Here is a 57,671-nt window from a genome sequence, read left to right on the forward strand (position 1 = left end):
ATCATCGCCACTGGCGGATTCTGCATGAACACCGAAATGGTGCGCCGGCACGCGCCCGAGGCGCTGCGCTGCTCGCACCCGCTCGGCACCATCGATGACGGCTCTGGCATCATCATGGGCCAGGCCGCGGGCGCGCGCGCCATCCACATGAACGAATTCTTCGTGACCTGCCCGTGGTATCCACCCGAATCCCTGGTGAAGGGTATTTTCATCAACGAGGCAGGCCAGCGTTTCATCAATGAGGATTGCTACCACGGCCGGGTGATGAGCGCGGCGGTGGCGCAGCCTGGCACGCGCGTATTCCTGCTCTGCGACAACGATATTTTCGCCCGCCCGATGGAGCTGGCCAATGTCGAACTGGCGGCCGTGGGCGAGAGTTGGGGCGAGGTTGAAGCCGAACTCGGCTTCGCCACGGGCACGCTCAGCACCGTAGTCGAGCAATACAATGCGCATGCAGCCAAGGGGGAGGACCCGGTCTGGCACAAGGCGGCGAAATGGTTGAAACCGCTCACCACCGCCCCCTTCGCGGCGCTCGCATTCAATCCCTCGGAGAGTTATTTCTCCTATTTTACCCTTGGCGGGTTGGAGACGCTACCCACCGGAGAGGTGCTGAATCTTGGCGGTGACCCCATCCCCGGCCTTTATGCCGCCGGACGCGCCACTTGTGGCTTGCCGCGCTGGGGGCGGGGCTATTCGTCCGGCATGAGCCTTGGCGATTCCAGCTTCTTCGGCCGTATGGCGGGGAGAAGCGCGGGGGAGCGAGGCATCTGATGGAGAAGATTATTTACGCGCTCTGGAAGCCCCGTGGCATGACGGAAGAGACCTTCGCGGAGCGGCTTCATCATCGGCTCTCCCCCATGCTGACACCGCTCGTGCATCACCTGCGCCTCAACTTGCGCGACAGCAGCGTGCGAGGTGGCAACTCTCCTTGCTTTTCCGTTCTCCGTCCCTCTCCCGACGCGCTGGTTCAGCTCTGGGTGAACACAGCCTATCCCCCCACCCGCGCCGGCATCGATGCCGCGATGATCGAATATTGCGGGCATTGCCATGCGTGGCTGGTCTGCGAGTCAACGCCGCTCCCCAATACCGCATTTCCACCAAATCCGGGCCAACGGACCGAAGGTTTTGCACAGATCGCCCTACTCTTGGCGCCATCCGGCCTGGAGCATTCTGTCTGGCGGCACCATTGGCAGGATCAACACACACGCCAAGCCTTGGATTTGCAAGCGACTTTTGAGTACCGGCAAAATCTTGTAGTTCGTCCGCTGACCCCCGGCGCGCCGGAGATATGGGCCATTGTTGAGGAATGCTTCCCGATCGACGCCCTCACTGACCGCACGCTTTACTACGCCCACCCCGGAGACTCACAGGGGACAGACGCCAATGAAGCTGCCATGATGCGCAGTTGCGAGGGGTTCATCGGCGCCAATGGGTGCGACGTGTTCCCTACCAGCCAATACGACATCCGGTAACCTGAGAGGAACCCGCTTACCCCTCGCCCTCTTCACCATTCTCGGCATCGGTGGCGGGGGCCGAGGTGATCCGCGCAACGGCGCTGTTATATTTCACGTTATGCACGGCAATCGAGGTGTCGACCTTCTTCACCCCCCGAATCGGCCGTATCTTGTTCAGAATCACGTCATTGACCTCATCGAGGCTGAGGAACAACCCCATCGCCAGGATGTTGAAGCGCCCAAGCATGACGATCACGCAACCGATTTCACGCATGCCGGCCAAAATATCGGCGATTTCAGCAGTCCGCGCCTGATCGCAATGAATGCCCATCATCACGAGATTTGGCGACCCGGCGTAGCGGTAGCTGCGGACCGTGGTGAAATGGATGAGCCCCCGCCGCTGCAGGCGTTTGATGCGAGTCCGGATCGTTCCTTCCGTGACATCAAGATCCTGCGCGATCTGCCGGTTGGAGGCACGGCCATCCTGGCTGAATGCCTTTATGATCTTCTGATCGAGTTCGTCTAAGGTGATGGCGTTCATAGGGGCGCTATATTGAATTCAAATTTCTTGATGTCGACGGCAATGCCTGGATCCATTTCATCAATGCCCTCGATCGGGCGCACGTGATTGTCCAGGAACACGCGAACTTCTTCAAAATCATGCAGCACCACCAACATTTCGAGGTCGTAGCGCCCATGCATGACATTGACGCTAAACACCTCGGGTAGCGCGGCAAGGTCTTGCGCCACCTCCAGCACGGGCCGCCCTTTCACGCTCACGCCGATGGCGATGATCACGTTGTAGCCATGGGCCGCAAAATCGGTCACCGCCACCACCTTCATGATCCGCTGCTCCTCCATGCGGTTGAGGCGGGAAGAAACGGTGGCAGGCGTCACCGATAGACGAGCGGCGATCTCCTGATTGTTGGCACGGCCGTTGACGGTCAGGATATCGATAATACCTTTGTCGATGGCATCGATTCCCGCATTGGTGATACGTCTGCCTTTACGAAGCTTCATATGGTCTACCGAAAGAAAAGTTTTGCCCCATCCTGCCTTATGAATGGCAGCCTGTTTGCCGATTTTCTGCGCATAGCTTAAATATTTCTTCAGGTCCAGCATTTGCGTGCGGAGCCGGTGGAACACCCCCCTTGAGCGGGACGAGGCTGGCATTTCCACCCCACTAGGTCTCCCGCCAACACTGCCACTTCTGGCGGTGGGCTGACTCACTCGCCCGGAGCTGGCAAATCCGGGGGGGCGGCACTCAGCAAAACCAGCGCGTCGGCATCGCCATTCAACAGCCGGTTTTCCCGAAGCTCCACCTGCCAATTACCCCCGGCGCCCCGGCGCAGCCGCCAGCGATTGGCCGAAACGCGATACACTTCAAACCTCTCCCCCGTCCAACAAAAGACGCAGGAATAGCCAATGGCCGTAGCCGTATCTCCCTCCAAGCGCACCTCAACCGGGCTGAGCACATGGGCCGCGCCTCCGGCGATGAGAGTTTGGTGGCTTTTACCCCGCAACATGGCCTCCAACGCCCCCTGCCCGCGATACACCCCAAACCCGCCAACATCATAAAGGCCATCCTCGGCCCATAGCGCCGCCGCGGCGGCGGCATCTCCCCTGTCAGCCGCCGGGCCATAGCTGGCGATGAGATTACGGATCGCCTCACGGTCCTCCAACTCCCTCAAACGCGCCGCCAAACTCCGTTCCGCTTCCATGCCGCGTACTCCTGCTCCAGGCGGGGTCATACCGCAGCAAAAGCTTTCACATTTCAGCTATATATTCCAGACAAAGAAGCGCATTTCTTTGACTTTTTTTATAATTAACATGACAATGCGTATTAATAGCCGAAAATATATAGATACCATGAGGCAACACAAGTGACCACTTTAGAGAACCGCATTGCACGCCTGGAAGCCGAGAGCGAGATCCGCCGGCTCAAGGCTCGCTATCTGAATGCCTGCGACACCAAGGATCCCATGGCCATCCGCGCCTGCTTTACCGTAGACGCGGTGCTGGACTACGCCCCAATGGGCCAGTTCAGCGTGAACCAACTCATCGAGGTCTTCACCGAACTCGCCGTTAAAACCCCCATCGCCGACTCCCACCAAGCGCATAATGCCGAGATCATCATACAGGATGATGGTCGCGCGCGGGGCCGATGGAGCTTGGGCTTCGTGACCTTGGACCCCGTGAGCAAGACGTTCAGGCTGATGCACGGCATGTATGAGGATGAATACGCTCTGACGCCCCAAGGATGGCGGATCGCGGCATCCCGGCACACGCCACGGCTGATTGCCGATGGCGCGCTGGTGGAAGACACACTCAAAATCACGGACCTGAAAGCCGTATGACGCGCCGCCTCGCTCAGAGCCGCAAGGTCTTCAGCAACCGGGCGTAAAGCTGTCCTGAATAGGGGGGCACCAGCCGCTGCGGTACACCGTACGCGCGTGCGAGAATTGCGCGAAGCCTTCCCGTCCGTGATACGCGCCCATGCCGGACGCGCCCACCCCGCCAAACGGCGCGTCATGGGCGGCGACCTGGAGCAGCACGTCGTTGACCGCCACACCGCCGGAGATCGTATGCGCCAGCACCAGCCGCTCCTCCCGCGCGTCCGCCCCGAAATAATACAACGCCAATGGACGCGACCCCGCATTGATCCGCGTGATCACGGCCTCAATCTCCGTGTAGGTCTCAACCTGCAACACTGGTCCGAAGATCTCTTCCTGCGCGATCCGGCTGTCTTGCGGCGGGTCGATCACCAATTGCAGCGGCCAACGGCGCGAGTTGGTGCTGAGCCCGCCGCCGCAATCCACAATCCGCCCGCCGCGCGTGCGGATCTCGGCAAGATACCCCTCCAGCCGAGCCTGGTGCCGTGCGTTCACGATCGCTGTCAGAGCCTCACCCCCCGCCGTAACGGGAAACAAGCGTTGATGCGTCTGCGTGCAGGCGGCGATGAGCGTCTCCAACCTCGCGCGCGGCACGAAAACTGTGTCGGGCGCCACGCAGATCTGCCCGGCATTCATCGCCTTGCCCTCGACAATGCGCTTGGCTGCCAGTGCGATGTCGGCATCGCGCCCGATAATCGCTGGCGATTTGCCACCAAGTTCGAGAGTCACCGGCGTCAACCGATCAGCCGCGGCGCGCATCACCCGCATGCCGGTGGCCGAACTGCCGGTGAGCACCAGATGATCGAAGGGCAGTGCGCTGAAGGCAGCGGCGGCTCTGGCGTCGCCGCAAACCACCGTCAGTTCGTCCTCGGCAAAAGCGGCCTGCACCGCTTTACGCAGCGCCTCCGCCGTGCACGGCACAAATTCCGATGGCTTCAGCATCGCCCGGTTACCCGCCGCCAGCACGAAGGCCAGCGGCGCGAGCGTGGTGAACAGCGGTACATTCCAGGTGCCGAGAATACCCACCACCCCTTTCGGCAGATGCTCCACCCGCACCCGCGCGCCGAACAGGCTAAACGGAAACACCCCCTGCCGCCGCTCGGGTTTCATCCAGCGACGCACATGGGCGCGGGCATATTTCACGGAGTTGAACGTCGCCATCACGTCGTTCATCAGCGAGACCTCGCGCGGCCGTCCACCGAAATCCTCGTCCAGCGCGGCGCAGAATTCATCCGCATGCTCCCGCAGTAAGCGCAGCAGCCGTGTCAGGCGATCGATGCGCAATGCCGCCGGCACCTCGCCGCCCTCAATCTGCGCCACCTGCATACGGGCCAGCAATTGCATCTGCGCGCTGGCAACATCATCAGTTTCACTCATCGTCTCGCCTTTCTTGCAGAACGTTCCGTGTCAGCACCCGCCGCGCAGAAACGCCGACGCGCGCTCGCCAATCATAATCGCCGCGGCGTTGGTATTGCCCGAGATCAGCCTGGGCATTACCGAGGCATCGGCCACGCGCAACCCCGCGACGCCGCGCACCCTCAACCGGCTGTCCACCACCGCCGTGGCATCCTCGCCCATCCGGCAGGTGCCGACCGGATGGTGTCCCGTTGTGCCGTTGGCGCGGGCATAGTCCAACAGCTGGCTGCGGGTTACAGCCGCCGCCCCAGGATAGATCTCCCCCACCATGACCGCCGCCAGTGCCGGTGCGGCCGCAATCCGCCGCGCCCAATCCATCCCCGCCAGAGTGGTCTCGATGTCATAATCGGTGCTGAGATAATTCATCAGGATGCGCGGCTTCGCGCTGGGGGCGGGGGAGGCCAGCTCGATCCGCCCACGCGAAGTCGGCCGGCAGACATTCGGCGCCAGTGTAAATCCGGGGAAATGGTGCAGCGCCTTCTTCTTCCCCTGCAACTCCCCGGAAAGCGGCAAAGCATGAAATTGCAGATCAGGTCTAGAAAGTTCAGGACGGCTACGCAGAAAAACACCGACCTCGGCGGCGGGCATGGTCATCGCCCCCCGCTTGCGCAGCAGATAATCCAACACCTCGATCATCACGCGCGGCCCAGCCAGCCTCTGGTTCATCGAGGCCATGCCATCGCGCAGCCGCCACATCAGCGGCACCACCAAATGATCCTGCAAATTGGCGCCAACGTCCGGCGCCTCGGCTACCACCGGAATCCCGAGCCGCGCCAGCGCCGCGCCCGGGCCGATACCGGAGCGCATAAGCAATTGCGGTGTCGCCACCGCCCCGGCGCATAGAATTACCTCAGCGCGCGCCCGCGCCTCATGCGCCTCACGCCCGAGATTATAGCGTACACCGCACACCCGCCGCTCGGCCATCACCAGATCCGTCACCGCCGCGCCGGTTTTCAGCGCCAGATTGGTCCGCCCCAGCGCCGGGCGCAGATAGCCATGCGCGGCCGAACAACGGCGTCCGCCCAGCATCGTCGTCTGATAAAATCCAGCACCTTCCTGCGCCACGCCATTGAAATCGCGCGTGCGCGGAATCCCCGCCTGTTCGGCGGCACGCAGCAGCAAATGCGAGAGCGGCGATGGCGCGGCGAGATCGGAGACGGCGATTGGCCCGTCAGTGCCATGCAGCTCATCCGCAATGCCAAAATTGCGCTCCATGCGCTCGAAAAAAGGCGCGACATCCCGCCACCCCCAGCCACGCGCGCCCGCCGCATCCCAATCGTCATAATCCTCATGCTGGCCGCGAATATACAAGAGCCCGTTAATTGCCGAACTACCGCCCAGCACCTTGCCGCGCGGCAATGGCACGCACCGCCCGCCGAGGGCGGGTTCGGCTTCCGTCTCATAAGCCCAATTGAAGGTGTTGCGCGGGTCCTGCGTCTTGCCCCAGCCCGCGGGCATGTCGATCAGCAGGCTGTCATCGCGCCCGCCAGCTTCTAGCAGCAGCACCCGGCACGACGCATCCTCGGAGAGCCGCGCGGCCACCGCGCATCCGGCGCTGCCCGCCCCCACCACAATGTAATCAAACGTCTCCACTTTGTCCCTCCGCCTGTTTTTGTCATTCGCTATCAGCCGCCCTGCCCGCGCCGCGCACCAGCGGATAAAAAACCTCCTCGCTCCAATGCGGGTTCTTGCCCGGCAGGCCGTAGCGCCAAGGCCGCCCCTGCGGCACATGCAACGTGCCGAACAAGGTATCGAATACCGACAGGATGAAGCCGAAATTCCGGTAATTCGCGCCATCCTTGCCGAAACCATGATGCGTGTGGTGGAGACCCGGCGAGACGAATACATGCTCCGCCAAGCGGAACATACGCCCCACCACCGGCGCCCGGCGCACCGCGTCATCCCAACGGAAATTGCTGTGCGTGACCACGTTCCACGCATATTCGGTCACCGCCAACAGCGCCGCCGCCATTGGCTGGCCCATATACAGCGTGACCGCGATGACCCATGCCGGCGGCTGGATCAGCGTCCAGACGGGGTTGATGCGGAACACCAGCAAAGTGGTCATATATTTACCCGAGTGATGGGTGCGATGCAGCTTCCACAGCCATGTCAGCCATTTCTTATTGCGACCTTGGTGCGACAGGCGGTGGACCCAGTAGAACAGGAACTCATCCACCAACAGCATCACGGCGAAGACCACCCACACCGGATCATGCGCCAGCATGTTACGCTGCCCAGGCAGTAGCAAACCAAACCCATTGGCCAGCGCGATGGCCAGCACAGGCCGTGAGACCGCCGAGCCGATCCCGGCGCAGAGCAAGTTCACCAGCCAGTCGGCCCGCGTGTAAATACCGCGATGGCGGCCCAGGGCGATCTCCAGCCCCAGCACACTCAGGCCGAAAGCAAGATAGAACATTCCGAACCCTGCATAACTCATCATCCGTTTTGCCTTTGCGCGTTGTGAAACAAGCAGCCTAACGCCACGCAGGACTTAAATAAAATGAATTGAATATGCGGTTTGCATGTATAAGATTCATACATGGACCTAAAACGCTTACAGTATTTCGTGACACTGGTTGAACACGGCAGCTTCGTGCGCGCCGCGGAAGCCTTGCACATGACCCAATCAGCCCTCAGCCATAGTATCCGCACGCTGGAGGAACAGGTCGGGCTGACGCTGCTCGACCGCGGCAAGGCTGGGGTGGAGCCTACGCAGGCGGGCACGCAGTTACTCACCGACGCCACCGCCCTGCTCCGCCAAGCGACCACGCTACGCACCAATCTGCGCGCGCTGGCGCGGCTGGAAACCGGCAGGGTGAGCTTCGGCGTGGCCCCACTGCCCGCTTATCTCTGGCTGTCGGCCGCGCTGGCCGCATTACTCGCCAATCATCCTGGCGTAATCGCGCACGCTTCGGTCACCGCCATTTCCGAACTCTTCGATCAGTTGCGCCAGGATCGCATCGAATTCTTCATCTCCGCCCGGGACCCGCTGCCCATGGCTGATTGGTATGAAATCCACCCTCTGACGCGGCTGGAACTGGCGCTGATCACACGCGCCGACCATCCGTTGCAGCATCATCCCGCCCCCGCTATGGCCGATCTTGCCCGGTTTCCGCTGGCCTCCGTGGCCACCGATTTCGCCCGCGCCGAACCCGCCGCGCCGCCACCGCCGACACCTGACCTCATCGCCGTGGAATGCGCCGACTGCCATGTGCTGTGCGACCTCACGCTGCACTCCGACATCGTCTGGATCACATCGGCGCTGGTGGCGCGGCGCGATCCCGAACGCCTCGCAGTGCTGCGTATCACCGTGGACGGCATCCCCCCGGCCACCGAAATCGTCATCGTCTCGCATGCCGGACGAACGCTCTCCCCCGCCGCGAAACTGGTCATCGGGACGATCCGCGCGCAAGCCGGGCGTGACGTATCTGGACCGGCGCAATCCTGAGATCACCGCGCCGCCCGCCATGCGCCCTCAGCTCAATATATCGCCGTTATGCGCGCCCAGCACCGGTGGCGGCAGCGTCACCTCAAACGCATAGCCGCTCATGCGGATCGGGTTGGCGTAATGCGTGGTGGCGGCCTCGCCCTCACCCACCGCCATCACCGTCCCGCGCGCGGCGGCATGGGCGCTGTCCAGACTTTCCGCCAAGCTCAAGACCGGGCTGACGCAGGCATCCACATTTGTGAATATCTCCATCCATTCGGCCAGCGTCTTACACGCAATCTCCGCCGCGACCTCGGCCACCGCCGCCGCCAGCTTGGCCCCCATATCCCAGCCGCGCGCGGCGAGATCGGGCCGCCCAAGCGCCGCGCAGAAATTCCGCCAGAATTTCGGCTCCAGCGCGCCCACTGCCAGATAGCGGTCATCCGCCGTGCGGTAGGTGCGGTAACAAGGCAGGCCGCCACTCAGAATGTCGCGCCCCGGCACCGGGTTGGGCGCGCCGAACATCGCGCGCGAGGCCAGTGCCGCCACATTCAGCGCCATCGCGCAATCGGTCATGGCAATATCAATATACCGCCCCTGCCCACTGCGCTGCGCATCGAATAACGCGGCGAGAATGCCCGCCGCCGCACTCAGCCCGCCGCCCGCGAGATCCGCGATCGGGAAACCGCCCGGCGAGGGCCGGCTGCCATCGACCACATTCTGCCCGAGAATTCCCGCCTCGGCCTGGTAGTTGATGTCATGCCCCGCCTTCGCCGCCAGCGGGCCGTCCTGACCGTAGCCGGTGATCGCGCAATAGATCAGCGCGGGCCGCAGCGGCTGCAAATCGGCATAGCCCAGGCCGAACCGGGCCATCACGCCGGGGCGGAAGCCCTCCACCAGAATATCCGCCCCCGCCACCAGCCGCCGCACCGCCGCCACCGCCTCCGGCTGCTTCAAATCCAGCACCACCGATTTCTTGTTCCGGTTGGTGAGGTCGAAGATGCCGCCCGGCGGCGCGCCCGCGGGGCCGCGCGCGGCATCGCCGCTGCCCGGCGGCTCGATCTTGATGACCTCGGCGCCGAGATCGGCCAGATACTGCGTGCACACCGCGCCCGGCAGCAATTGCGTGAAATCGAGAACGCGCAGCCCGCGCAGCGGGGGGTTTGACATCGCTCAGCCCTCCAGCGCGCGGAAGGGCACGTCGCGGTCGGTGCGGAGTTCACCCGGCAGCCCCAGCACGCGCTCGGCGATCGTGTTTTTCTGGATCTCGTCGGTGCCGCCGGCGATGCGCGCGCCCGGCGCGGCCAGCCACAGCAATTGCGGCAGCCGCCATTGCGCGCCCAGCGCCTCGGCGGCGACCAGCCCTTCCGCCCCGCCCAGCTCGATCGCCAGCGCGCCGCCGGTCTGGAAGGCACGCGCGCCGATCAGCTTCACCGCCGACATTTCCGGCCCGGGGCTCTGCCCGCGCGAGATCGCGCTCATGCCCCGGCGCACGATCAACTCAACCCCGAACTGGGCGAGATACGTCTCGGCGATGCCCGCGCGCACGCGCGGATCCTCCAGCGCCGGGCGCTCGCCCCACACCACCTGCTTCGCCAAACCGATGAGCTGCGCGTAAAGATCGCCGGAGAAATTCTCGCCCAGTGAGAACCGCTCCTTCATCAGCGCCGACATCATCACCTTCCAGCCGTCATTCTCCGGCCCCAGCCGGTCGGCATCCGCGATCCGCACATCGCTGAAGAACACCTCGCTGAAATGGTATTCATCGCTGGCTTGGCGGATCGGGCGGACCTCCACGCCCGGCGCCTTCATGTCGAGGATGAACATCGTCAGCCCCTTGGATTTCGGCTGATCCCAATCGGTGCGCGCGAGCAGAATGCCGTAATCGGCGATATCGGCGTTCGAGGTCCAGACCTTCTGGCCGTTGATCACCCAGCCATCACCGTCGCGCGCCGCGCGGGTGCGCAGATTGCCGAGATCCGACCCGGCGGACGGCTCGGAGAAGAGCTGGCACCAGATATGCTCGCCCCGGAAGGCGCTGGCCAGATATTTGACCTTCTGCGCGGGCGTGCCCCACATCGCCACCGTCGGCAACGCGGTGCCGAGGCTGACCTCGAACACGCGGTCCGGGGTGAGGAATTTCGCCTCCTCCTGGTTGTAAACGATCTGCTGCGCGGGAGTGCCGCCGAAACCGCCCATCTCCTTGGGCATGACGATGGCGGCATAGCCGGCCGCGGCCTTGCGCGCCTGCCACGCCTTGGCGGCGGCCAGATATTGTGGCTTGTCCAGCCCGGCGCCGAACTTGTCCTCACGGCCGCGCCGGGGCTGGGCGTTGGCCGCCAGCCAGGCGCGCACCTCGGCGCGGAACGCCGCTTCCTCGGGGGTATCGTCGAAATTCATCAGGCTGCCTCCTCGATTAGCGCCGTTGCCAGCGCATCGCGCCACAGATGCTCATTGCCGATGATCTGCCCGAGCCAGCGGGCACGGCGCAGATGCAGGTGGCAATCCATCTCCCAGGTGAAGCCGATGCCGCCATGCAGATGCAGCCCCTCCTCGGCGGCGAGGGTATAGGCGGCGGTGGCCGCCACGCGCGCGGCGGCGGCGGCGCGCGGCAGTTCCGGCGCATCGCTGGCCAAAGCCCAGGCGGCGAAATAGGCATGCGCGCGGGCCAATTCGAGCTTCGTGTAGATGTCGGCCAGCTTGTGCTTCACCGCCTGGAAGCCGCCGACCACGCGGCCGAAGGCGCGGCGCTGCAGCACATAATCGCGGGCCATATAGAGCGCCGCCTCGGCCCCGCCGATCTGCTCGAAGGCGAGCAGCGTGGCCGCGCCGAGCGTGACCGCGCGCGCGGTGGCGGCGCCATCGCCCGGCAGCCATGTTGCGGGGGCGGCGGCGAACTCGATGCGCGCTAGCGGCCGGCTAGGGTCGAGCGAGGACAGCGCCTGCCGGGTCACGCCCGGCCCGTTCAATTCCACCAGCGCCAGTTCGCCCCCGGCCAGCACCACGCAGATCTCCGCCGCCATGCCATCGGGCAGCGCGTGCAGCGTGCCGGTGAGCGCGTCACCCACGCGGCACGGCGGCGGCGCGGTGGAGATGCGATGCGCGGCCGCCGCCAGCGCCGCGGTGCCGATCACCTCGCCACTGGCAAGGCGCGGCAGCCAGAGCGCCTGTTGCGCCGGGCTGCCCGCGCGGCGCAGCGCCTCGGCGGCCAGATAGACCGAGGAGAGCAGCGGCACCGCCGCCAGCGCCCGCCCGGCCTCCTCGGCCACCAGGCACAGCTCCAGCAGCCCGAGCCCGACGCCGCCCTGCGCCTCCGGCAGCGCCACCCCGAGCGCGCCCAGCGCCGCCAGCTGCCGCCAGGTTTCGGCGCAATAGAGCGTGCGCCCCTCCAGCACGGCGCGCACGTTGGGCGAGGTGGAGTAATCCGCCAGCACGCGCCGGACCTCGGCCTGCAACCGGCGCTGATCTTCAGAAAAATCGAAGTTCATGGAAAAATCCTTTAGTTCGCCGGAATCTCAGGCGGCCTTGCGCAGGCCGGGCGAGGGCGCGGCGGCGGGGCCATGGAAGGTCTGCCCCGTCTCCGCCATCGCGCGCACCAGTTCGGGGATCGCGTAGAGATCGCCATACAGCCCGCGCAGCCGGTCGCATTCCGCGATCACCGCCGGCAAGCCGAGCGTGTCCATCGCCGCGAACGGACCACCGAGATAGCTCGGGAAGCCCACCCCCAGCGTGGCGCCCAGATCGCCGTCGATCACGTCGATCAGCACGCCTTCGGCGAAGCAGCGCGCCCCCTCGGCCAGCTGGGCGTACAGGATGCGCGCCTTCACCTCCTCGATACCAGGCTGCACGGCCAGTTCGGGCAATAATCCGGCGAGCCCGCTCCACACCCGCTTCTCGCCATCCGGCCCGTAATCGAAGAACCCCTGGCCGGTCTTCAGCCCATAGCGCCCGGCCTGATACAGCTTCACGATCACGCCCTCGCGCATCGCCCCGCCGCGCTCGCGCGCCTGCGCCTGCCCGGCATGGTAGCTGGTGTCGATGCCGATCGTGTCCGAGATGCTGAGCGCCCCCATCGGCATGCCCAGCATGCGCGCGCCATTTTCGATCAGCGCCGGCTTCACGCCGCTCTCCACCATGTCCAGGCTGGCGGTGACGAAGGCGCCGATGAAGCGCGTGGTGAAGAAGCCTGGGCCGTCATTCACGGTGATCGGCGTCTTGCGGATCGCCGCGGCGAAGTCGAGCGCCACGGCCCAGCTTGTATCGTCGGATGCCTCGCCCTTGATGATCTCGACCAGCGGCATGCGCTCGGCCGGGGAGAAGAAATGCATGCCGATGAAGCGCTCCGGCTCCGCCGCATAGGCGGCGAGGCTGGTGATCGGTAGGCCGGAGGTGTTGGAGGCGATCACCGTGCCCGGCGCCACCGCGGCGCGGAGCTGCCCGATCACCATTTTCTTCGCCTCGCGATCCTCGAACACGGTTTCGATCGCCAGTTGCACATCGCCCAGCCCGGCATAATCGGCGCACGGCAGCAGACGGGCCAGAATGGCGTCGATCTTGGCCTGGGTGCTGCGGCCTTTCTCCAAATCGCGCGCCAGCCGCTTGGCGGCATAGGCCTTGCCGCGCTCGGCGCTGGCGAGGTCGCGGTCGATCAGCACCACCTTGATCCCCGCCTTGGCCGCGGCGAAGGCGATGCCCGCCCCCATCGTCCCCGCGCCCACCACGGCAATGCGCCGGAAGCTCTGGCGCGGCACGCCGGCCGGGCGCGCGGCCAGGCTGTCGGCCTTGCCCTTGTTGATGAACATGGTGCGGATCAGATTCCCCGCCACCGGGCTTTGCATCAGCTGCGTGAAATATTTGGCCTCGATGCCCAGCGCCTTGTCCATCGGCAGCACCAGCCCCTCATACAGCGCCGCCAGGATCTTCTCCGGCGCCGGGTAATTGCCGAAGCCGTTGGCGCGGGTCATCGCGTTGGCGGCGATGAAGGTGTTGCGGAACCCGGGATCGAGCGTGCCCGCCCCGCCCGGCACGCGGAAGCCCTTGCGGTCCCAGGGCTGCACCGGGTCGCCATGCGCGCGCAGCCAAGCCTTGGCGGTCTCCACCAGCGCGCTGGCCGGCGCCACCGCATGCACCAGCCCCATCTCCAGCGCCTGGGCGGGGGTCACGTTCTGGCCCTGCATCATGATCGGCAGCGCCTTCTGCAAGCCGACCAGACGCGGCAGGCGCTGCGTGCCGCCGCCGCCGGGCATCAGCCCGACCATGCTTTCCGGCAGACCGAGCATGAGGCGCGGATCGTCGGCGGCGACGCGGTAATGGCAGGCCATCGCGATCTCCAGCCCGCCGCCCAGCGCCAAGCCATTGATGGCGCAGGCCACCGGCTTGCCAGCCGTTTCCAGCCAACGCAGCAGGCGAGATAGATAGGAATACACATAGGCCCGTTCAGCCAAGCTCTTGCCGGAGAGATCCACCCCGCCGCCGCCGATCATCTTGAGATCGCCCCCCGCGACGAAACTCTCCTTGCCCGAGGTGAGGACGATCCCCGTCACCGCCGCATCCGCCATGGCCGCGCGCAGCGCCGCCTCCAGCGGGTCGGTGAGCGCGGGGCCCAGCGTGTTCATTTTCCCGCCCGGCAGGTCCATGACGATGGTGCGGATGCCGTCGGCATCGGTGGTGCAGGTTACTGCTTCGCTCATCTTCCGGTTCCCCTCAATTCACCCGTTCCAGCACCATGGCGATGCCCATGCCGCCCGCCGCGCAGAGCGAGACCATGCCCAGCCCCAGCCCGCGCCGCTCCATCTCATCGAGCAGCGTGCCCGCGATCATCACCCCCGAGGCGCCCAGCGGATGCCCCATCGCGATCGCCCCGCCATTCACGTTCATCCGCTCATGCGGGATGTTCATCGTGTCCATCAGGCGCAGCGGCACCGCCGCGAAGGCCTCGTTCAGCTCCCACAGCTCGATGTCAGCCGCCGTCAGCCCGGCCGCGGCCAGCGCGCGCTGGCAGGCGGGCGTCGGCCCATCCAGCATCAGCGCCGGTTCGGAGCCGACGGTGATGAACGAGCGGATGCGCGCCCGCGGGCGCAGCCCCAAGCGCGCGCCCACCTCGGCCGAGCCCAGCAGCATCAGCCCGGCGCCATCGACGATGCCCGAACTGGTCGCGGCGGTATGCACATGCTCGATCCGGTCCACCTGCGGATAACGCTGCATCGCCAGGCTGTCGAAGCCCATGCTCTTGCCCAGCTCGGCGAAGGCGGGTTTCAGCGCCGTCAGCGCCTCTAGCGAGGCATCGGCGCGGATATGCTCGTCTCTGTCGAGCAGCACCTCGCCGAGCACATCCGTTACCGGCACCACCGCGCCCGCGAACCAGCCATTGGCCCACGCCGCCGCCGCGCGCTGGTGGCTGGCCAGGGCGTAGGCGTCGAGATCCGCGCGCGAATAGCCGTTCAGCGTGGCCAGCAGATCGGCGCTCACGCCCTGCATCACGAAGGGCGTATGGCTCGACACGCGCGGGTCGATGCCATGCGGCCCGCCGCCATCCGCGCCCATCGGAATACGCGACATGCTCTCCACACCGCCCGCCATCGCCAGCTCGACCATGCCGCAGCCGATCTTGGCGCCGAGAATGCTCACCGCCTCCAGCGCCGAGGCGCAGGCGCGGTTGATGTGCAGCCCCGCCGCGCGGTCGGTGAACCCGGCCAGGATCGGCGCGATGCGCGAGAGCGTGGCCCCCTGCTCGCCCGCCGCCGAGACGGTGCCGAGCACCGCCTCATCCAGACAATCATCGGGCAGATTGCCGCGCGTCTTGAGCGCCACCATCAGCTGGCGGACCAGCTCCACCGGGGTTGCCTCATGCAGCCCGCCATCGGGCTTGCCGCGCCCGCGGGGGGTGCGCACGTGGTCGTATATGAAAATCTCGCGCATTCTTGTCCGGTTCCACATTCAGGTCACAAGAATATAATGCATTATAAGTTTTCGCCAGACCGTCAAGCACTTCCTGCCGCGACGCGCGAAAAATTCACGGTTTGCGTAAAAAGCTGCCGGAAATTTTGGCGTTAAACCGGCGTAACCGCGCCGGCGCGCTGCATCAGCGCGGCGAAGCCGGGGCGGTCGGCCTCGGTGAGCAGCGCGGCGCAGACCAGCGCGAAGCTGGCGCTGAGCTCGGCGCGGAGGCGCTCCATCTCCCAATCCTGGATCGACCATTGCTCGAAAGTCGCGTCGAACACGCGCATCAGCGTCGCCTCCAGCACCTGCACTGGAATCACGGATGGCAAATAGCCATCGGCGGCCAAGCTGCGCGCTAGGGGCTGCACCACATGCCCGCTGGGCGGCACCGGAAACCGGCCTTGCTCAACCGGCCCGAGGCCGAAAAGCGCCTTGCGGATATTGCGAAAAAAGCGCGGACGGCGAGAAAACGCGTCCACCACCCGGTCCACCACGCCCACCACGCGCTCCAGCGGCGAGGTGCCCGCCATCCACTCATGCGTCCGGTTGAAGCCGCGTACCTGGCCGTCGAACAACTCCACCAGCACCGCCGCCTTGGAGCCAAACAGATTATATGGCGTGGCCAAACTCAACCCGGCGCGCTTGGCCAGCTCGGGCATGGAAAAAATGCCGTCGTCGCGCTCCTCGATCAGCTCGCCGGCCGCGCGCAGCAGCCGCTTGCGGCGCTCGGCGATGCCCTGTTGGAGCCGTCCGATCTTCCCCTCTGTGGCTTCGCTCGCCAATCAGCTTCCCCCGATCTCAGTCTTGGCGGCTTTACCGGACCTCTCCAAGCCGCGGCAAGGCTGGAGCCCATACAAACTTTATAATGCCTTTTAATTTTTTAAATTGTGGATTATCACACCTTCCAACGCCCCCGAGAGGGCAAAACACGAGACCGTGCCGGCAGTTACCGGCCCCAGCGAAACGAGCATCCATGGCCCATCAATTCCATCTCGCCGATCTGTTCGAAACCGTGGCCGCCACAGTGCCCGCGCGCATCGCGATCGAATCCGACTCGCTGACCCTCACCTTCGCCGAGCTGAACGCCCGCGCCAGCCGCCTCGCCTCGGGCATGGCGGCGCGTGGCATCGGACGGGGCGACACGGTGGGGCTGTATCTGATGAACCGGGCCGAGCATCTCGAAGCCTTCATCGCCAGCATCAAGCTCGGCGCGGTGCCGTTCAACATCAATTACCGCTACCGCGCGGAGGAGCTGACCTACCTGCTCACCAACGCGCAAACGGCGGTGCTGATCCACGGCGCGGAGTTCGGCCCCATCGTCGAAGAGCTGAGGCCGCATCTGCCGGGCTTGAAACTCTCGGTGGCCGTGGCGGATGGTTCGGGCATCGCACTCGGCAACTCGGCGGATTACGCGGAACTGCTCGCCAGCCCCGATACCGGCCCCTGGCCGCGCGCGGAATCGGACATCATTCTCACCTATACCGGCGGCACCACCGGCATGCCCAAGGGCGTGATGTGGCCGCATAAGGCCTTCGTCTTCGCCTGCGCGGGCGCCGCTGGCTATTTCAACCCAGCGGGCCCGATCAAGGTTCCCGAAGATATCGCCGACCGCGCCGCCAAAGGTTACCCGCTCAAAATGTTCCCCGTCGCCCCGTTGATGCATGCGGCGGCGCTGTGGGCGGTATGGTCGGCCCTGCTCAACGGCCTCACCATCGTCCTCGACGAACATAAGCATTTTGATCCCATCCACATCTGGGACAAATGCGCCGCGCTTGGCGTCAACATCCTCCAGGTGGTGGGCGACGCCATGGCCATTCCGCTGCGCGATGCATTACGCGCCAACCCGGACCGCTGGCAACTGGGCGCGATGGTCAATTTCGGCTCCGGCGGCGCGATGTTTTCGCAGCACGTGAAGGACGATCTGCGCACCCTGCTGCCGCCCAACGCCACCATCACCGATGGTCTAGGCTCCTCGGAAACCGGCTATAGCGGCCAGGCCCTGGCCAGCAACGCGGGCATGATGCAGCTCAAAACCAGCCCGGAACAACAGATCATCATCGATGACCGCATCGCCATCCCGGGTGAGACCGGACTGATCGCCCGCAGCGGCTTCACCCCGGTCGGCTATTTCGGCGACCCGGTGAAAACCGCCGAAGTGTTCCGCACCATCAATGGCCGCCTCTGGGTGGTGAGCGGCGATGCTGGGCGGTTGGAGGAAAATGGCACGATCACCGTGTTCGGCCGCGGCTCCACCTGCATCAACAGCGGTGGCGAGAAGATCTTTCCCGAGGAGGTGGAGGAAGCGCTGCGCGCGCATCCGGCGGTCAAGGATGTCGTGGTTGCCGGGCAGCCCGATCCGCGCTGGGGCGAGCGCGTGGTCGCCATCGCCTCGCCGCGCATCCCCGGCGCGCACCCGCCGCTGGCCGAGCTGCGCGGCTTTCTGGCGCAACATCTGGCCGGCTACAAAATACCGAAGGCGGTGGTCTGGGTCAGCGAGGTGCAGCGCTCCCCCGCCGGCAAGCAGGATTACCGCTGGGCCAAATCAATGGCCGCGCAAGCGCCGTTCTGAACCACGAAAAAAATGCGGCGGGAGTCGCCTCCCGCCGCCTGTTATCCGGGCCGCACGCCCAATCGCCCCGATGGCGTGTTAATCGGCCCGGACCTTGACCTTCGGCGCGGATGCGCCCCGGCGCATCGCGGCCAGAAACCCTTCCAGCGGCGCGGGCTCGGCCACTGGCCCGCCATGGTCGCCCTGACGCGCCCAGAATTCCTCGTAGCTCGGGAACAGCTTGTGGAAATTGCCCTCCACCCATTCCGTGCCCGGCCAGCGCATCTTGCGCGCGCCGATCGGTGGCTTGTTGAGGTCCGTCGCGTACCAGTAAAGGGGCAGCCGCCGTGCGAAATACCAGCGCGGTCCGTCCGGCCCAGGCGCGCGGATGTAGTCATCCACATACATCATCTGCATGATGACCCATTCATCGCCGGTCTCGTGCTCGTTCTTCGAATATACCACGCCATGCGCATGGTCGGGATCGTCGAACTCGATGACATGCCCGCCAATGTGATGCGAGGTACCGGTGAAGGGCGAGCGCAGCGTGCGGTCCATATAGCCGCGCAGAGCCAGGCGGCCCGAGGTCTCGCGCCCCACGCGCACATCCTCAGGAAATAGCGAGACCATGGCGTCCATGTCTCGCATGTCCAGCGCCAGCGCGTATTTGGCCGGAAGCTGGCGGATCTGCTCCAGCGCTTCCAGCCGGTCGATCCGCCGCGCGAGGCTGGCGAAGGCGGGGTCCTGGCTCATGCGTCGTTCCTTCCGTTGTCCTGTGGAAAGCTGCGGGTCACCATGTCGAGCACACAAGCCGGTTTGTCCCCGCCCTCGATCTCGATGGTCACCCTGATCACCGTCTGAATGCCGCCCTTGTTTTCTTCAACCTTCACGATTTCGCCCAATGCCCGCAGCCGCGCCCCGGCCCGCACCGGTGCGAGAAAGCGCAGCCTGTCCAGCCCCACATTCACGCCCCAGGCCACGTTATCAACGGCCAGCATCTGCGGCAGGAAATAAGCGGCCAGGCTCATCGTCAGGTAGCCATGCGCAATGGTGCCGCCGAACGGCCCCGTCCTGGCCCGTTCGACATCGACATGAATCCATTGATAATCTTCCGTCGCCTCGGCGAAACGGTCGATCCGCTCCTGCTCGATGCGCAGCCACGGCGTGGGGCCGAGGGACATGCCCTCGCGCCCCAGCAATTCGCGCGGGTTGTTAAAACGACGGACGGCTTCTTGGCTCACGCATCGCCTCGCGGCTCGCGCGGCAGGCCCAGCCCGCGCTCGGCGATAAGGTTGCGCTGGATCTGGTTGGTGCCACCGTAAATCGTATCGGCGCGCGAATACAGGAATAGATTGGGCAGCACGGACCATTCATAGGCCTCGCCCTCGGCCACTTCACCGGCCTGGCCGAGTATATCCATCGCCAACTCGCCAAGGCCGCGCCGCCAGCTCGCCCACTGGATCTTATAGGTCAAGGCCGCGCCATCGATCTTCGAATGATCGCTGTTGGAGAGCATGCGCAGCGCGCCGTAACGCATCAGCCGCAAACCGATCTCGGCCTTGGCGATCCGCTGGCGGATCAGCGGGTCCTTCGCCGCACCATTCGCCTTCGCCGCGGCGATGATCTCATCGAGCTCGTTACGGAACCCCATCTGCTGGCCTAGCGTGGAAACCCCACGCTCGAACGCGAGCAGCCCCATGGCGATGCGCCAGCCATCACCGGGCGCGCCGATCAGGCTGTCAGCCGGGCAGCGCGCATCGGTGAAGAAGGTCTCGTTGAATTCCGCATCGCCATTGATCTGCTTGATGCCGCGCACCTCGATGCCCGGCTGGCGCAGCTCCATCATCAGGAAGGTCAGCCCCTTCGGGCCTTTCGAGCCCTTCTCGCTGCGCGACACCACGAAAATCCAGTCGGAGATATGGGCGAGGCTGGTCCAGATCTTCTGGCCGTTCACCACCCATTCATCGCCGTCCAGCCGCGCCGCGGTGCGCACGCTGGCGAGGTCCGAGCCGGCGTTCGGCTCCGAGAAGCCCTGGCAGAAAATCGTCTTGCCCTGGGCGATGCCGGGCAGGAAGCGCTGCTTCTGCTCGGGCGTGCCGAAGGTGAGGATCGTCGGCCCCGCCAGCTCGATACCGATATGGTTCACGCGTCCGGGCACGCCGGCGCGCGCATATTCCTCGGCGAAGATCACCTGCTGCGCCAGCGTCGCGCCGCGCCCGCCCCATTCCACCGGCCAGCCGATGCAGCCCCAGCGCGCCTCACCCAGGCGCTGCTCCCACTCCTTGCGCCGCTCCGGGCTTTCGGTGAGCTTGGTGATGCCCTTGATGTCCTTGAACTCGCCCGCCATCTGGCCGTTCAGCCAATCGGCGCATTCCTGCCGGAACAATTCGTCTGCGGGGGAAAAACCGAGCTTCATGCCACGTCTCCGAGAATCATGCTGGCCACGCATTCGCGGTGCCAGGTGCCGTTGCCCAAGATGGTTTGCAGGGCGCGGGCGCGTTTGAAGAAGAGATGAGCGTCATGCTCCCAGGTGAAGCCGATGCCGCCATGCAACTGGATCATGTTGCCCGCGCACATGAAGTAGGTGTCAGCCGCGAAGCTCTTGGCCGCATGGCCAGCAAGCTCAGCCTCCTCCGCGCCTTCATCCACCGCGCAGGCCGCCCAATACACCGCCGAGCGCGCCTGCTCGATCTCGATCATCATATCGGCCAAGCGGTGCTTATAGGCCTGGAACGAGCCGATCGGCCGCCCGAACTGGATGCGGTCCTTGGCATAGGCCACGGTGCGGTCGAGGCATGCCTGGGCGCCGCCCAGCGCCTCCGCCGCCGCCACCACGAAGCCGGCGCGATGCGCGGCGGCAATCGCCTGCGCGGGCTGCGCCAGAGGCTCGCCCACCGCGCCGGAGAGCGTCACGCGGGCATAGGGGCGGGTCTGGTCCATTGTCGTCAGCCCGGCGATTTGCACGCCCGGCGCATCCGCGCGCACCAGCCAGGCGCCACGATCATTCGCGACCACAAACACAGCCGCGCTGGCGCCATGCGCGACAAATCCGGCCTCGCCGGTGAGTACATCGCCTGCGGCGGTCAGCGTCGCGGCATGCGCGTAAGCCGCGATCGTCTCGCCCGAGATCAGCTCCGGCAGCCAGTCCTGCTGCTGCGCGGCGCTGCCGCCCGCGGCGATCGCCTGGGCGCACAGCGCCAGCGAGCCCAGCATCGGCAATGCCGCGACCTGCGCACCGGCCGCCTCGGCGATGATCGCCATCTCCACCAACCCCAGCCCAGCGCCGCCCAATTCTTCGGGCAACCCAATGCCGGAGAAGCCAAGCTCCTGACAAAACGCCGCCCACAAAGCGCGGTCGATCCCGTCGCCCGCCATTGCCCGGCGGGTTCGTTCGCTGGTCGCATTTTCCGCGAAAAAACTCCGCGCCGTATCGGCGATCATTTGCTGTTCGCTCGTAAAGGCGAATTCCATGAGCAGCTCCCCCTCTCGCACCATGCGTTCCGTTGCTCCGGAGCGACGCGCAGCCGCGCCCGACCAGCAACAAAACAACGACGTTAAACGTGCATTATATAAAATAAAACCGCAAATCAACATCGTTTTGCGTATTTTTGAAATGTGTTTTCTTCGCTTTATTCCCGACGCCCCTCCCTTCTCCCGGCGCTCCCGCGCCGCGCGGAGCACCGCTGCAACGACGCATCGCTTTCTATGCGCATATTTTTATACTTTATACGACGCATATTTGAATTGTATTCGCTGATATATATGCGTAATTCGCATTACACCCAAATCAAAAATCCAGGCCCATTGACGCCTCATCCGCCCCGGCGCAAGCCTCGGGCCATAAATTAGAGAGGAGATCCGCGCATGATCCGCAAATCCGTTAACCGCCGGCCCCGGGCCGCTGGCCAAGAGGCCGCCGCATGAGCCGCTACAGCCATCTCCTTGCTCCTGGCCGCATTGGCACGCTGGAAACCCGCAACCGCATCGTCGTCGCCGCCATGGGCGTCAGCCTGTCAGAAGCCGACGGCACGGTGGGCGAGCGGCTGATCGCCTATCACGAGGAACAGGCCCGGGGCGGCGCCGGTCTGATCACCTCCGGCGTGATGGGCGTGGCCTGGCCGGTGGGGGCCGTGCAGCCCAATCAGACCGCCATCTCGGATGACCGCTTCATCCCCGGCTTGCAGGCCCTGACGGAGCGGGTCCACCGCCACGGCGCCAAAATCGCCGCGCAGTTGCATCATGGCGGGCTGGTCGCCGGGTATTCGGCGGACGCGTTCGGCGAGTCGCTCTGGGCGCCCTGCGTGCCGCCGGTGCTGACCGGCGATTTCACCGATTACTTCCTGCCCGAGGAGTTGGCCGGCTTCTCCGGCAAACCGCCGCAGCTCAAAATTCTCGCACAGGCGGATATAGACCAAGTGGTGCGCTGGTTCGCCACCGCCGCCGCGCGGGTCGTGAAAGCCGGGTTCGACGGCATCGAGCTGCATGCCGGCCACGGCTATCTGCTGTCATCCTTCCTCTCGCCCAAGACCAACACGCGCACCGACCATTACGGCGGCCCCCTGGAAAACCGCGCGCGGCTGCTGCTGGAGGTGATCGCCGCGGTGCGCGCCGAGATCGGGCCGGATTTCCCGCTCTGGTGCAAGCTGGATTCCCGGGAGTTCGGCAAGGAGGGCGGCATCACCGTGGAGCATGCCATCGCCACCGCCCGGTTGGTGGAAGACGCGGGCGCCGATGCCATCACCGTCTCCGCCTACCACAATGCCGGCATCGCCAAGCTGCATTCGGGCTCCAACATCCCGCATGAACCGGAAACCAATATCCCCGCCGCCGCGGCGATCAAGGCGGCAATCGGCATTCCGGTGCTGGCCTCGGGGCGCGTGGAACCGGCGGCGGCTGACGCGCAGATCGGCGCCGGCACTTATGATTTCATCGGCATGGGGCGGAAAATCCTGGCCGATCCGGCGCTGCCGAACAAGCTCGCCGCCGGGCAGGAATCCGCCATCCGCCCCTGCATTTATTGCTATACCTGCGTCAGCGCCGCCTATGTGCGCGAGCCGGTGCGCTGCGCCGTGAATCCAGAAACCGGCTTTGAATTTGAGCGTCCTTCCGCGTCATCGGCGGGGGGCAAGCGCATCGCCGTGATCGGCGGCGGCCCCGCGGGCATCGAGGCCGCGTGCCGGCTCGCCGCATCCGGGCATCGTGTCACGCTGCTGGAAAAAAGCAAACTCCTCGGCGGGACCTTGCGCTTCGCCGCCCTCGCCTATCCGGCCAATGAGCGCCTGCTCAACTGGCTGCAAGCCCGCCTCGCCACATCCGGCGTTGATGTGCGACTGGGCACCGAAGCCTCACCGGCGCTGCTGCGCAGCCTGGCGCCGGATGCCGTGATCGTCGCCACCGGCGCGCGGCGCGACATGCCCGCCCTGCCCGGCAGCGATCTGGCGCATGTGTTCAGCGGCGACGACATGCGTAACCTGCTGCTCGGCCAGAGCGCGGCACAGCTCAAGCGCAAGACCAGCCTGGCCACGCGACTGGCCATGCAGGCCGGCGCCACCACGGGGCTGACCGCGAAGCTCGATTTCATCCGCAACGCCAGCCATCGCTGGATGCCGCTGGGGCGCAACATCGTCATCATCGGCGGCGAGCTCGTGGGAGTGGAACTGGCCGAGTTCCTGCATGAGCGCGGACGCAAGGTGACCGTTTTGGAGCCAGCGCCGCGCTTGGGCAAGGGGCTGCTGCTGGTGCGGCGCATGCGGTTGCTGGCCGAACTGAAGGAGCATGGCGTCAACATGCAAGGCGGCGTCAGGGACATCGCCATTACCCCTGCCGCCGTCAGTTTCCAGAACGCGGCTGGCGAGGCGTGCTCGGTTCCGGCGGATCACGTCATCGTCGCCATGGGGGCGAGCGGCGACACCGCGCTGGCCGAGCGGCTGCGCCAGGAGGGCTTCAGCACGCTGACGGTCGGCGACTGCAACGGCGTCAGCTACATTGAAGGCGCGATCCGCGGCGCCGCCAAGGCAGTCGCGGACATCAACGGGCTGTAAACAGAAAAAGCCTGGCTGGATCGCTCCAGCCAGGCTTTTTCATACATAGCGCCCCTCGGCACCACCCAGGATTGTTTAACCGGCCACGCGCCTTGGCTGCTGATGCGGCAGCAGGAAATAGGCCAGCGCCGGCAGCAGCACGAGCGCGCCGATCATGTTCCACAGGAACATGAAGCAGAGCAGCAAGCCCATATCCGCCTGAAACTTGATGGGCGCGAAGATCCAGGTCGCCACCCCCGCGGCCAGCGTGAAGCCTGTGAGCAGCACGACCTTGCCGGTGAAGAGCAGCGTCCGATAATAGGCATCCGACAGGCTCGCCCCGTCTTTGAGCTGTTTGAGGACCACGCTGAGCACATATAGCGCGTAGTCCACGCCGATGCCCACGCCAAGCGCCACGACCGGCAACGTCGCCACCTTGATGCCGATGCCCAGCCACACCATCAGCGCCTGCCCCAGCAGCGAGGTGATGCCCAGCGGGATGAGCGTGCAAACCACCGCGCGCCAGGAGCGGAAGGTGATGAAGCAGAACACCAGCACGGAGGCATAAACCAGCGCCATGATCTGGATGTTCGACTCCTCGATGGCGATATTCGTGGCCGCCTCAATCCCGGCATTGCCGCCCGCGAGTTCGATCTTGAAATGCGGCCCCTGATTCACCGGATTAGCGGCGAAATCTTGCACGGTTTTCACCATCAGGTTCAGCGTCGCCGCCTTATGATCGGTCAGCGACACATAAATCGGCGTGAACGAACAATCATTGTTCTTCAGGTTCTCCGTACCGTCATTGGAATGATCATCGATCACCTGCTGATTCGGAACAAAGGTGAACCATTTTGGCGATCCCTCCGTGAGCAGCATGTTCAATTCGGCGCTTATCGAGGCCAGCGAGTTCGTCGACAAAACCTGAGGCAATTGCCTCAGCCGCCACTCCAGATTATCAATCGTCTGCAAGGTCTGCACATTCTGGCAATAACCGGGATCGGTGGTGACCAGCACCACGAAATTATCCGAGCCCGTGGCATAATGGCTGACGATATAGTTGTTGTCGCGGTTGTACTGCGACGTCTGCCGAAACTCCGGCGCGCCGGGCGAGAGGTCGCCCACCTGAACATGACGCCCGATATACCAGCCAAAAAACGCAAAAATCGCAGCGCCAATAATCGCCATTTTGGCATAGCGGCGCTGGGTGAACAGGTCCAGAAAATGCCACAGGAAGAATTTTTCGCCCGACTCCGCCGTCTCGTGCCGTACGCTGCGCAGGGCCGTCTTCTTGCTCACACCGGTGTAGCTGAGCAGGATCGGCAGCATGATCAGATTCGTGAAAATCAAAATCACCACGCCGATGGACGCGATCACCGCGAGATCCTGAATCGCCTTGATCCGGATCGTGAACAGCACGGCGAACGACACCGCGTCGCAGGTCAGCGCCGCAAACCCCGCCAGGAACAGGCGCCGGAAGGTATAGCGCGCGGCGATCAGCGGATGCGTCCCCCGGCCGATATCCTGCATCACGCCGTTCATTTTCTGCGCGCCGTGACTCATCCCGATCGCGAAAATAAGGAAGGGCACAAGCACGGAATAAGGGTTGAGGTCTTTCCCCAACAGCGTGAAGATACCAAGCTGCCAGATGACCGCCGTCACCGAGGCTGTCACCACCAGCAAGGTGGAGCGCACGCATCTGGTGTACCAATAAAGAATGGCGATGGCGATCACGACTGAAATGGCGAAGAACGTAAGCACCCGGTTGATGCCGTTGATGAGATCACCCACCACCATCGCGAAACCAACGACGTGCAGCTTCACGCCTTTCGCATCATATGCCGTGCGCAGCGCGTCGAGCCGGCGGGCCAGATCGGCATAATCGAGGGGTTCGCCCGTCAGATTATTGTGCTGCATCAGCGGCACGTAGATCATGCTGGAGTGAAAATCATTGGCGACAATGCTGCCGACGATCCCCGCCTTCAGGATGTTCTGCTGGACCACCGCAAGCTGTTGCGGACTGCCATCATAGGCCGCGCCAATCACGGGGCCGGCCTTGAAACCGTCGGGCGTCACCATCATCCAACGCACTGCGGGCGTCCACAACGACGTCATGAAAGGACGATCGACTCCCGGCAGCAGGTAAACTTGGTCGTTTAAATGCTGCAACGTCGTCAGATATTGCGGATCGATGATCGACCCGCCATCCTTATTTTCAACGTCAATGCGGATGGCATTACCCTGCCCCTGCAGGACATCGTAATGCTTGAAGTAGTTCATGATGAACGGCTGATAGGTCGGCAGCATCTCGTTATAGCTGGCGCTGATTCTTACATGCAACGCGGAATAGCCAAACAAGATCGTCGCCATCAGGCACAGAAACAGAATAACAGGACGGTTATTGAAGATCAGCCGCTCCACGAGCGAACCGGATCGCCGGTCGAAGTTAGCAATATCCGTAATCGGCATATGCTCGGATGATTGCGTGTAGTGCACTCGGTCTCTCCGGTTTATTAGGGCTTTTTGAAATCTGATTCGGGGAGAATTCTGACGCCGCTCGAACCGGTTACCACCACATTGCCATCCGCCATCTGCGCGAGATTGGTCAGGAGCATGGGAATCGTCTGCGAAAACTGTTGGAAGCTTTGTCCATTATCATAGCTGACAAACAAATTTCCCGTTTCGCTGGCCAGCACAATAACCCCGGATTTGAGCAGCAACCCGGCGGTGATGTCGGAGTTCGTTCCGACATTGATGGTTTGCCAGGTTTTTCCCTGATCATGGCTGAGATAGGCCGCTCCGGCGACGCCATAGGCGAACACGGAACCATCCGCCGTGGGAACAACGCCGAATAACGTGGCATCTCCTGTCGGGGTTAGTTGCGGGAAGTTGCATCCATCATCTGTCGAGCTAAAGGCAACGCCGGTTTCCGCGCCGATGAAAATCAAATTCCCGATTTGGGTAATGCCATAAAGATTATGGCTCAACGGATCGAGAATATTCAGGCTGATATCGTCCCAGGTCTTGCCGCCATCCGTGGTGCGCAGCGCCATACGGTAGGCCCCGACCACAATTGCCTGTTGCGGCGTTTGCGCCAGCACGGCAAGAAACGGCCGATCCGGGCCCATATTTTCGAAAACTTCGGCCCGCCGCGCCGCCAAGGCCGCCGTGGGCAGAGCGGGATCGGCGGTTTGTGCGGCGGCGACTTCAAGATCATCCACCTGCCGGCCATCGATTTGTTTCTGCCAGGTCTCGCCGCCATCAATGGTGTGCAAGACGACACCCATATGCCCCACGGCCCAGCCATCCTTGGCATTGGCGAACGCAACCGCGGTCAGCAAGACATCAACCGGCACTTTCGCCTGATGCCACGTTTTCCCCTCGTCATCTGAGTAAGCGATAAGGCCGTGCTGCCCAGTAATAACGATTCTGTTTCCGGCGATCGCCAAACCGTCGACGAAGTTCTGGCTGGGCGTTCTCACGGCAATCGCTGGCAATGTCAGATCGGTGATGCTCGTTTGCGCAAACGCGGCCGGCGCGACCGCGACAGACAGCGTCAGCAAAGCGCCTCTTAACGCAACCGCAATGCCCGCCTTTGGTCTGCGCCCTTTGAACATCCGCTTCATCTTCAATCCATATTCAGCTTTACGCGATAGAGATGGCGCGGAGTATCGCCGTGCCATCTCTACCCAATTTCCTTCAGAACTGAGCCTGTGCCGCCAGATTACGCGGATCGAACAACTGCACCGGCGGCGATCCAAGCAACATCGGCTGGTTATACGGGCTTTCGTTCCAAACACCTGTGGACGAGAGATAGTGATTCGCCTGCAAATCGGCAGTAACGGTCGTTGAGATCAACGCGCCCGCCGGGATATCCGGCCGGTTCTCCATGGTGGTGATGCCGTAATGCCAGTAATTGCCCTGCGCATCCCAGGTGTCACCCAGCAGGATCGTCCAGGTATCCTCATCCACATAAAGCCGGCGCTTCGCCATCACATTGCGCTTGCCCGGCGCCAGCGTGGCCTCGACCACCCAAACGCGGTGCAGTTCCCAGCGCAGATAATCTGGGTTGATGAAGTGCTGGCCGTGCCCCTGGCGCGCCGTCGCCTGATACAACTTGTTGTTGTTATAAGGGACGTAGATCTCCTTCTTACCAATGAGCTTCCAGTCATAGCGGTCCATCGCGCCCCGGAAAATATCATACTCGTCCTGGTTGATATAACCGGAAAGACCGGGCGCCGGAGTATCGTACGTCATATCCGGCTCCTGGCGCACGCGGCCCTGGCCCGGCATGTACGCCCAAATCCGTTCCGGATCGGCATACATATTCGTCGGCTGATAATCCAGGAACTCCTGCCCCATGTTGTTGGCGGGCGCCAAATACTTGGTATAGGACTGAATATACAACCCGTCATAATTGGCGGCTGAACCATCTGGCTGATAATACGGATAACGTACAAACTGCCGCTGCCCGGCGGAGAGAGACAGTGTACCGTTGCTGTCCACCGAGTAATTGGCTTCGTTACGCGTCCACGCCACGCCCTGCCAGCGCGTCTGATGGTTCCAGATGATCTGCGCACCCGCAATGTTCGGGTCCGGGTCCAGAATCGGGAACGGTGTGCCGCCATAGGCGCCGGTAAAGCCATACTTGGCGCCGTTCGCGTTCATCTGCGCGCTGGTGGCGTTTTTGTAGGTGTTGTCATACACCCATTGCGGCGCCGCGGCGGTGCGGTGAGTCGGATACACATCGATGCGGAAGCCGTATTTGGTCATCATCTGCATCGTGCCGATGCTCAGACGGTCCTGATACTGCGCCATGTTGCTCGCATCGATGCTCACCACCTTGGCATCGCTGGCGAAGAAATCCGGCATCAGGCCATTCTGGTTCGGATCCCAGCCCGGCGGCATCTCGGTCAAGCCGCCGGTCCAGGCCGGAATGCTGCCATCGGCATTCGCCGCACGCTCGCCGCCCAGCGGCATCAACGTCGTCTTCAGCTGGTCCGGATCCACAGCCGCCAAAGCCGGCCGGATATTATTCATATACGCCGCAAGGGCCCCGAGGCTGCTTGCGCCGACAATTCCAAATTTACGCCGGTTCATTTCCATTCCCTTTTTAGAACGCACGCTGGATGCTAAATGCGACATAACCACGGTCGGCGAGCGGATTCAAAGTCGGATCGGGCCGGCCGAAATAATCCTGATAGGTCAGCGACGCCTTCCACACCGTCCGGTAGGTGGCGGACACGCCCACGTTGAAGAAGCCAGTTCCGCGATTCATCGTGGAGTCAACCTGGGAGCGCCCCAGGAAATTATACTTAAACCCAATCGGGAACGTCATATCAACGCTGGGAAGAACGCTATCATAGGTGGGAATCACCTCAAACTGGAAGGCGGCCGCCGTGGCATCGCGCCCTGGCTTCAGCGCGCTTCGGTTCTGATCCACCGAGACCACATGGTTCATCGCGAGCTCGCTGAGGACCGTGACCCCCGCCGGATCGAAAGAGAGGCTCGGACTCACCCAGATTTCGGAAACCTGCGCGGCGACCGTGCTGCCCACCGCATAAAGCGGCGAACCGCTCGCATTGCCGGGATAGGATGAGAAGATCGGCCCGCCAGTGACCAGCGGCATGTTCCGGCGGCCGGAGACTTCGCCGGCGATGCTCACGCCATCATAAACCGTGTTGAACGACGCGCCGTAAACCTGAATGTCGCGCGGATACACGACCCAGTAATTATTCGGTGCATAATATTGTGGTGGCGCACCAGGGAAAGGAGCCGTCGGCGTCGCCAGATAAACCGTGCCCGGCGCGTGGTCGTCGTAGCGCAGCGCATAAATACCCAGATCCCAAGCGCCAACGGCGCCCTGCACCGAGAAGCCAAACTGGCCATTATTGATGGGCGGCCGCAGATCTTTCACGCGCGGAATGCCGTAGCCCGGTGCAAACAGCAAGCGCTGGCCGCCCTTATCCAGAATATCGGTGGTGCTGAAATAGGACCCCACGCCTTCCAGCGTATCCGGCTCCCATTCGAACTGGTAGTAACCCTGGAAGCTCAGATTCGGATTCGGCGCATACGTCACCACCGCCTGGCCCACGGGCAGGAAGATCTGCTGCGCCTGGGCGTTGGGCAGATTCTCCGCCTTGATCACGTCGATCGGCGCCTGTCCGGCCGAGATGCCGTTATTGGCGAAGAACAAACTCTGCCCCCACAGCAATGTCTGGCGGCCGAATTTCACGGTGAAGGATTGCTGACCGTTAGCACCAAAATACTGGGTATCATAGGCATACGCATCGAGCAGCACGGCATTTTGGCCGTTCACGTTGCGCGTGGCGCTGGTGAAATGCTGGTAGTTCGCGCTCAGCGGATTATAGGTCAGCGGCGAATCATTCTGCGTGCGGCCGAGATATGGCGTGTCGATATACGCCTCGCCGCTCACATGCACGCCCATATTGCCATAGCGCAGATCGAACACCGGCAGCACGTCGAACGTATTGTCAACCAGCCCGTGCTGGAAGTTCAGGTCGCCGTCATTCCCGTTGATGGAATTGGTCAGAACCTTCGACGGCGAATTCACGCGGAATATGTTGGAATATTCGACGGTGGTGTCGAGGTTGATCTCAAGGCTCTGGCCGTTCACCACGCCGGTGTACATGTTCCACGCCTTGGCCGGGTGAACGCCCGCCAGCGTCAACATCGACACAGCGCCCAGCGCCACGCGCCAATACCCAGCCCCCAGAACAGAAACGCTCCCAGACGCCAAGCGACGCCGACACGACTGATACGTTCGAGAATCGCAAACCATCGTTCCTCCGTAGATTTTATGTTTATCGTTTTAGCTCTGTCGCACACCAGAACCCGCAAAGCGGCAGCCAGCCGGCGATAGCGCTTCATTTTATGCTTCTAATAGGCAAAAAGTCAACGCATTTGGAAAGCAATTTGACCGCCACACCCATTAACTCGTACATTTTCGTAAAAAAAACGCCGAGTTTTGCTGGTCACAGCCCCGCGGTCAGTCGAAATTCGCCTGCCCGCCATCCAGCGGAATCGTCGCGCCCGTCACATAGGCCAGCTCCGGGCCGCACAGCGCCACCACAGCGCGGCCGACATCTTCCTCCAGCCGCCCGACCCGCCCGAGCGGGATCGTCCGGAAAAACGCCTCGGCTTCCTGGGGGTTATGCTGCATCCAGCGCTTCAGCCCCGGCGATTCGGCATGCGGTGCGATCGACAGCGCCCGGATGCCGTCCCGCCCCCATTCCGCCGCCGCCGCGCGCGTCAGCACGCGCATCGCCTGCTTCACGGCCCCGTAAGCGCCATAGCCCGTCATGTCCCAGCGCACCGCCGCCGAGGAGACCAAGTTGATCATCACGCCGCCGCCACGCGCGACCATGTGCGGATGCACAAGCTTCATCAGCCTGAGACATGCCAACGGCCCGGATTCAAAGCCCGCGAGGAACGCCTCATCGGTTACGTCCAGCAGCTTTCCGGCGGGGACTTCCTGCGCGTTATTCACCAGAATATCGACGCCGCCGCCCCATTGCGCCACTTGCGCAACCATCGCCGAGAGGTCATCGGGACTCTTCACATTGCCCTGCACCGGCAGCGCCTCGCCGCCGCGCTCGGCAACCAGGGCGCAGCTTTCCTCCAGCTTGGCCAGCGTGCGCCCGGTCACCGCCACGCGCGCGCCCGCCGCGGCTAGCGCCAGCGCGATTCCCTGGCCGACACCTTGCCCGCCGCCCGTTATCAATGCCACCTTGCCGGATAGATCCGCCATCACTCCCCCTAGCCCACGCTTTGATGAGCTTTATTCGTAATATAAAAACTTATTTTCTGCGCATATAAGTTGACATATATGGTTTTATTTTGTCAACTGCGCTTTATAATCCAGCAATTTCAGCTCGCCCGCACAGGCGGGCAACCAGGGGAACCGTCATGAGCCAGGATTTCAACGGACGCGTCGCGATCATCACCGGCGGCAGCGATGGCATCGGCCTCGCCACGGCGGCGCTGCTCGCCCGCCGCGGCGCGCAGGTCGTCATCTGCGGCCGGCGGCGGGAAATGCTCGACAAGGCCGCCGCCCAGATCGCCGCCGAGGGCGGCAAGGTTGAAGCCGTGCAGCTCGATGTCACCGATTTCGACGCCTTGGCCGCGATGATCGCGGATGTCGCCAACCGCCACGGCCGGCTCGACATGTTGGTGAACAACGCTATGTCCACCCATTACGCGCCCATCAGCCGGCTCTCGCTTGAGCATTGGCGCAAGGATTTCGCGGTGAACGCCGAGGCGGTGTTCATCTCCACCAAGGCGGCGATGGGCATCATGGCTCAGGCCGGCAAGGGCTCGATCGTCAACATCGCCTCCACCTGCGGCCTGCGCGCGGCGCCGCTGATGTCCAGCTATTCGGCCTCCAAGGCGGCGATGATCCAGTTCACGGCGGTCGCGGCGATGGAGGGGGCGCGCATCGGCGTGCGCGTCAACGCCATCGTGCCCGGCCAGGTGCAGACGGCCAGCACCGAGGATTTCGCGACCAAGGTGCCCGAGATCGCCGCCAAGACCACCAACGCGATCCCCATGGGCCGCGGCGGACGGCCGGAGGAACTGGCCGAGGCCATCGCCTTCATGCTGTCGGACGCCGCCAGCTACATCACCGGCACCGCCCTGCCGGTCGATGGTGGCAAGGCCGCTCAGCTCTACCTCCCCTCGTAAAGAAAGCCGCGGCCATGCCAGGGAATTGGGACAAGGAACTCGATGTGCTGGTGGTCGGTTCGGGCGCGGGCGGCATGCTCGCCGCCCTGGTCGCGGCGAGCCGCGGAGCCGGGACGTTGCTGATCGAGAAGGAGCCGCTCTGGGGCGGCACCTCGGCCACCTCGGGTGGCGGCATCTGGATTCCGGGCAGCGACCAGGCCAAGGCCGCCGGGTTCAACGACAACGAAGACGACGCCTTCACCTATGTGCGCAAACTCTCCGCCCCCAACGTGCCGGACGAGACTATCCGCGCCTATGTCCATAACGCGGCGCTGATGCTGCGCTGGCTCACCGCCAATACCGAAATCGATTATCAGGCCTTCCCCTACCCCGATTACCATGCCGAGAACCCCGGCGGCTCGCCCACCGGCTACCGCACGCACATGCCTCTGCCGCTGGATGGCCGCCGCCTGGGCGATGATGTCCGCACGCTGCGCTTCGCCTCGCCGGCGGCCTCGCTGTTCGGCTATCTGAACTGGCATTTCGACGAAACCTATATGCTGCTGTTCCGCGCCCCGGGCTGGTGGCGGCATCTGGCCAAGAGCCTGGCGCGATACTGGCTGGACCTGCCCTTCCGCCTCACCTCGCGCAAGGACCGGCGGCTGACGCTGGGCAACGCGCTGGCCGGCGGGCTGCGCCTGGCGCTGAACAAGCGGGGCGTGCCGCTCTGGCTCGACAGCCCGATGCGCGAGCTGGTGGTGGAGGACGGCAAGGTGACCGGCGCCGTGGTGCATCACCAGGGGCGCGATCTGCGCATTCGCGCCCGCAAGGGGGTGGTGCTTGCGGCTGGCGGGTTCGACAAGAACGAGGCGATGCGCAAGCTGCACGCGCCGCTCTACCCCAGCGCGGCGCGCTCGGGCGGCACCAGCGGCGATACCGGCGATGGCCTAACAGCGGGCGAGAAAGTCGGCGCGGATGTGATGAACCTGCATTCCGCCTGGGCCGCCCCGGTGTTTTACGTGCCCGGCGAGGATCGCGGCCGCCTCTGCACCATCGAGCGCGCGCTGCCCGGCTGCATCATGGTCGCGCAGGATGGCAAGCGCTATCTGAACGAAGCCGCCTCCTACCACATCGTCGGCCAGCAGATGGCGCGGCGCCAGGCCGAGCGCGGCGATGCCAGCCCGAGCTGGTTCGTGTTCGACCATCGCTACCGGCACTCCTACCCGGTTGGCCCGCTCTACCCGCTCATGCCGGACTGGCTGCACAACAAGGCGGTCCGCTCGATCTTGCGCAAGGGCCGGACGCTGGCCGAACTCGCCCAGGCCATGGGCGTGCCGCCCGCCACCCTGCGCGAGACGGTGGAACGCTTCAACGCCAATGCCGCGCAGGGCATGGACCCGGAATTCCACCGTGGCGAGGCCGCCTATGACAAGATGTATGGCGATGCGCGGGTGACGCCGAATCCCTGCCTGCGCCCCATCGACCAGGGGCCGTTTTACGCCATGCCGATCTATCCAGGCGATATCGGCACCAATGGCGGCCTGCGCACCGATGCGCTAGCGCGCGTCATCGACTCGCATGGCCAGCCGATCGCGGGTCTCTACGCCATCGGCAACACCGCCGCATCGGCGATGGGCGAGAGTTATCCGGGGGCGGGCGTCACCATCGGCCCCGCCCTCACCTTTGGCTATATCGCCGCCAACCACATGACCGGAGGCAACGCGGAATGAGCAAAAGGCTACAAGACCGCGTCGCCGTGGTCACCGGGGCGGCGCAGGGCATCGGCAAGGCCATCGTCACCCGGCTGGCGGCCGAGGGCGCGCGGGTCGTCGCGCTCGACCTCGCCGCCCCCGCCACCAGCGAGACCGGCGCCGCGCTTGGCCTGGCTTGCGATGTCGCTAATTCCGCCTCGGTCGCCGCCGCGCTCGCGCACGTGCGCGAGGCTCTGGGGCGGCTGGATATCGTGGTCAATAATGCGGGCATCGGCCGTGCCCCCGGCGACGGGTCCGAGGCGTTCTACCAGGCGATGGCGGCGCGCAACGCCGAACTCGCGGCCCAGGGCGCCTCGGAGATCCATGTCGACCAGCTCATCCACATGGAGGATGCGGGCTGGGCGGCGGTGATGGCCGTCAACATCAACGGCCCGTTCTACACGGCGCGCGAATTCACCCGCATTCTCGCACGGGATGGTAATCCCGGCACCATCGTCAACATCAGTTCCACCAGCGCGCAATCGGGCGAAGGCAGCCCGCATTATGTGACCAGCAAGGCCGCCATCATCGGCCTCACCCGGCAATTGGCGCGTGAGCTGGCGCCGCGCCGCATCCGGGTGAATGCCGTGGCGCCAGGGCCGACCCAGACCCCGGTGATGCAGGGCATTCCGGCGGAATGGATCAAGTCGATGGAGACATCGGTGCCGCTTGGCCGCATGGCGGAGCCGGGGGAGATCGCCGCCGCGGTGGCGTTTTTGGCCAGCGACGATGCGAGCTACGTGACCGGCTCCGTGCTCGTCACCAATGGCGGCAGCTATTTCTTCTAGCCGGCGGCCAATTCCGGCGGGAGATGGGTGGCATAATGCCGCCAGCGCCCGCTGGAGCTTTGGTAGAGCGGCTGCCGCACCTGCGACCAGCTCGCCGTGCGCACCTCACGCTTCGTCTTGTGGAAATCGAGACAGGCAGCCTCCCACTCTAGCCCTAGAAACTCGATGAGCCGACGGCTTTCCGCCTCGGGATTCTGCAACAGGGCCTCGTAGGATAGCGTCATCTGCCGCAGGGGCAGCGCCGCGCGCCAGTGCGCGACCAGGCGCTCCAACTCGGCCATGCGGAAGGCACAATCGGCAAGATCTGTGTCGAAGCCGAGCGGCGCAGCGAAATGCTGGAAGAAGCAGGAGATGGCGACATCGCGCTTGTCGCGGACACAGAAAATCACCCGCGCCTTGGGAAACAGATGCGCAATCAGGCCGAGCTGGAAGATGTTATCCGGCATCTTGTCGATCATCCGCGCCGCCCCCCGCGCCTGCCGCGCGATCGGCGCCAGATAGGCCCGCGCCGCCTCCTTGAGGGCCTGCGGCGTCCAGCGCGGATTGGGCGACCAGCCGAGCTGAGCGGCAATGCGGCCGATGCCATCCTGCTCTCCGGCGCCAAACACCTTGGAGTGGCTGGCGGCGATCTGCTCGACCAGCGAGGAACCGGCGCGGGGCATGCCGACGATGAACACCGGGGCCTCCGTGGGGTCCGCCCCGGCGCCGAAGCCCCCGGCCGGAAAGGCGGCGGCAATGCGGCCAATGTCGCGGTGCAGCCGGGCGCGGTCGAACCCCCGCCCGGCCGCCGCCAGCGCAGCGCGCACTATGCCATTGGCCTCGCGGGCGGCGGCGAAGGCGGGGTCATACGCACCTTGCGCCTCCTGCTGGCGGGCCAGGGCGAATAGCAACTCCACCCGCTCGGGCGCGGGCAAATTCGGGGTGGCGAGCGCGGCCTGCAAGGCGGGGATATTCGCGGCCTGACGGCGTAGGGCGGCGAGGTGGCGCTGCGCCTCGCCAAAGCCGGGGGCCAGCGCCACCGCCCGCGTCAACGCCGCCTCCGCGCCCGCCAGATCGCCGGTAATCGCCAAAGACAGGCCGAGCTCCTTCCAGGGCAAAGGCGCATCGGGCCGCGCCTGGGTGGCGGCGCGGAACGCCGCCGCGGCTTCCGCCTCGCGCCCGGCTTGGCGCAGGGCTAGCCCCTGCTCATGGCGCGCCGCCGCCATATCCGCCGCCGGGATGGCGGTTTTGGCGTGCTGGCGGCGCTCGTGCCGGTTCATCCCTCGCCTTTGACGATGTCGAGGAAGGGCGGACGCTCGCCGCCGCCATGCACGGCCAGTTCGGCTCCGGTGATATAAGACGCGCCGGACGAACACAGGAACAGCACGGCGTCCGCCACCTCCTCAGCCCTGCCCAGCCGCCCGGCGGCGATGTTTTTGCCGATGGCCGCCTGTTTCTCGGCATCGCCATAGGTGGCATCGGTGGCTTCCGTTTCGATATAGCCGAGAATGAGCGTGTTGACGCGGATTTCCGGCCCCCATTCATGTGCCAAGCTGCGCGACAGGCCGAGCAATCCGGCCTTGGCGGCGGCATATACCGAGGTGCCGGGCGAGGGCCGCACGGCGGAGACCGAGGCGATGTTGATGATCGCCCCGCGCCGCGCCTTGAGCTGCGCATAGGCGGCCTGGGCGACGTAAAGCGGCGCCAGCAGGTTGAGCGCCACCACGCGCTCGGAAAAGCGCGCCGAGGCCGTCGCCGCCTCAGCCGGGGGCGACCCGCCGGCATTGTTCACAACGAAATCAAGCCCGCCTTGCTCCACCACGATCTGCGCCACCATCGCCTTCACCGCCTCGGGGTCTCGCACGTCGCAGGCAATGAAGGCAAACTCCGCCGGCAGATCGCCCGGCATACGCCCGCACACCACCACCTTCGCCCCGGCCGCCGCCAGCTTCTGCGCGATCGCACGGCCAATGCCCCGCGTCCCGCCGGTGACCAGGGCCACCTTGCCTACCAACTCCACCGCCAAAACATTTCCCTCCAGCTATATTCGCATCGCATTTTATTGCATCAATAGGTTAATGTCGATGATTTGCGTATTTTTGCAAGCGCAACAGCGCTGGCCTGAAGCATGAATCAACACCCTTTACATTGCGTTATCCGAGTGGCGTTCGCACCATTATTATCGCGACCAGCGATCCAATACTTGATATTTTGCGTATTTGCTACCATATATACTCTACGAACAACACAAGCGAGGCCACAGCTGTAGCGCCGCGCTGCGAATGTCATGGGGATGTGACGCGATGACCAATATCCAGAAAGTCGTGATCGACACGGCACCCGCGCCCGAAGAGCTGATCGCCCGCGCCCGGGCGATGATCCCGGCGCTGAAAGCGCGCGCCAAACGCACCACCGCCGAGCGCAAAATCCCCGATGAAACCATCGCCGAAATGCAGGCGGCCGGGTTCTTCCGCGTGCTGCAGCCCAAGCGCTGGGGCGGCTATGAGATGCACCCCAACGTGTTCTTCGAGATCCAAAAACTGCTGGCCGAGGGCTGCATGTCCACCGGCTGGGTGTATGGCGTCGTCGGCGGCCACCCTTATGAGTTGGCCCTATTCCACGACCAGGCGCAGCGCGAGGTCTGGGCCGAGGACGACTCCATCCTGGTCTCTTCCTCCTACCAACCCGTCGGCAAGGTCGAGCGCGCCGAGGGTGGCTTCTACCTCTCCGGCCGCTGGGGGTTCTCCTCCGGCAGCGAGCATTGCCAATGGGTGCTGCTCGGCGCCATGGTGCCGCCGCTGAACGCGGACGAGCCGCCGGATATGCGCACCTTCCTGGTGCCGCGCGCCGATTATCAGATCGACCAGACCTGGGACACGTTCGGCCTGCAAGGCACGGGCAGTCACGACATCGTCGTCGAACGCGCCTTCGTGCCCGAATACCGCACCCATAAGGCCATCGACGGCTTCCTCTGCCAAAACCCCGGCCAGGCCGAAAACAGCGCGCCGCTGTTCCGCATGCCCTGGGCCCAGCTCTTCCTCCGCCTCGTCTCCACCGCCGCCCTCGGCGGCACCCGCGCCGCCATCAACGCCGCACTCGAGATCGCGCAATCGCGCATCTCCACCAACACCGGCAAGGTGTCAAAATCCGATCCGATCCTGCTCAACGCCATCGCCACCGCCTATGCCCAGCTCGACGAAATGGAAGCCGTGCTGCGGCGCAATTTCGACGACCTCGTCGCCATCGTCGAAGCCGGCGAGGAAATCCCCATGGCCAAGCGCCAGCTCTACCGGTTCCAATCCTCCTCCGTCGCCCGCCGCTGCGCCGATCTCGTCGATAACCTGCTGCCCCTGCTCGGCGGCCGCGCCATCTACATGCACAGCCCCATCATCCAGCCCTGGCTCGACCTCAACGCCGCGCGCGCCCATGTCGCCAACGACCCCAACAACATGGGGCCAGACCTCGCAAACGGACTCATGGGAATCCCACTCGCATTCCCCTTCCTGTAAGGCGACCCACGTGAACGCAAAGCCGGAAGCTGCCGTTTTGAATTTCAATATTCGTTTTATTTAAGCTTATTGACAACGCATTTTTATGTCTTTAACCATTATTCGTAAATAAACACGTACACGCGACACAAGTATGCGCGAGGGAGTATTTAACATATGGCGGTCGCATCTTTGGGCTACATCATCGCCAAAACGCGAGATCTGTCATCTTGGGCAGCCTTCGCCACCAATGTGCTTGGCGTGATGCCGGCCCCCTCTGGCCGCGACGATGTGTTGCTGTTCCGCATCGATGATCGGCCGTTCCGGATTTGGGTCGAGCAAGGCGATGCCGATGCCTTCGTGATGCCGGGCTGGGAATTTCAGACCGAGGCGGAAATGGATGCCGCGATCGCGCGGCTGCGCGACGCCGGGCATCCGGTTGAGATGTTGGATGTGATGACCACGCGGGCACGCCATGTTGCCAAGCTCGCGCGCGCTATGGACCCGCAGGGCCATCCGTTCGAGATCTTTTATGGCCGCTTCCTGGACTACGTCCCGTTTGTATCGCCTGCCGGCGTAAGCGGTTTCGTGACCGGATTGAACGGCGAAATGGGGCTTGGGCATGTCGTGCTAACCGCCCCGAGTTTCGAGGAAACCTACAGGTTTTACAAAGAGCTTCTCGGATTCGGCGACACCGATTTCGGGCGCTTCTACCTCGCGGGCGGCGGGCCGGAGGATAAGGGGGTGAGCTTCGCCTTCCTGCATGCGCAAAATGCCCGCCACCACAGCCTGGCGCTGGGGGAATTGCCGGAGAGCCCGAATGGCGCCGTGCATATCATGCTTGAAGTCAATAATATCGACGATGTCGGGCGTGCCTTTGACCGCGCGAAGAAACATGGCGCGCATATATCGGCCTCGATGGGCAAGCATGTGAACGACAAGATGATCTCTTTCTATGTCCGCTCGCCCAGTGGTTTCGATATTGAATATGGCTGCCAGGGCCTGCAGCTTGACCCTGCGACCTGGGTGCCGACGACCAGCATCGCGGTGAGCGACTGGGGCCATGTATGGAGCCATGCGCAGGAATGATCCGGACCCCGCGCCCTCTTGGTAGCGCCTGGGCGCGGTCACTTCCGGCGCGGCGGCACAGCACTCCCCTGTGTCCGCCGCGCCGGCTTTTCCATTTCCTCCCTTCTCCGCGACAGCTGAGCCGACTGCCATGCCCCTGACCTATACGACCTCGCAACAGACATTCCGCCAGGAGGCGCGAGCTTGGCTGGCCGCGCATATGCCCCCTGCCCCGCTGCCCCATTTCGATGCGACGCGCGACGGCTTTGAGGCGCATCGCGCCTGGGAGCGCACATTGCATGCAGGTGGCTGGAGCGTGGTGAGCTGGCCGAAAGAGTATGGCGGGCGCGGGCTCGACTTGATCGAGTGGCTGATCTTCGAGGAGGAATATTACCGCGCCGGGGCCCCAGGGCGGGTGAACCAAAACGGAATCTGCCTGCTGGCGCCAACGATGATGGAATACGGTACGGCGGAACAGAAGGCCCGCTTTCTGCCGCCAATGGCCTCGGGTGAGGAAATCTGGGCGCAGGCATGGTCGGAGCCGCAGGCCGGCAGCGATCTCGCGCATATCCGCGCCACCGTGACGCAGGAAGGCGACGAGCTCGTGCTGAACGGGCACAAGATCTGGTCGTCGCGCGCGGTGTTCGCCGATTGGGCCTTCGGACTGTTCCGCACGCCAGGCAGCGAGCGGCATCGGGGCATGTCTCTGGTGTTCTTCCCGCTCAACGCGCCGGGCGTAACGGTGAACGCAATCCGCAAGATGGACGGGCATGTCGGCTTCGCGGAACTCTTTCTTGAAAATGTGCGCGTGCCTGTCTTCAACCGTTTGGGCGAGGATGGACAGGGCTGGCATATCTGCATGGCCACGGCGGGGTTTGAGCGCGGCTTGCTGCTGCGCTCGCCGGCCCGCTACCAGCAGGCGGCGGCCAGGCTCGTGGCGTTGTATCATGCGCAGGGCGCGGCGGCTGACCCGGTGTTGGGCCAGGAGGTGGCGCGCGCCTGGATGAATGCCGAGGCCTATATGCTCGCCATCTACGCCATGTGCTCGCGCCTGCTGGCGGGCGGCAAGATCGGCCCCGAAGCCAGCACCAACAAGATTTTTTGGTCGGAGCTGGACATCCATCTGCATCGCACGGCGCTCGCGCTGCTCGGCCCGCGCGCTGAACTGCTGCCGGACGCGCCCGAGGCCGCGCATGACCATGATTGGCTGGATGGCTATGTGTTCTCGCTGGCCGGGCCGATTTATGCCGGGTCCAATGAGATCCAGCGCAACATCATCGCCGAGCGCATGCTTGGCCTGCCCCGCTGAAGGTGCCGCGATGGATTTCCGCTTTACCGAAGACCAGTTGATGATGGCGGAGACGGCGCGCAAGCTGCTCGCCGATACCGCCACCTCCGCCCAGCTGCGCACCATGCTCGCCAACGGCATGGCCCGGGATGACGCGCGCTGGACGAAGATCGTCGAGACCGGACTGACGCTGACCATGCTGCCCGAGGATGCCGGCGGGCTGGGCCTTACCGAAGCTGATTTCGTACTGATTGCGGAAGCGGCTGGTTACGCCGCGCTGCCCGAACCGCTGGTGGAGAGCGCGGGCATCGCCGCGCCACTGCTCGCCGCCATTGCCCCCGCGCATGAGGTGCTGGGCGACCCCGCCGCCACGATCGCCATTGGCCATGCCATCAACCCCTATGTGGCGGATGCCGACACCGCCGCCGCGCTGCTGCTGCACCATGATGGCGCCACGTATCTGCGCCGCCCGGATGAAGTGCGGCTGATCCGGGAGGAGAGTCTCGATCCGTTCCGCCGGCTGTTCAAGGTGGAATGGGAGCCAAGCGGAGAGCCGCTCTCGGCCGCCCCGGATTTGTGGAGCGATGCGTTGGACCGGGGCGCGCTGTTTATGGCCGCGCAATGCGCCGGGCTGGCGCAACGGGCCATCGACATCGCGGTGGATTACGCGAAGACCCGCGAGCAATTCGGCAAGCCGATCGGCGCTTATCAGGCGGTGAAACATCTGCTTGCCACCGCGCAGGTGCAGGTGGAATTCGCCAAACCCGTGGTGCATGCGGCGGCCATCGGGCTGGCGCAGCGCGACGTGTTCTCCCGCGCGCGCATCAGCCACGCCAAGATCGTGGCCGCTGAAGCCGCGGATCTCGCGACGCGCACGGCGCTGCAGGTGCATGGGGCGATGGGGTATTCGTGGGAGGTTGACGTGCATTTCCTGCTCAAGCGGGCGCTGGCGCTGAACACCGCCTGGGGTGGCCCTGGCTTTCACCGTGAGCGTGTGCTGGCGCGGCTGCGCGCCGCCCCCGCCGGGCCCGAGTACGGCTTTGCCCACGCCGGCATGGAGGCCTGATTTGCCCTGCTATTCCCTGCAAGGCGTAGTTCCGGTCGTGCATCCTGGCAGCTTCGTGCATCCGCTCGCGTCGCTGATCGGCGATGTCATCGTCGGGCCGGGCTGCTTTATCGCGCCGGGCGCCTCGCTGCGCGGCGATTTCGGCCGGATCATCGTGGAGGGCGATAGTTCGATCCAGGATAATTGCGTGCTGCATTCGTCGCCGGGCGCCGATTGCATCGTTAAACGCGGGGCCACCGTGGGGCATGGCGCGGTGCTGCATGGCTGTGTTGTGGAAGAACATGCGCTGATCGGGATCTCCGCCGTGGTGCTGGACCATGCCGTAATCGGCGCGGAATCTCTGGTGGCGGCGTTGACGCTCGTGAAAAACGATCTGATCGTGCCGCCGCGCAGCCTCGTCGCCGGCAACCCGGCACGGATCGTCAAGCAATTCACCGCGGCGCAGATCACTTGGCGCAATGACGGCGATAGCGAATATCAGCGCCTGGCGCGTGAGATGCTGGCCGAATGCGTAGAAGTTGCGCCGCTGGCCGAGATGGCGCCGGACCGTCCGCGCATGCGCTCCACCGCGATTCCGGTGCGGCTGCGCGGCCCCGCAGCGCACGAGCGCGAGCGCCGCGTGGCGGCCAGAATGGAGGCGCCGGGCCATGAGTGACGCCGCCATCGCTATTCCGAATTTGCTTTATAGCTACGCGGATTTCATCGACGCGGGAGATTTTGCCGGGGCCGCGCGGCTGTTCCGGCATGGCGCCGTGGTGACTGGCAACCAGCGCATCGCAGGTGAAGCTGAAATCGCCGCGCTCTGGCGCGGTTGGGTGAAGCTCTACCCTGACGGCACGCCGCGGACACGGCATCTGATCAGCAACCCTATCATCACATTGGCACCGGAAGGTGACGCGGCCAGTTGCCGCTCGCAATGGACTGTTCTGCAAGCGGCTGAAGGGTTTCCGTTGCAGGTGATCGCCACCGGCCGGTATGAGGACGAGTTTCGGCGCATCAACGGCGAATGGCAATTTACCGAGCGGCGCTATGCCGGGGTGGATCTGACCGGCGACATGAGCGCTCATATCAAGAAGCATTTAGAAAACCGGAGGGCATGACATGGGAGTTTGCGAAGGCCGCGTGGTGATCGTGACCGGCGCTGGCAATGGCCTGGGCCGCGCCTATGCGCTGGGTCTGGCCGCCGAAGGCGCGAAGGTGGTGGTAAATGATCTCGGCGTTGGCACTCATGGCGAGGCAGGGCTGACCAAAGGCGCCGCAGAGAAGGTGGTGGATGAGATCCGCGCCATGGGCGGTGAGGCCGTCGCCAATACCGACGACGTGGCGGATTGGGAAGCGGGCGGACGCATTGTGAAAACCGCTCTGGACACCTTTGGCGATCTGCATGCCGTGGTCAACAATGCTGGCTTCGTGCGCGACCGCATGTTCGTCTCCTGCACGCCGGAGGAATGGGATGCGGTGATCCGCGTGCATCTGCGCGGGCATTTCTGCACCGCGCGCCATGCCGTCGATTATTGGCGCGCGCAGCAGAAAGCGGGCAAGACCGTGGATGCGCGCATCATCAACACCTCCTCCGGCGCGGGGCTGCAAGGCTCCATCGGGCAAAGCGCGTATTCAGCGGCGAAGGGGGGCATCGCCTCGCTCACGCTGGTGCAGGCGGCGGAGTTGGCGCGCTATGGCATCACCGCCAACGCGCTGGCGCCGAATGCGCGCACGCGGATGACGCAGGAAGCCTTTGGCGAGCGCATGAGCCAGGCTGAGAACAGCTTCGATGTTTACGCGCCGGAGAATACCGCGCCGCTGGTGACCTGGCTGTGTAGCACGCAATCGGCGTTTGTCACCGGTCAGGTGTTCGAGTTGCAGGGCGGGAAGATCTTCCTCTCCGAAGGCTGGACCGACAGCCCGGCCGAAGACAAAGGCGCGCGCTGGCATGCGGGCGAGTTGACGCCGGTGGTGCAGCGATTGATCGCCGCGCGCCACCCCGCCAAACCGGTTTATGGAGCGTAAGGCGATGAACAGCCCCGCCTATCCCGAGCCGCGCGGTTTGCTGAAGGGCAAGACCGTCGTCATCACCGCCGCCGCCGGCACCGGCATCGGGTTTTCCGCCGCCCTGCGCGCCGCTGAGGAAGGCGCTACCGTGCTGCTCTCCGACTTCCACGAGCGCCGGTTGAACGAATCCGCTGACCACATCGCCGAGAAGCTCGGCATCCGCCCGGAAATTTGCGTGTGCGATGTAACGAACGAGGCGCAGGTGCAAGCTCTGCGTGACACGGCGCTGGCCAAGCTTGGCCGTGTCGATGTGCTGATCAACAATGCCGGGCTGGGCGGGGAAGTTCCCGTCGTCGACATGACGGATGAACAATGGAGCCGGGTGCTGGATGTCACTCTCACCTCGTTATTCCGCATGACCCGCGCTTTTCTGCCCGCGATGTATGCCGCGAAATCCGGTGTGATGGTTAACAACGCTTCGGTGCTGGGTTGGCGCGCGCAGAAGGGCCAAGCGCATTACGCCGCCGCCAAGGCCGGGGTGATGGCGTTCACCCGCTGCGCCGCGATGGAAGCCGCTGAGCATGGCGTGCGCATCAATGCCGTCAGCCCCAGCCTCGCCATGCATCCGTTTCTTGCCAAGGTGACGACCGACGAGACGCTGGCCGAGTTGGTGAAGCGCGAGGCGTTTGGCCGCCCGGCCGAAGTGTGGGAAGTGGCGAATGTGATGATGTTCCTCGCTTCCGATCTGTCTTCGTATCTGACGGGCGAGGTGATTTCCTGTTCGAGCCAGAGGGCCTGATGTCGACGATTTTCGAAACACCGCGGGCGCTGCTGGGCGCAGAAGGCACGTTGCTTGGCCCGACGGCGTGGCTGCGCATCGATCAGGCGCGCATTGATGCTTTTGCCGCCTGCACGGGCGATGATCAGTGGATTCACGTGGACCCGGTGCGCGCTAAAAGCGGGCCGTTTGGCACCACCATCGCGCATGGCTATCTCACGCTCAGCCTTGTTAACATGTTTCTGCCTCAGATGCTGGAGGTTCGGAATTTTTCCTCCGGCGTGAATGTGGGGCTGGACCGGGTGCGTTTTCTTGCGCCGGTGCCATGCGGGGCGCGTATCCGCGGCGCAGGAGAGATCATCAAAGTCGAAGAGGTGAAGGGCGGCGCCATCCAATCCACCGTGCGCGTCACCGTTGAGATTGAAGGCGCCAATAAGCCCGCCTGCATCGCCGACACCATCAGCCGTTATTTTTCGGAGTCCTGACCCATGCGCGAAGCCGTCATCGTCGCCGCCGCCCGCACGCCAATTGGCAAAGCCTTCCGTGGCGCCTATAACGATACAGATGCCGCGAAACTCTCTGGCCATGTCGCCGCCGAGGTGGTGAAGCGCGCGGGCATCGACCCCGCTCTGGTCGAGGATGTGATTCTCGGCTGCGCCTCGCAACAGGGCAATCAGAGCTACAATATCGGGCGTCTCACCGTCGCCTCCGCCGGATTGCCGCAAAGCGTCGCCGGCACCACCATCGACCGGCAATGCGGCTCCGGCCTGATGACCATCGCCACCGCCGCCAAGCAGATCATGCTCGATGGGATGGCGGCGGTGATCGCGGGTGGGGTGGAAAATATCTCCCTCACCCAGACCAAGCATAAGAACACCTATCGCGCGCGTTCGCAAAGCGTGCTCGATGCCATGCCGCATATGTGGATGCAGATGATCGAGACCGCCGAGATCGTCGCCAACCGCTACAACATCTCGCGCGACATGCAGGACGAATTCAGCTTTCTCTCGCAGCAGCGCGTGGCCGCTGCACAAGCGGCTGGGAGGTTCGACGCCGAGCTGGCGCCGCTGCCCACGCGCATGGCCGTGACCAGCAAGGACACCGGCGAGATCTCCTATAAGGATGTGCTGCTGAGCAAGGATGAAGGCCCGCGCGCGGATACCACGCTGGACGGGTTGAAGGCGCTGAAGCCGGTGTTCAAGGATGGCGAGATCATCAAGGAAGGTGCCAACATTACCGCAGGCAATGCCTCGCAACTTTCCGACGGCGCGGCGGCGCTGCTGCTGATGGACGCCAAGCTGGCGGAACAGCAGGGATTGACGCCGCTGGGCGCGATCCGGGGGTTCGCCGTGGCGGGCTGCGCGCCAGAGGAGATGGGGATTGGGCCGGTTTTCGCCGTGCCAAAGCTGCTCGCGCGCGCGGGGTTGAAGATCGAGGATATCGGGCTGTGGGAACTCAACGAGGCGTTCGCCAGCCAGGCCGTGTATTGCCGCGACAAGCTCGGGATTGATCCCGCCAAATTCAATGTCGATGGCGGGGCTATCGCGGTTGGGCACCCGTTCGGCATGTCCGGCGCGCGGCTGGCCATGCATACGCTGTATGAGGGCAAGCGCCGTGGCGTGAAATACGGCGTGGTCACGATGTGCATCGGCGGCGGCCAGGGCGCGGCCGGGCTATTTGAGATTTTCTGAGGAACAGCCATGCAACTCGCCATCGCGCCAGATCCATCGCCGCTGCGGGCGCTGGATGAGCGCCTCTCCGGCCCGATCACGATACCCGCCGCCGTGGAGGCCGCCGCCGCGGTGTTCCACGGCGCGCCCGCGATTGTGGAGCATGGGGAAAGCTGGAGCTATGCCGAGCTATGGGCGCGCGCGCGCCAGACCGCCGCGGCGTTTTTGGCGGCGGGGCTGCGCAAAGGCGAGGCCGTGGGTATTTGGGCGCCGAATTGCCGCGAATGGATTCTCGCCACGCTGGGCGCGCAAATCTGCGGCGCGCGCATCGTGCCGCTGAACACGCGCTATAAGGGGCGCGAGGCGGGGGATATTCTGCGCCGGGCGCATGCGGCGATGCTGTGCATGAGCGGGAACTTCCTGGGCACTGACTACGCGGCGCTGCTGCGTGATGAAGCTCTGCCCAACCTGCGCCGGCGCATCGTGTTTGGCGGCGGCGGTTCCGAGGGGTGGGAGACGTTCCTCGCCGCCGGTGCGGACGTGCCGGCCGCGGCGGTGGACAGCGCGCTGGCCTCGGTGGCGCCGGATGATATTTGCGATATTCTGTTCACCTCCGGCACCACCGGAGCGCCGAAGGGCGCGCTCACCGCGCATGGGCAGGTCATCCAGCTCTTTTACAACTGGGCCAAACGGATGACGCTCGCGGCGGGCGATCAGTTTCTCATCGTCAATCCGTTTTTCCATACCTTTGGCTACAAGGCGGGCTGGCTGCCCGCGCTGCTGCGTGGCGCCACCGTGGTGCCGATGCCGGTTTATGATCCGGCCGGCGCGGCGGCGCTGATCGAGGCGCAGAAAATCTCGTTCCTGCCCGGCCCGCCGACGATCTATCAGACATTACTCGCCGAGCAGACCAAGACAAAACGCGACTTCTCCTCGCTACGCGTCGCGGTGACGGGCGCCGCGGTGGTGCCGCCGGTGTTGATCGAGCGCATGTATAAGGAGCTGGGTATCCGCCTCGTATTTAGCGGTTATGGCATGACCGAGTGCGGCGTGATCGCGATGACGCAGGCGGGGGATTCGGTGGAGACCGTGTGTGGCACTTGTGGGTGCGCGGTCACGGGCATCGAGATCAAATGCGTTGACGATGAAGGCCGCACGCTGGGGGTTGGCGAAGCTGGCGAGATTCTGGTGCGGGGTGTGGGTGTAATGCAGGGCTATCTGGATGATCCCGAAGCCACGGCGGCGGCGATCGATGCGCAGGGCTGGCTGCATACCGGCGATGTCGGCACGCTCGATGAGCGCGGTTATCTGCGCATCACCGACCGGAAGAAGGATATGTACATCACCGGCGGGTTCAACTGCTACCCGGCGGAGATTGAGAAAATCCTGTGCGAAAACCCAAAGGTCGAAATGGCGGCGGTGGTGGGGATGCCCGATGAGCGGCTGGGCGAAGTCGGCAAGGCGTTTCTGGTGCTGCGGCCGGGGCAGAGCGCGACCGAGGCCGAAATCATTGCGTGGGCGCGCGACAACATGGCGAATTTCAAGGTGCCGCGCAGTGTGGAATTCCGCGTTGAATTGCCGAGAAACGCCGCTGGCAAGGTGGTGAGGATGGATCTGCGGCAATAATCCGGGGAGATGCGTGACGGAGGATGCGGTGCGGCCTTTGCGCCCGGCCCTAGCGGGCGAGCGGTCCGGCCCAGCATCCAGGCCAACAAGCCCGAGCCTCACGGTATTCCGGCAATCTCCCGTGACGTATTTTCCTGGCCGTCTCCAGGCTGTACGATCAGCCACGTGCACGGGACGATTGAAGAATGCAGCTTCTGCTGGCTGAGGACGAACGCAAGACGATTGACTACCTTACCAAAGGACTAGGTGAGGAAGGCCATGCCGTGGACGCGGTGGGCAATGGCACCGACGCGCTGGCATTGGCGCTGGCCGGTGAGTTCGACGCGATTATTCTGGACGTGATGTTGCCTGGGCTGGACGGCTGGGAGGTGCTCAAACGCCTGCGCGCGGCCGGGAAGACCACACCTGTCCTGTTTCTGACCGCGCGCGACCATGTCGAAGACCGTGTGCGCGGGCTGGATCTCGGCGCCAATGACTATCTCATCAAACCCTTCGCCTTCGCGGAGCTGCTGGCCCGGTTGCGCAACCTGGCGCGGTTGCCCAGGGCCGTGCCTGGCTCGGGCCTGATGATGGTGGGGGATTTGGAGATCGACACGCTGCGCCACCGGGTCACCCGCGCCGGGCGGCTCTTGCACCTGACCGCCAAGGAGTACGCGCTGCTGCTGCTGCTGGCGCGAAACCAGGGGCGGGTGCTCTCGCGTACCCTGATCGCCGAGGCGATCTGGGGGCTGTTCCACGACCAGCAATCCAATGCGGTGGACGCGCTGGTGCGCCGCCTGCGCGCCAAGCTGGACACACCGTTTGCAACCGCCTTGCTGCACACCATCCGCGGCACGGGCTACGTACTGGATATATGAAGCTCTCCTCCCTTCGCCCCGCCTCGATCAGCGGACGTTTGGCGATGCTCTACACGCTGGGCGCGCTGCTGGCGGTGGGGCTGTTCGCGCTGCTGGCCAATTGGAAGCTGGAGGCGAATTTCACCGCCGCGCACCGGGAATTTCTTCAGGCCAAGGCGGCGGAATTTCAGGATGATCTGAATGAAGGCGGCGGCGAGCCAAGCTTGCTCATCAATGAGATATTGAAAGAAACGGACGGCGCCCGGCTGCGCTCCTATGAGGCCAGGGTGCTGGTAAGCGGCAGCCAGGCGGGTGAGACGCCGGGCATGGGCGCGTTGCTGCCCGCGCGCCTGTTTCCCGCCGCGCGCGGCGTGCCGAGCCTGACCCTCAGCCCGTATCAAACCGGCGATCATTCCTGGCTGCTCACCAGCCTGCCCTTGCAAGGCCCTCCGGGGGCCCAAGCCGTGGTACTGCAAATCGCGCTCGATATCACGCGAGACAATGCCCTGCTCACCGATTTCCATCGCGCCCTGGCCGTGTTCTTTCTGCTCATGGTGCCGCTATTGCTGGGGGCCGGGCGGCTTGCGGCGGCACATGCGCTGGCGCCGGTGGCGCGCATCGCCAAGGTGGCGCAAAGCATCACCCCCGCCCAACTTTCCCGCCGCATCCCGCTGGACCCGCCCTGGCCGCGCGAACTCACCGGGCTGGTGCAGGTGTTCAACCAGATGCTGGATAATCTTGAGTCCAATTTCGAGCGCCTCTCGCGCTTCTCGGCTGACATCGCGCATGAATTGCGCACCCCGCTCTCCACCCTCACGGGCAGTCTGGATGTCTGCCTCACCCGCCCGCGCGGCGAAGCGGAATACCGCGCCGCCATCGCCTCCGCCCTGGAGGATGGCCAGCGGCTGACCGGGTTGATTGAGAATCTGCTGTTCCTGGCGCGAGTGGAAAATCCGGCCCACGCGCTGCGCGTTGAGCGCTGTGAGGTCAGCGAGATCTGCACCGGGGTGGTGGCGCAATATGAGACGCAGTCCCGGCCCAAGGGGCTGCATCTGCGCATTGCCGGCGCCGCCACGCTGTATGCGGATACGTTGCTCCTCCGTCAGGCGGTGGGCAATGTGGTGGCGAACGCGGTGCGCCATGCGCCGCCGGGTTCGGAGATTGTGCTGGCCATTGCGGGCGGCCCGGCCAGCGGAGTGGAGATTGCGGTTTCCGACCAGGGGCCGGGCATCGCGCCCACGCATCTGCCCCGGCTGTTCGACCGTTTCTACCAAACCGACCCGGCGCGCGGCCATCAGGCGGCGCAAGGCTCGGGGCTGGGGTTGTCCATCGTGCGCTCGATCATGGAATTGCATGGCGGCTGGGCGGCGATCGACAGCGAGCAGGGGCGAGGCACGCGGGTCACGCTGCGTTTTCCGCCCATGGCGGCATGAAAATGATAAAATTGTCATCGAAATAGCGCCGTTCTGCCCGGCACGGGTCTCTATCAAGAGGGGATGATTCGACACTCAAATCAGGCGCCGCGCTGGCTTTTATGGGCCGCCTTGGCGCTCACCGCCCAGGCCCCAGCCGGCTGGGTCACGGTGCGGGCCACGGAGCAGTCTCCGAGGCTTTCGGGTTTTGCCAGCGTGCAGCCGGGCACGCCTGTCACGATTACCGCCCTGCAAGCGGGGGTGCTCGCCAGCCTCGCCGTGGCGCCGGGCGATACTGTGCAGCCGGGGCAAACCATAGGGCGGCTTGGCGGACCGCAGATCGCGGCGGCACTGGCCACGGCGCAAGGGGCGAGCGACGCCGCCAATGCCGCCCTGGCGGCGGAGCGGGGGAAATTCGCCGATCATCTCTCCACGACAGCCGCGGTGGCGCAGGCCGAGGCGGCGGCGGCGGCGGCGCATGCTGATCTTGCGGCGCTGCGCGCGGCCTCCAACCTGCAAAGCCCGGTGGCGGGGCAGGTGCAAAGCCTCGCCGCCGGGCCGGGGGCCGCCTTGCAGCCGGGCCAGCCCGTGGCGGTGGTGCAGCCCGCTGCCGGGGCCTGGGTCAGGGCCGTGCTCTATGACGCGCCGGCGGCCGGGCTTTCCCCCGGCATGGCGGCACGGTTCATCCCCGCCAATGGCGCACCCGCTGTTTCCGTCACGCTGCGCGGCGTGCAGGGCAACCTGGCCGATGGCGGGCTCGCGCTCGCCTTCTCCGGTGCTGGCCTGCCGCCGGGCGAAGCCGGAACGCTCAGCCTATCCTTGCCGCCCCGCCCTGTACTGCTGGTGCCCAGCGAGGCGCTGGTGCTGGATGACGGGCGTTGGTGGGTGATGCTGCATGACGCGCAAGGCGACCATGCGGTGGAGGTGGTGCCGGGTGCGGCCGAAGGCGCGCAAACGCCCATTCTCTCGGGCCTTGCCGCCGGGGCGCGGGTCATCGTCCAGGATGCGGCATTGCTCTATCATCGCGACATCGCCGCTCAGTATCAGCCGCCGGATTAGGCCATGGCAGAGGCTGTTCTCCGCCTGCTTGGCCGCCCGGCTTTGTGGCTGATGATCTACGCCGCCTTGCTCGGCTACGGGTTGTTCGCGCTGTTCAATATTCCCGAAGAGGTGCTGCCCGCCTTCAACTACCCCGAGGTGAGCGTGACAGTGCACCTGCCCGGCACCACCGCCACGGATATGGAGGCGATGGTCGCCACCCCGCTGGAGGGGGTGCTGCTCGGCCTGCCGGGTGTATCCAATGTCCGCAGCACCATCAGCGACGGGCTGGTCGAGACCGATCTGCGTTTTGCCGCGGCGACCAGCGCCCAGGCGGATTTGCAGGCGGTGAATGGCGCCGTCGAGCGGGCCCAGGCCAGCCTGCCGCCAGGCGCGCGGCCTTTCACCGAGATCATGGGCAATGCCATTAACGAGGTCGCCGATTACGCCGTGCGCTTTGCCCCCGGCACCTCGCAGGCGGACGTGGCGCGGGCGGTGGCGATGCGGCTGGTGCCGGCCCTGCGCGCGGTGCCGGGCGTGCAGCTTGTCACCACCGCCGGGCTGGGGGGCGAAGCGCTCTGGGTGCAGCCCGATCTCACCGCCATGGCGCAGGCCGCGGTTTCGGTGCAGGCTTTGCAACAGGCTCTGGCCGGGCAGGCGATGCTGGTGCCGGGGGGCTCGCTCAGCCTTGGCCATACCGATGCCCTCATGACCTTTGGCAACACCCCGAATGCCGCCGCGCTGGCGCAAATGCCGGTGATGGGGCCGCACGGCCCCGTGCCGCTCGGGGCGCTGGCGCGCATTGTCCACAGCACCACGCCGGTGCATCAGCGCGAATTGCTGGATGGCGAACCCGCGATCGCGCTGGTTGTGTTCAAGCAACAGGGCGCCTCCACCGTGCCGGTGACGCGCGCATTGGCGGCGGCCATCAAATCCGTGGCGCTGCCCGATGGCGTTGCCGTGGTGCGGATCTACGACCAGGGCCATCTGGTCGGGGCGACGAGCGATGATTTGCGCCGCAACCTGCTCATTGGCGGGGTGCTGGCCATCGCCGGGTTGCTTGCCGTGCTGGGGGCGGGCAGCGGCGCCTGGCTGCTGGCCTTGTCGTTACCGGCCTCGCTGCTGTTGGGCATTGCCGGGCTCTATGCCACGGGGCAGAGCCTCAATCTGCTCACCTTCGGGGCCATTATCGTGGCGCTGGGGCTGGTGGCGGATGACGCCATCATCGTGCTGGAGAGCATTTTCCATCGCTGGGAAGCGGGTGATGGCACCTGGCCCGGCATCTGGCGAGGCGTGCGGGAGATCATGGCGCCGGACATCATCGGCACGCTCACCACCGCGCTGGTTTTCGTGCCGCTGCTCTTCACCGGCGGGCTGGCGGGGCTGTTTTGCGTGCCCTTCGCGCTGGGTATGATCTTCGCGCTCGGCGCCTCCCTGCTGGTGTCGCTCACACTCATCCCGCTGGGGTTGGGGCTGCTGCCGCGCCATGCCGTGCGCCCGCCGCGCGCGGCCCAAACGCTGCTCACGCGGCTGATGGGCTGGAATCGACGTTTGTTCCGCTTGGCGCTGGCCTATCCCAGGCGCGCCGTACTCGCCTGCGTGGCGCTGCTGCTGAGCAGCCTCGGGGCGATGAGCCTGGTTTCGGTGAATGTGCTGCCCTTGCCCAATGAAGGCGTGTTGCTGGAATCCTTCACCCTGGCCCCCGGCACCTCGCTGGCCGATACGGATGCGCTGATGCGCCGCCTCTCAGCCCGGCTGGCGCAAGATCCGGCGGTTGAGCATGTGCTGGCCCGCATCGGCTCGGCCGCCGATTCCGCCTATACGGAACCCGCCTATGCGGGGGAGATCACCATCCGCCTCAAGCCCAAGGTGGGGGGCGCCAGCCTGGACGCGATCGCCGCCCGGGTACAGGCGGAGACACAATTCCCCTCGCTGCAAACCGGCATCGACACGCCGACCATCGAACGGCTGGGCGAGAGCCTGAACGGCCTGCCCCAGCCCTTCGCGCTGGATTTATACGGCGATGATCTCAGCCAGATGACGCAAACCGCCCAGGCCATCGCCCAGCGGTTGAGCGGCGTGCCGGGCTTGAGCGATTTGTTCAACGACCAGGGCTACCCGGAAACGCAGATCCGCATCACCCCCCGCCCAGCGGCGCTGGCCGCCGCGGGAATCACGCCCGCGGCGTTGAGCGGCGATGTTTCCGCCCTGATCGCCGGACAGATCGTGGCCGAGCTGCCCGATGGCGCCGCGCCGCTGCCGCTGTATTTGCGGTTGCCGGATGCCGCCCTGCTCTCGCTGCAGGGGTTGAAGGCCCTGCCCGTGGGCAGCGCCAGCGCCACGCCTTTGGGGACGCTGGCGGATATTTCCCTCGCCACCAGCCCGAACCAGTTCATGCATATCGACGGCGCCCGCGCGCTGGAGATTTTGGCGACCCCCACCACCGCCCCCAACCTCGCCATCGCCCAGGCCAAGCGCGCTTTGGCGGGGCTGACGCTGCCACCGGATGAGCGGATCGCTTTTGGCGGACTGTACCCGATGCTGGAACACGCCGCTCTCGCGCTGGGCATCGCGGCCATCGCCGCGGTTTCGGCCTTGGCCTGGGTGTTGTTCTTGCGCTTCTCGGGCAAGCGCGCCCCGCTCTTGCTGCTCGCGCAGATCCCGCTGGCGATGACCGGCGGCGGGCTCGCCCTGGCGGTGAGCGGGCTGGGGCTGAACGGCATCGGGCTGATCGGCTTTCTGGCGCTGGCCGGGGTGAGCTTGAACCACGGCGTGGTGCTGCTGGACCGCGCCCAACGTAACGAGGCGGCGGGCATGAGCCCGGAAGCCGCCATGGACGAGGCGCTGAATGTACGCTTCCGCCCCATCTTCCTGACTACCGCCGTCGCGATTTTGGGCATGCTGCCCACCGCCCTGGGCTTTGGCGCCGGCGCCGCGCCGGAGCAGGGGCTGGCGGTGGTGATCGGCGGCGGCATTCTCTGGAGCGCACTGCTCTCCACCAACCTGCTGCCCGCGCTGTATCTGGCCGGGCGGGGCGGGCAAACCCCGGAGAACCCGGCATGAAGCGCGCCATTGTGCTGGCTTTGGCCGCGCTTTCGGGCTGCGCCACCTATCATCCCGCCCCATTGGCGGACACCGCAATGGCCGCCGCACCGCTGCCAGGCACGCAAGCTTTGACACTCGCCCAGCTTGGCGCCCTGGCCGTGCAGCGGGACCCGGAATTGACCGCCGCGCGAGCGCAGGCCGGGATCGCCCAGGCGGAATTGCTGACCGCCGGAACACCGCCCGATCCCTCGCTCTCGATCGGGGTCGAGGCGCTGCTGGGCGGCCCGGCCTCCATGTCGTCGATTGCGGGCAGTTTGGTGGAGGATGTGTCGTCGCTCCTCACCCGCTCAGCCACGGTAAATGCCGCCAAGGCGCATCTGTTGCAGGTGAATGCCGGTATTCTTTGGCAGGAATGGCAGACGGCGGCACAGGCGGAACAGCTTGGCGTGGCGCTCAGCGGCGAAGCCGCCCAGCTTGCCAGCCTGCGCCAGGACGCGCACGGCCTCGCTGCGCTGGCGCAGGAGGTGCAGGCGCAGATTGCGGCGGGCAACCTTACCCAGCAGGACGCATCCGCCGCGCAAACCGCTCTGGCCACGCTCCGCACCGCTTTGGATGGCGAAGAACAGGCCCAGGCCCGCGACGGAGCCCAGCTCGACGCGCTGCTGGCGCTGCCCCCCGGCACGCCAGTGCGGTTGGCGCCCCCAGATGTGGCAGTGATTCCGGCGGCGCGGGCGCGGCAGGCCCTCGCCACGCTGGCGCAGCGCCGGCCGGATTTGATGGCGCTGCGCTACGGCTACACCGAAGCCGATGAAAAGCTCCGCGCCGCCATCCGCAGCCAGTTCCTGCCGATCAGTCTCGGCGCGCAAGGCGGGCGCGATACTTCGGGTGTCATCAGCGCCGGGCCGCAGGTCATGCTCTCCTTGCCGTTGTTCAACCGCAACCGCCCGGCGATTGCAGCCGCGGACGCCACGCGCTCCGCCCTGCGGGCGCAATATGCGGCGAGCCTGGCCTCGGCTCAGAGCGACGCCGAGGCGCTGGGGCAGAGCATCGCGCTCTTGCAGCGCCAATCCGCGCAGGCGGACCAGGCCGCCGCGCAGGCCGCCGCCATCGCGGCCGATGCACGGCACGCTTTTGCCGCGGGCGGGCTGGATGCGCGGGTGGAGACTGACCTCACCACGGCGGCGGGGGAGCGTGCGCGTACGGCGATCCTGCTGCGCACGCAATTGCAAACGGCGGAACTTTCCCTCGCGGCGCTGCTGGGCTTTGGCTTGCCCTTTCCCGCATGACGCCGGCGCTCTTGGCGCGGCGGGCCGACTGGCGCCCCCGGCAGGCGGGCAAGGCGCCCGCGCTTGCGAGATCATCCTGGGTTGGCGATGATGCAGCCGAGCTGCTGTTGCGGAAGGAAGAGCTGTTGGGCGCCGGTATGACCTGGATGCAGAAAAGCTTGCGATGGGCCGCGGCGCCTGTCTGGCGGCTGGCTTACGGCCTGTATGAGCGCCAGCTTGAAAAACAGGTGCGGGCATTGCCGGTGCCGCGCCATGTCGGCATCATTCTCGATGGCAACCGCCGGCATGCGCGCGTGGCTGGGGTGGAGGACCCCGAGAGCATCTACCGGCTGGGTGCGGCGAAGCTCGATGATATCCTGACCTGGAGCGCCGGCCTCGGTGTGCGCATGGTCACGCTCTGGGTGTTTTCGCCGGATAATCTACGCCGCAGCGAAGCGGAGATCGGGGGGATTTTCGGCGCGGTCGAGGCCAAGATGCGCGCTCTCGCCGCCGATCCGCATATCCGCCACAAAGGCGTGCATATCGCGGCAATCGGCCGGCGCGATCTGCTGCCGCCAACTTTGCTGGACGCAATCGACGCGGCGGAGGCGGCGACACGCGGCAATGACCAGCTTACCGTGACCTTGGCGATCGGTTATGGCGGGCGCGAGGAAATCGCCGATGCCGTCCGCGCGCTATTGGAAGATTATGCGGCGCAAGGGCTTTCCACCGCGCAGGCCGCCGCCCTGGTGACGCCCGAAACGATCCGGCAGCATCTTTATTTGGGCGATGTGCCGGACCCCGATTTGATCATCCGCACCAGCGGCGAGACGCGACTCTCCGGCTTCATGCTCTGGCAGAGCGTGCATAGCGAGCTGTATTTCTGCGACGTGAACTGGCCGGTAATGCGCCACATAGATTATTTGCGCGCCATTCGCTCCTACCAGCGCCGTGAGCGGCGTTTCGGCGCCTGAAACAGCCATGGACCTCATACACAGCCTCGTCTCCGCCCTCATCGCCTTTGCGGGCGCGCATCGCCTGCTGGCTTACGGGCTGGCCTTGCTGCTGGCCGCTGCCGAGGCGCTTCCGGTGGCCGGCGCGCTGGTGCCTGGCACGGCGGTCATCGTTGGGTTGGGCGCGCTGGTGCCGGGCGGCGCGCTGGTGATGTGGCCGCTGATCGGATTCACGGCCCTCGGCGCCCTGACCGGTGACGGCCTCTCCTATCTGTTCGGCCGCCACTACAAGCAACGCGCCATGGGGCTGTGGCCGCTCCGCGCGCGGCCGGGCCTGCTGGCGGCGGGGGAGGCCTTCTTCGCCCGCCACGGCAGCAAGGCCGTGCTGATTTCCCGGTTTTTGCCTGGGGTGCGGGCGGCCATCCCCATGGTGGCGGGCATGGCGGGCATGTCCGCCGTCAGGTTTTATCTGGTGGATATTTGCGCTGCCGCTCTGTTCGCGCTGGCGCATATCTGGTTCGGCATGGCGATTGGCGCCTCGCTGACCATTTTGCATGCCATCGCCGGACGGCTGGTGGTGCTGGCATTGCTTCTGGCTGGCGCGCTGGGGCTGGTGGCGTGGCTGACGCCACGGATCATCCGGCAATCTATCGCGCTGCTGGCGCGCTTGCGCGGGCCGGTGCGGCAATGGGCCGCCGCCGGAGATGGCTGGGCGCGGCGGCTGCTCGGCTCGGCGCTCGACCCCGAAC

51 protein-coding genes (2 of these 51 cut by a window edge) are annotated in these 57,671 nt (G+C 65.0%); 28 read left to right on the forward strand and 23 right to left on the reverse strand.

Annotation, left to right across the window (positions count from 1 at the left end; genetic code table 11):
• Both LI953_RS06095 and LI953_RS06100 read left to right on the forward strand, forming a co-directional pair.
• Positions 1-771, forward strand: partial view of an FAD-dependent oxidoreductase gene (locus LI953_RS06095; protein WP_227075152.1) — the 3' portion only. Its footprint begins 693 nt before the window's first position; 771 of the gene's 1,464 nt are visible here — the last part of the coding sequence; its start codon lies beyond the left edge, outside the window; the stop codon is at positions 769-771.
• The gene (locus tag LI953_RS06100) at positions 771-1,472 is read left to right on the forward strand and encodes an EthD domain-containing protein (RefSeq protein ID WP_227075153.1); all 702 of its coding nucleotides are present in this window, start codon (positions 771-773) and stop codon (positions 1,470-1,472) included. The genes LI953_RS06095 and LI953_RS06100 overlap by 1 nt, the downstream gene beginning before the upstream one ends.
• A 16-nt stretch (positions 1,473-1,488) precedes the next feature.
• Here LI953_RS06100 and LI953_RS06105 read toward each other — a convergent pair whose 3' ends face one another.
• The 3 genes from LI953_RS06105 to LI953_RS06115 form a co-directional block, all read right to left on the reverse strand.
• Positions 1,489-1,995: an Lrp/AsnC family transcriptional regulator gene (locus tag LI953_RS06105; protein ID WP_227075154.1), complete on the reverse strand. Its 507-nt coding sequence runs from the start codon at positions 1,993-1,995 to the stop codon at positions 1,489-1,491.
• The gene (locus tag LI953_RS06110) at positions 1,992-2,576 is read right to left on the reverse strand and encodes an Lrp/AsnC family transcriptional regulator (protein ID WP_227075155.1); all 585 of its coding nucleotides are present in this window, start codon (positions 2,574-2,576) and stop codon (positions 1,992-1,994) included. The genes LI953_RS06105 and LI953_RS06110 overlap by 4 nt, the downstream gene beginning before the upstream one ends.
• Positions 2,577-2,680: 104 nt before the next feature.
• Positions 2,681-3,175, reverse strand: a complete 495-nt coding sequence (locus LI953_RS06115) for a nuclear transport factor 2 family protein (RefSeq protein ID WP_227075156.1) — start codon at positions 3,173-3,175, stop codon at positions 2,681-2,683.
• Positions 3,176-3,337: 162 nt separating this feature from the next.
• Here LI953_RS06115 and LI953_RS06120 point away from each other — a divergent pair, with 162 nt between their 5' ends.
• On the forward strand, positions 3,338-3,811 hold the full coding sequence (locus LI953_RS06120) for a nuclear transport factor 2 family protein (RefSeq protein WP_227075157.1): 474 nt from the start codon (positions 3,338-3,340) through the stop codon (positions 3,809-3,811).
• 30 nt (positions 3,812-3,841) lie between these two features.
• Here LI953_RS06120 and LI953_RS06125 read toward each other — a convergent pair whose 3' ends face one another.
• Genes LI953_RS06125 through LI953_RS06135 form a run of 3 tightly spaced genes read right to left on the reverse strand, consistent with a single transcriptional unit; the run spans position 3,842 to position 7,682 of the window.
• Positions 3,842-5,224 (reverse strand): aldehyde dehydrogenase family protein, encoded by a 1,383-nt coding sequence (locus LI953_RS06125; RefSeq protein ID WP_227075158.1) that lies wholly within the window; start codon positions 5,222-5,224, stop codon positions 3,842-3,844.
• A 30-nt stretch (positions 5,225-5,254) separates the two neighbouring features.
• Positions 5,255-6,856, reverse strand: coding sequence for a GMC family oxidoreductase N-terminal domain-containing protein (locus LI953_RS06130; RefSeq protein ID WP_227075159.1), 1,602 nt, complete (start codon positions 6,854-6,856; stop codon positions 5,255-5,257).
• 22 nt (positions 6,857-6,878) lie between these two features.
• The gene (locus LI953_RS06135) at positions 6,879-7,682 is read right to left on the reverse strand and encodes a sterol desaturase family protein (RefSeq protein ID WP_227075160.1); all 804 of its coding nucleotides are present in this window, start codon (positions 7,680-7,682) and stop codon (positions 6,879-6,881) included.
• 123 nt (positions 7,683-7,805) lie between these two features.
• On the opposite strand from LI953_RS06135, the gene LI953_RS06140 reads away from it, so the two are divergent.
• Positions 7,806-8,714, forward strand: coding sequence for a LysR family transcriptional regulator (locus tag LI953_RS06140; RefSeq protein WP_227075161.1), 909 nt, complete (start codon positions 7,806-7,808; stop codon positions 8,712-8,714).
• Positions 8,715-8,741: 27 nt separating this feature from the next.
• Here LI953_RS06140 and LI953_RS06145 read toward each other — a convergent pair whose 3' ends face one another.
• The 6 genes from LI953_RS06145 to LI953_RS06170 form a co-directional block, all read right to left on the reverse strand.
• Positions 8,742-9,863: a CaiB/BaiF CoA-transferase family protein gene (locus tag LI953_RS06145; RefSeq protein WP_227075162.1), complete on the reverse strand. Its 1,122-nt coding sequence runs from the start codon at positions 9,861-9,863 to the stop codon at positions 8,742-8,744.
• A 3-nt stretch (positions 9,864-9,866) separates the two neighbouring features.
• Positions 9,867-11,093: an acyl-CoA dehydrogenase family protein gene (locus LI953_RS06150; protein ID WP_227075163.1), complete on the reverse strand. Its 1,227-nt coding sequence runs from the start codon at positions 11,091-11,093 to the stop codon at positions 9,867-9,869.
• Positions 11,093-12,181: an acyl-CoA dehydrogenase family protein gene (locus tag LI953_RS06155; protein ID WP_227075164.1), complete on the reverse strand. Its 1,089-nt coding sequence runs from the start codon at positions 12,179-12,181 to the stop codon at positions 11,093-11,095. The genes LI953_RS06150 and LI953_RS06155 overlap by 1 nt, the downstream gene beginning before the upstream one ends.
• A gap of 27 nt (positions 12,182-12,208) precedes the next feature.
• Entirely contained in the window at positions 12,209-14,383 is a 2,175-nt protein-coding gene (locus LI953_RS06160; protein WP_227075165.1) for a 3-hydroxyacyl-CoA dehydrogenase NAD-binding domain-containing protein, read from the reverse strand.
• A 13-nt stretch (positions 14,384-14,396) separates the two neighbouring features.
• Positions 14,397-15,611, reverse strand: coding sequence for an acetyl-CoA C-acetyltransferase (locus LI953_RS06165; RefSeq protein ID WP_227075166.1), 1,215 nt, complete (start codon positions 15,609-15,611; stop codon positions 14,397-14,399).
• A gap of 131 nt (positions 15,612-15,742) precedes the next feature.
• Entirely contained in the window at positions 15,743-16,414 is a 672-nt protein-coding gene (locus LI953_RS06170) for a TetR/AcrR family transcriptional regulator (RefSeq protein WP_227075167.1), read from the reverse strand.
• 191 nt (positions 16,415-16,605) lie between these two features.
• On the opposite strand from LI953_RS06170, the gene LI953_RS06175 reads away from it, so the two are divergent.
• The gene (locus LI953_RS06175) at positions 16,606-18,201 is read left to right on the forward strand and encodes an AMP-binding protein (RefSeq protein WP_227075168.1); all 1,596 of its coding nucleotides are present in this window, start codon (positions 16,606-16,608) and stop codon (positions 18,199-18,201) included.
• Positions 18,202-18,279: 78 nt separating this feature from the next.
• Here LI953_RS06175 and LI953_RS06180 read toward each other — a convergent pair whose 3' ends face one another.
• Genes LI953_RS06180 through LI953_RS06195 form a run of 4 tightly spaced genes read right to left on the reverse strand, consistent with a single transcriptional unit; the run spans position 18,280 to position 21,651 of the window.
• Complete coding sequence (locus LI953_RS06180; protein ID WP_227075169.1) at positions 18,280-18,933, reverse strand: nuclear transport factor 2 family protein; 654 nt, start codon at positions 18,931-18,933, stop codon at positions 18,280-18,282.
• Positions 18,930-19,421: a MaoC family dehydratase gene (locus LI953_RS06185; protein WP_227075170.1), complete on the reverse strand. Its 492-nt coding sequence runs from the start codon at positions 19,419-19,421 to the stop codon at positions 18,930-18,932. The genes LI953_RS06180 and LI953_RS06185 overlap by 4 nt, the downstream gene beginning before the upstream one ends.
• Positions 19,418-20,596: an acyl-CoA dehydrogenase family protein gene (locus LI953_RS06190; protein WP_227075171.1), complete on the reverse strand. Its 1,179-nt coding sequence runs from the start codon at positions 20,594-20,596 to the stop codon at positions 19,418-19,420. The genes LI953_RS06185 and LI953_RS06190 overlap by 4 nt, the downstream gene beginning before the upstream one ends.
• On the reverse strand, positions 20,593-21,651 hold the full coding sequence (locus LI953_RS06195) for an acyl-CoA dehydrogenase family protein (protein WP_227075172.1): 1,059 nt from the start codon (positions 21,649-21,651) through the stop codon (positions 20,593-20,595). The genes LI953_RS06190 and LI953_RS06195 overlap by 4 nt, the downstream gene beginning before the upstream one ends.
• On the opposite strand from LI953_RS06195, the gene LI953_RS06200 reads away from it, so the two are divergent.
• Both LI953_RS06200 and LI953_RS06205 read left to right on the forward strand, forming a co-directional pair.
• Positions 21,650-21,937 (forward strand): hypothetical protein, encoded by a 288-nt coding sequence (locus tag LI953_RS06200; protein WP_227075173.1) that lies wholly within the window; start codon positions 21,650-21,652, stop codon positions 21,935-21,937. The genes LI953_RS06195 and LI953_RS06200 overlap by 2 nt on opposite strands.
• A 163-nt stretch (positions 21,938-22,100) precedes the next feature.
• Entirely contained in the window at positions 22,101-24,221 is a 2,121-nt protein-coding gene (locus LI953_RS06205) for an FAD-dependent oxidoreductase (protein WP_227075174.1), read from the forward strand.
• A gap of 75 nt (positions 24,222-24,296) precedes the next feature.
• Here the strand turns inward: LI953_RS06205 and LI953_RS06210 are convergent, their stop codons facing one another.
• The 5 genes from LI953_RS06210 to LI953_RS06230 form a co-directional block, all read right to left on the reverse strand.
• Positions 24,297-26,696 (reverse strand): MMPL family transporter, encoded by a 2,400-nt coding sequence (locus tag LI953_RS06210; RefSeq protein WP_227075175.1) that lies wholly within the window; start codon positions 26,694-26,696, stop codon positions 24,297-24,299.
• Positions 26,697-26,713: 17 nt separating this feature from the next.
• Positions 26,714-27,826 carry a YCF48-related protein gene (locus LI953_RS06215; protein ID WP_227075176.1) on the reverse strand — a complete coding sequence of 371 codons (1,113 nt, stop codon included), beginning with the start codon at positions 27,824-27,826 and terminating at the stop codon, positions 26,714-26,716.
• A 73-nt stretch (positions 27,827-27,899) separates the two neighbouring features.
• A complete protein-coding gene (locus LI953_RS06220) occupies positions 27,900-29,345 on the reverse strand; it encodes a DUF1329 domain-containing protein (protein ID WP_227075221.1) in 1,446 nt (481 codons plus the stop codon).
• Positions 29,314-30,960, reverse strand: coding sequence for a DUF1302 domain-containing protein (locus tag LI953_RS06225; RefSeq protein WP_227075177.1), 1,647 nt, complete (start codon positions 30,958-30,960; stop codon positions 29,314-29,316). Before LI953_RS06225 ends, LI953_RS06220 begins: the two co-directional genes overlap by 32 nt.
• A gap of 249 nt (positions 30,961-31,209) precedes the next feature.
• Positions 31,210-31,971, reverse strand: a complete 762-nt coding sequence (locus tag LI953_RS06230; protein WP_227075178.1) for an SDR family NAD(P)-dependent oxidoreductase — start codon at positions 31,969-31,971, stop codon at positions 31,210-31,212.
• A gap of 158 nt (positions 31,972-32,129) precedes the next feature.
• Here LI953_RS06230 and LI953_RS06235 point away from each other — a divergent pair, with 158 nt between their 5' ends.
• From LI953_RS06235 to LI953_RS06245, 3 genes are read left to right on the forward strand one after another with little or no spacing between them, the layout of a single operon-like run.
• Positions 32,130-32,903, forward strand: coding sequence for an SDR family NAD(P)-dependent oxidoreductase (locus tag LI953_RS06235; RefSeq protein WP_227075179.1), 774 nt, complete (start codon positions 32,130-32,132; stop codon positions 32,901-32,903).
• A 14-nt stretch (positions 32,904-32,917) separates the two neighbouring features.
• Positions 32,918-34,612: an FAD-dependent oxidoreductase gene (locus tag LI953_RS06240; protein ID WP_227075180.1), complete on the forward strand. Its 1,695-nt coding sequence runs from the start codon at positions 32,918-32,920 to the stop codon at positions 34,610-34,612.
• Complete coding sequence (locus LI953_RS06245) at positions 34,609-35,421, forward strand: SDR family NAD(P)-dependent oxidoreductase (RefSeq protein WP_227075181.1); 813 nt, start codon at positions 34,609-34,611, stop codon at positions 35,419-35,421. Before LI953_RS06240 ends, LI953_RS06245 begins: the two co-directional genes overlap by 4 nt.
• Here the strand turns inward: LI953_RS06245 and LI953_RS06250 are convergent.
• Both LI953_RS06250 and LI953_RS06255 read right to left on the reverse strand, forming a co-directional pair.
• Positions 35,418-36,680 (reverse strand): sulfotransferase, encoded by a 1,263-nt coding sequence (locus LI953_RS06250; protein ID WP_227075182.1) that lies wholly within the window; start codon positions 36,678-36,680, stop codon positions 35,418-35,420. The two genes, LI953_RS06245 and LI953_RS06250, sit on opposite strands and share 4 nt — an antisense overlap.
• Complete coding sequence (locus LI953_RS06255; RefSeq protein WP_227075222.1) at positions 36,677-37,420, reverse strand: SDR family oxidoreductase; 744 nt, start codon at positions 37,418-37,420, stop codon at positions 36,677-36,679. The genes LI953_RS06250 and LI953_RS06255 overlap by 4 nt, the downstream gene beginning before the upstream one ends.
• 283 nt (positions 37,421-37,703) lie before the next feature.
• Between LI953_RS06255 and LI953_RS06260 the strand changes: the two genes are divergently transcribed.
• The 18 genes from LI953_RS06260 to LI953_RS06345 form a co-directional block, all read left to right on the forward strand.
• Complete coding sequence (locus LI953_RS06260) at positions 37,704-38,909, forward strand: acyl-CoA dehydrogenase family protein (RefSeq protein WP_227075183.1); 1,206 nt, start codon at positions 37,704-37,706, stop codon at positions 38,907-38,909.
• Between the two features lie 156 nt (positions 38,910-39,065).
• Entirely contained in the window at positions 39,066-39,977 is a 912-nt protein-coding gene (locus LI953_RS06265) for a VOC family protein (RefSeq protein WP_227075184.1), read from the forward strand.
• A 130-nt stretch (positions 39,978-40,107) separates the two neighbouring features.
• Entirely contained in the window at positions 40,108-41,265 is a 1,158-nt protein-coding gene (locus tag LI953_RS06270) for an acyl-CoA dehydrogenase family protein (RefSeq protein ID WP_227075185.1), read from the forward strand.
• Positions 41,266-41,275: 10 nt separating this feature from the next.
• Positions 41,276-42,310, forward strand: coding sequence for an acyl-CoA dehydrogenase family protein (locus LI953_RS06275; RefSeq protein WP_227075186.1), 1,035 nt, complete (start codon positions 41,276-41,278; stop codon positions 42,308-42,310).
• A 1-nt stretch (position 42,311) separates the two neighbouring features.
• Positions 42,312-42,965, forward strand: a complete 654-nt coding sequence (locus LI953_RS06280; RefSeq protein WP_227075187.1) for a gamma carbonic anhydrase family protein — start codon at positions 42,312-42,314, stop codon at positions 42,963-42,965.
• Entirely contained in the window at positions 42,958-43,410 is a 453-nt protein-coding gene (locus tag LI953_RS06285) for a nuclear transport factor 2 family protein (RefSeq protein WP_227075188.1), read from the forward strand. The genes LI953_RS06280 and LI953_RS06285 overlap by 8 nt, the downstream gene beginning before the upstream one ends.
• Before the next feature lies 1 nt (position 43,411).
• A complete protein-coding gene (locus LI953_RS06290; protein WP_227075189.1) occupies positions 43,412-44,317 on the forward strand; it encodes an SDR family oxidoreductase in 906 nt (301 codons plus the stop codon).
• Positions 44,318-44,321: 4 nt separating this feature from the next.
• A complete protein-coding gene (locus tag LI953_RS06295; protein ID WP_227075190.1) occupies positions 44,322-45,098 on the forward strand; it encodes an SDR family oxidoreductase in 777 nt (258 codons plus the stop codon).
• On the forward strand, positions 45,098-45,562 hold the full coding sequence (locus LI953_RS06300) for a MaoC family dehydratase (protein WP_227075191.1): 465 nt from the start codon (positions 45,098-45,100) through the stop codon (positions 45,560-45,562). The genes LI953_RS06295 and LI953_RS06300 overlap by 1 nt, the downstream gene beginning before the upstream one ends.
• A gap of 3 nt (positions 45,563-45,565) precedes the next feature.
• Positions 45,566-46,768: an acetyl-CoA C-acyltransferase gene (locus LI953_RS06305; RefSeq protein WP_227075192.1), complete on the forward strand. Its 1,203-nt coding sequence runs from the start codon at positions 45,566-45,568 to the stop codon at positions 46,766-46,768.
• Positions 46,769-46,777: 9 nt separating this feature from the next.
• Positions 46,778-48,373 (forward strand): FadD3 family acyl-CoA ligase, encoded by a 1,596-nt coding sequence (locus tag LI953_RS06310; protein WP_227075193.1) that lies wholly within the window; start codon positions 46,778-46,780, stop codon positions 48,371-48,373.
• A gap of 185 nt (positions 48,374-48,558) precedes the next feature.
• Positions 48,559-49,230, forward strand: coding sequence for a heavy metal response regulator transcription factor (locus LI953_RS06315; RefSeq protein ID WP_227075194.1), 672 nt, complete (start codon positions 48,559-48,561; stop codon positions 49,228-49,230).
• Positions 49,227-50,642: a heavy metal sensor histidine kinase gene (locus LI953_RS06320; protein ID WP_227075195.1), complete on the forward strand. Its 1,416-nt coding sequence runs from the start codon at positions 49,227-49,229 to the stop codon at positions 50,640-50,642. Before LI953_RS06315 ends, LI953_RS06320 begins: the two co-directional genes overlap by 4 nt.
• Before the next feature lie 111 nt (positions 50,643-50,753).
• The gene (locus LI953_RS06325) at positions 50,754-51,680 is read left to right on the forward strand and encodes an HlyD family efflux transporter periplasmic adaptor subunit (protein WP_227075196.1); all 927 of its coding nucleotides are present in this window, start codon (positions 50,754-50,756) and stop codon (positions 51,678-51,680) included.
• Positions 51,681-51,683: 3 nt separating this feature from the next.
• Positions 51,684-54,722 carry an efflux RND transporter permease subunit gene (locus LI953_RS06330; protein WP_227075197.1) on the forward strand — a complete coding sequence of 1,013 codons (3,039 nt, stop codon included), beginning with the start codon at positions 51,684-51,686 and terminating at the stop codon, positions 54,720-54,722.
• Positions 54,719-55,990 carry a TolC family protein gene (locus tag LI953_RS06335; RefSeq protein WP_227075198.1) on the forward strand — a complete coding sequence of 424 codons (1,272 nt, stop codon included), beginning with the start codon at positions 54,719-54,721 and terminating at the stop codon, positions 55,988-55,990. Before LI953_RS06330 ends, LI953_RS06335 begins: the two co-directional genes overlap by 4 nt.
• Complete coding sequence (gene uppS, locus LI953_RS06340; RefSeq protein WP_227075199.1) at positions 55,987-56,943, forward strand: polyprenyl diphosphate synthase; 957 nt, start codon at positions 55,987-55,989, stop codon at positions 56,941-56,943. Before LI953_RS06335 ends, uppS begins: the two co-directional genes overlap by 4 nt.
• A 7-nt stretch (positions 56,944-56,950) precedes the next feature.
• A protein-coding gene (locus LI953_RS06345; protein ID WP_227075200.1) for a bifunctional DedA family/phosphatase PAP2 family protein crosses the window boundary here: on the forward strand, positions 56,951-57,671 show its 5' end (the start). Its footprint extends 1,301 nt past the window's final position; the window shows 721 of its 2,022 coding nt (coding positions 1-721); the start codon lies at positions 56,951-56,953; the stop codon falls past the right edge of the window.

This window comes from Acidocella sp. KAb 2-4, assembly GCF_020567705.1.
Classification (GTDB): domain Bacteria; phylum Pseudomonadota; class Alphaproteobacteria; order Acetobacterales; family Acetobacteraceae; genus Acidocella.

What these genes read in the sequence shown, in the direction of transcription:
- LI953_RS06275 (WP_227075186.1), top strand. Translation starts at nt 41,276, where the DNA reads ATGGATTTCCGCTTTACCGAAGACCAGTTGATGATGGCGGAGACGGCG.
- LI953_RS06315 (WP_227075194.1), top strand. Translation starts at nt 48,559, where the DNA reads ATGCAGCTTCTGCTGGCTGAGGACGAACGCAAGACGATTGACTACCTT.
- LI953_RS06100 (WP_227075153.1), top strand. Translation starts at nt 771, where the DNA reads ATGGAGAAGATTATTTACGCGCTCTGGAAGCCCCGTGGCATGACGGAA.
- LI953_RS06300 (WP_227075191.1), top strand. Translation starts at nt 45,098, where the DNA reads ATGTCGACGATTTTCGAAACACCGCGGGCGCTGCTGGGCGCAGAAGGC.
- LI953_RS06205 (WP_227075174.1), top strand. Translation starts at nt 22,101, where the DNA reads ATGAGCCGCTACAGCCATCTCCTTGCTCCTGGCCGCATTGGCACGCTG.
- uppS (WP_227075199.1), top strand. Translation starts at nt 55,987, where the DNA reads ATGACGCCGGCGCTCTTGGCGCGGCGGGCCGACTGGCGCCCCCGGCAG.
- LI953_RS06135 (WP_227075160.1), bottom strand. Translation starts at nt 7,682, where the DNA reads ATGTTCTATCTTGCTTTCGGCCTGAGTGTGCTGGGGCTGGAGATCGCC.
- LI953_RS06330 (WP_227075197.1), top strand. Translation starts at nt 51,684, where the DNA reads ATGGCAGAGGCTGTTCTCCGCCTGCTTGGCCGCCCGGCTTTGTGGCTG.
- LI953_RS06290 (WP_227075189.1), top strand. Translation starts at nt 43,412, where the DNA reads ATGGGAGTTTGCGAAGGCCGCGTGGTGATCGTGACCGGCGCTGGCAAT.
- LI953_RS06270 (WP_227075185.1), top strand. Translation starts at nt 40,108, where the DNA reads ATGCCCCTGACCTATACGACCTCGCAACAGACATTCCGCCAGGAGGCG.
- LI953_RS06140 (WP_227075161.1), top strand. Translation starts at nt 7,806, where the DNA reads ATGGACCTAAAACGCTTACAGTATTTCGTGACACTGGTTGAACACGGC.
- LI953_RS06245 (WP_227075181.1), top strand. Translation starts at nt 34,609, where the DNA reads ATGAGCAAAAGGCTACAAGACCGCGTCGCCGTGGTCACCGGGGCGGCG.
- LI953_RS06230 (WP_227075178.1), bottom strand. Translation starts at nt 31,971, where the DNA reads ATGGCGGATCTATCCGGCAAGGTGGCATTGATAACGGGCGGCGGGCAA.
- LI953_RS06195 (WP_227075172.1), bottom strand. Translation starts at nt 21,651, where the DNA reads ATGGAATTCGCCTTTACGAGCGAACAGCAAATGATCGCCGATACGGCG.
- LI953_RS06155 (WP_227075164.1), bottom strand. Translation starts at nt 12,181, where the DNA reads ATGAACTTCGATTTTTCTGAAGATCAGCGCCGGTTGCAGGCCGAGGTC.
- LI953_RS06145 (WP_227075162.1), bottom strand. Translation starts at nt 9,863, where the DNA reads ATGTCAAACCCCCCGCTGCGCGGGCTGCGCGTTCTCGATTTCACGCAA.
- LI953_RS06180 (WP_227075169.1), bottom strand. Translation starts at nt 18,933, where the DNA reads ATGAGCCAGGACCCCGCCTTCGCCAGCCTCGCGCGGCGGATCGACCGG.
- LI953_RS06220 (WP_227075221.1), bottom strand. Translation starts at nt 29,345, where the DNA reads ATGTCGCATTTAGCATCCAGCGTGCGTTCTAAAAAGGGAATGGAAATG.
- LI953_RS06215 (WP_227075176.1), bottom strand. Translation starts at nt 27,826, where the DNA reads ATGAAGCGGATGTTCAAAGGGCGCAGACCAAAGGCGGGCATTGCGGTT.
- LI953_RS06105 (WP_227075154.1), bottom strand. Translation starts at nt 1,995, where the DNA reads ATGAACGCCATCACCTTAGACGAACTCGATCAGAAGATCATAAAGGCA.
- LI953_RS06165 (WP_227075166.1), bottom strand. Translation starts at nt 15,611, where the DNA reads ATGCGCGAGATTTTCATATACGACCACGTGCGCACCCCCCGCGGGCGC.
- LI953_RS06250 (WP_227075182.1), bottom strand. Translation starts at nt 36,680, where the DNA reads ATGAACCGGCACGAGCGCCGCCAGCACGCCAAAACCGCCATCCCGGCG.
- LI953_RS06175 (WP_227075168.1), top strand. Translation starts at nt 16,606, where the DNA reads ATGGCCCATCAATTCCATCTCGCCGATCTGTTCGAAACCGTGGCCGCC.
- LI953_RS06320 (WP_227075195.1), top strand. Translation starts at nt 49,227, where the DNA reads ATGAAGCTCTCCTCCCTTCGCCCCGCCTCGATCAGCGGACGTTTGGCG.
- LI953_RS06295 (WP_227075190.1), top strand. Translation starts at nt 44,322, where the DNA reads ATGAACAGCCCCGCCTATCCCGAGCCGCGCGGTTTGCTGAAGGGCAAG.
- LI953_RS06260 (WP_227075183.1), top strand. Translation starts at nt 37,704, where the DNA reads ATGACCAATATCCAGAAAGTCGTGATCGACACGGCACCCGCGCCCGAA.
- LI953_RS06150 (WP_227075163.1), bottom strand. Translation starts at nt 11,093, where the DNA reads ATGAATTTCGACGATACCCCCGAGGAAGCGGCGTTCCGCGCCGAGGTG.
- LI953_RS06305 (WP_227075192.1), top strand. Translation starts at nt 45,566, where the DNA reads ATGCGCGAAGCCGTCATCGTCGCCGCCGCCCGCACGCCAATTGGCAAA.
- LI953_RS06190 (WP_227075171.1), bottom strand. Translation starts at nt 20,596, where the DNA reads ATGAAGCTCGGTTTTTCCCCCGCAGACGAATTGTTCCGGCAGGAATGC.
- LI953_RS06160 (WP_227075165.1), bottom strand. Translation starts at nt 14,383, where the DNA reads ATGAGCGAAGCAGTAACCTGCACCACCGATGCCGACGGCATCCGCACC.
- LI953_RS06285 (WP_227075188.1), top strand. Translation starts at nt 42,958, where the DNA reads ATGAGTGACGCCGCCATCGCTATTCCGAATTTGCTTTATAGCTACGCG.
- LI953_RS06115 (WP_227075156.1), bottom strand. Translation starts at nt 3,175, where the DNA reads ATGGAAGCGGAACGGAGTTTGGCGGCGCGTTTGAGGGAGTTGGAGGAC.
- LI953_RS06335 (WP_227075198.1), top strand. Translation starts at nt 54,719, where the DNA reads ATGAAGCGCGCCATTGTGCTGGCTTTGGCCGCGCTTTCGGGCTGCGCC.
- LI953_RS06235 (WP_227075179.1), top strand. Translation starts at nt 32,130, where the DNA reads ATGAGCCAGGATTTCAACGGACGCGTCGCGATCATCACCGGCGGCAGC.
- LI953_RS06310 (WP_227075193.1), top strand. Translation starts at nt 46,778, where the DNA reads ATGCAACTCGCCATCGCGCCAGATCCATCGCCGCTGCGGGCGCTGGAT.
- LI953_RS06110 (WP_227075155.1), bottom strand. Translation starts at nt 2,576, where the DNA reads ATGCTGGACCTGAAGAAATATTTAAGCTATGCGCAGAAAATCGGCAAA.
- LI953_RS06125 (WP_227075158.1), bottom strand. Translation starts at nt 5,224, where the DNA reads ATGAGTGAAACTGATGATGTTGCCAGCGCGCAGATGCAATTGCTGGCC.
- LI953_RS06240 (WP_227075180.1), top strand. Translation starts at nt 32,918, where the DNA reads ATGCCAGGGAATTGGGACAAGGAACTCGATGTGCTGGTGGTCGGTTCG.
- LI953_RS06200 (WP_227075173.1), top strand. Translation starts at nt 21,650, where the DNA reads ATGAGCAGCTCCCCCTCTCGCACCATGCGTTCCGTTGCTCCGGAGCGA.
- LI953_RS06265 (WP_227075184.1), top strand. Translation starts at nt 39,066, where the DNA reads ATGGCGGTCGCATCTTTGGGCTACATCATCGCCAAAACGCGAGATCTG.